59 protein-coding genes (2 of these 59 running past the window's edge) are annotated in these 54,414 nt (G+C 65.4%); 22 read left to right on the forward strand and 37 right to left on the reverse strand.

Annotation, left to right across the window (positions count from 1 at the left end):
- The 4 genes from sufB to ACIPPQ_RS04075 all read right to left on the reverse strand — a co-directional run.
- Positions 1–539 carry the 5' portion of a Fe-S cluster assembly protein SufB gene (gene sufB, locus ACIPPQ_RS04060; RefSeq protein WP_446542911.1) on the reverse strand. Its footprint begins 949 nt before the window's first position, so the window shows 539 of its 1,488 coding nt (coding positions 1–539); the start codon lies at positions 537–539; its stop codon lies beyond the left edge, outside the window.
- A complete protein-coding gene (locus ACIPPQ_RS04065) occupies positions 536–991 on the reverse strand; it encodes an SUF system Fe-S cluster assembly regulator (RefSeq protein ID WP_446542912.1) in 456 nt (151 codons plus the stop codon). The genes sufB and ACIPPQ_RS04065 overlap by 4 nt, the downstream gene beginning before the upstream one ends.
- 296 nt (positions 992–1,287) lie before the next feature.
- A complete protein-coding gene (locus ACIPPQ_RS04070) occupies positions 1,288–2,175 on the reverse strand; it encodes a helix-turn-helix domain-containing protein (protein ID WP_446542913.1) in 888 nt (295 codons plus the stop codon).
- 101 nt (positions 2,176–2,276) lie between these two features.
- On the reverse strand, positions 2,277–4,097 hold the full coding sequence (locus ACIPPQ_RS04075) for a DUF885 domain-containing protein (protein WP_446542914.1): 1,821 nt from the start codon (positions 4,095–4,097) through the stop codon (positions 2,277–2,279).
- Positions 4,098–4,168: 71 nt separating this feature from the next.
- Here ACIPPQ_RS04075 and ACIPPQ_RS04080 point away from each other — a divergent pair, with 71 nt between their 5' ends.
- The 3 genes from ACIPPQ_RS04080 to ACIPPQ_RS04090 all read left to right on the forward strand — a co-directional run bounded on the left by ACIPPQ_RS04080 (position 4,169) and on the right by ACIPPQ_RS04090 (position 8,858).
- A complete protein-coding gene (locus ACIPPQ_RS04080; protein WP_446542915.1) occupies positions 4,169–5,236 on the forward strand; it encodes a quinone-dependent dihydroorotate dehydrogenase in 1,068 nt (355 codons plus the stop codon).
- Between the two features lie 75 nt (positions 5,237–5,311).
- Positions 5,312–7,003, forward strand: coding sequence for a gamma-glutamyltransferase (ggt, locus tag ACIPPQ_RS04085; protein WP_446542916.1), 1,692 nt, complete (start codon positions 5,312–5,314; stop codon positions 7,001–7,003).
- 49 nt (positions 7,004–7,052) lie between these two features.
- On the forward strand, positions 7,053–8,858 hold the full coding sequence (locus ACIPPQ_RS04090) for an AMP-dependent synthetase/ligase (protein WP_446542917.1): 1,806 nt from the start codon (positions 7,053–7,055) through the stop codon (positions 8,856–8,858).
- Positions 8,859–8,932: 74 nt separating this feature from the next.
- Here the strand turns inward: ACIPPQ_RS04090 and ACIPPQ_RS04095 are convergent, their stop codons facing one another.
- From ACIPPQ_RS04095 to ACIPPQ_RS04145, 11 genes are all read right to left on the reverse strand, one after another.
- A complete protein-coding gene (locus ACIPPQ_RS04095; RefSeq protein WP_327455247.1) occupies positions 8,933–9,379 on the reverse strand; it encodes a hypothetical protein in 447 nt (148 codons plus the stop codon).
- A 61-nt stretch (positions 9,380–9,440) separates the two neighbouring features.
- Complete coding sequence (gloB, locus tag ACIPPQ_RS04100) at positions 9,441–10,169, reverse strand: hydroxyacylglutathione hydrolase (protein WP_446542918.1); 729 nt, start codon at positions 10,167–10,169, stop codon at positions 9,441–9,443.
- 68 nt (positions 10,170–10,237) lie between these two features.
- Positions 10,238–10,645 (reverse strand): VOC family protein, encoded by a 408-nt coding sequence (locus ACIPPQ_RS04105; RefSeq protein ID WP_446542919.1) that lies wholly within the window; start codon positions 10,643–10,645, stop codon positions 10,238–10,240.
- 10 nt (positions 10,646–10,655) lie between these two features.
- Complete coding sequence (locus ACIPPQ_RS04110) at positions 10,656–11,093, reverse strand: VOC family protein (protein WP_446542920.1); 438 nt, start codon at positions 11,091–11,093, stop codon at positions 10,656–10,658.
- A gap of 9 nt (positions 11,094–11,102) precedes the next feature.
- Complete coding sequence (locus tag ACIPPQ_RS04115) at positions 11,103–11,540, reverse strand: acyl-CoA thioesterase (protein ID WP_446542921.1); 438 nt, start codon at positions 11,538–11,540, stop codon at positions 11,103–11,105.
- 9 nt (positions 11,541–11,549) lie between these two features.
- Complete coding sequence (locus ACIPPQ_RS04120) at positions 11,550–12,314, reverse strand: alpha/beta fold hydrolase (RefSeq protein ID WP_446543109.1); 765 nt, start codon at positions 12,312–12,314, stop codon at positions 11,550–11,552.
- Entirely contained in the window at positions 12,311–12,565 is a 255-nt protein-coding gene (locus ACIPPQ_RS04125) for a DUF6356 family protein (protein ID WP_037511175.1), read from the reverse strand. The genes ACIPPQ_RS04120 and ACIPPQ_RS04125 overlap by 4 nt, the downstream gene beginning before the upstream one ends.
- Positions 12,566–12,645: 80 nt before the next feature.
- Positions 12,646–12,840, reverse strand: a complete 195-nt coding sequence (locus tag ACIPPQ_RS04130; protein ID WP_446542922.1) for a helix-turn-helix transcriptional regulator — start codon at positions 12,838–12,840, stop codon at positions 12,646–12,648.
- Positions 12,837–13,457 carry a hypothetical protein gene (locus tag ACIPPQ_RS04135; protein WP_446542923.1) on the reverse strand — a complete coding sequence of 207 codons (621 nt, stop codon included), beginning with the start codon at positions 13,455–13,457 and terminating at the stop codon, positions 12,837–12,839. Before ACIPPQ_RS04135 ends, ACIPPQ_RS04130 begins: the two co-directional genes overlap by 4 nt.
- A gap of 95 nt (positions 13,458–13,552) precedes the next feature.
- Positions 13,553–13,924 (reverse strand): VOC family protein, encoded by a 372-nt coding sequence (locus ACIPPQ_RS04140; protein WP_446542924.1) that lies wholly within the window; start codon positions 13,922–13,924, stop codon positions 13,553–13,555.
- Positions 13,921–14,343, reverse strand: a complete 423-nt coding sequence (locus tag ACIPPQ_RS04145) for a MerC family mercury resistance protein (protein ID WP_446542925.1) — start codon at positions 14,341–14,343, stop codon at positions 13,921–13,923. The genes ACIPPQ_RS04140 and ACIPPQ_RS04145 overlap by 4 nt, the downstream gene beginning before the upstream one ends.
- 146 nt (positions 14,344–14,489) lie before the next feature.
- Between ACIPPQ_RS04145 and thrS the strand changes: the two genes are divergently transcribed.
- Positions 14,490–16,496, forward strand: a complete 2,007-nt coding sequence (gene thrS / locus ACIPPQ_RS04150; protein WP_446542926.1) for a threonine--tRNA ligase — start codon at positions 14,490–14,492, stop codon at positions 16,494–16,496.
- Entirely contained in the window at positions 16,493–17,254 is a 762-nt protein-coding gene (locus ACIPPQ_RS04155) for a sulfite exporter TauE/SafE family protein (protein ID WP_446542927.1), read from the forward strand. The genes thrS and ACIPPQ_RS04155 overlap by 4 nt, the downstream gene beginning before the upstream one ends.
- Here ACIPPQ_RS04155 and ACIPPQ_RS04160 read toward each other — a convergent pair.
- Both ACIPPQ_RS04160 and ACIPPQ_RS04165 read right to left on the reverse strand, forming a co-directional pair.
- On the reverse strand, positions 17,251–19,752 hold the full coding sequence (locus ACIPPQ_RS04160) for an ABC transporter permease (protein ID WP_446542928.1): 2,502 nt from the start codon (positions 19,750–19,752) through the stop codon (positions 17,251–17,253). The genes ACIPPQ_RS04155 and ACIPPQ_RS04160 overlap by 4 nt on opposite strands.
- Positions 19,753–20,424, reverse strand: coding sequence for an ABC transporter ATP-binding protein (locus ACIPPQ_RS04165; RefSeq protein ID WP_446542929.1), 672 nt, complete (start codon positions 20,422–20,424; stop codon positions 19,753–19,755).
- Between the two features lie 47 nt (positions 20,425–20,471).
- On the opposite strand from ACIPPQ_RS04165, the gene ACIPPQ_RS04170 reads away from it, so the two are divergent.
- Entirely contained in the window at positions 20,472–21,185 is a 714-nt protein-coding gene (locus tag ACIPPQ_RS04170) for an arylesterase (protein WP_446542930.1), read from the forward strand.
- Here the strand turns inward: ACIPPQ_RS04170 and ACIPPQ_RS04175 are convergent.
- From ACIPPQ_RS04175 to ACIPPQ_RS04190, 4 genes are all read right to left on the reverse strand, one after another.
- Positions 21,182–21,505, reverse strand: a complete 324-nt coding sequence (locus ACIPPQ_RS04175) for a YnfA family protein (protein ID WP_446542931.1) — start codon at positions 21,503–21,505, stop codon at positions 21,182–21,184. The genes ACIPPQ_RS04170 and ACIPPQ_RS04175 overlap by 4 nt on opposite strands.
- Before the next feature lie 83 nt (positions 21,506–21,588).
- Positions 21,589–22,041, reverse strand: a complete 453-nt coding sequence (locus ACIPPQ_RS04180; protein ID WP_446542932.1) for an outer membrane protein — start codon at positions 22,039–22,041, stop codon at positions 21,589–21,591.
- A 228-nt stretch (positions 22,042–22,269) separates the two neighbouring features.
- A complete protein-coding gene (gene rlmN, locus ACIPPQ_RS04185; protein ID WP_446542933.1) occupies positions 22,270–23,517 on the reverse strand; it encodes a 23S rRNA (adenine(2503)-C(2))-methyltransferase RlmN in 1,248 nt (415 codons plus the stop codon).
- 70 nt (positions 23,518–23,587) lie between these two features.
- Entirely contained in the window at positions 23,588–24,331 is a 744-nt protein-coding gene (locus tag ACIPPQ_RS04190; protein WP_446542934.1) for an SDR family oxidoreductase, read from the reverse strand.
- Between the two features lie 113 nt (positions 24,332–24,444).
- On the opposite strand from ACIPPQ_RS04190, the gene ACIPPQ_RS04195 reads away from it, so the two are divergent.
- On the forward strand, positions 24,445–24,837 hold the full coding sequence (locus ACIPPQ_RS04195) for a winged helix-turn-helix transcriptional regulator (protein ID WP_446542935.1): 393 nt from the start codon (positions 24,445–24,447) through the stop codon (positions 24,835–24,837).
- 635 nt (positions 24,838–25,472) lie between these two features.
- On the opposite strand, the gene ACIPPQ_RS04200 is transcribed toward ACIPPQ_RS04195, so the two are convergent.
- Positions 25,473–25,802, reverse strand: a complete 330-nt coding sequence (locus ACIPPQ_RS04200; protein ID WP_446542936.1) for a UrcA family protein — start codon at positions 25,800–25,802, stop codon at positions 25,473–25,475.
- A gap of 151 nt (positions 25,803–25,953) precedes the next feature.
- Here ACIPPQ_RS04200 and ACIPPQ_RS04205 point away from each other — a divergent pair, with 151 nt between their 5' ends.
- Positions 25,954–26,835: a LysR family transcriptional regulator gene (locus ACIPPQ_RS04205; RefSeq protein ID WP_446542937.1), complete on the forward strand. Its 882-nt coding sequence runs from the start codon at positions 25,954–25,956 to the stop codon at positions 26,833–26,835.
- Here ACIPPQ_RS04205 and ACIPPQ_RS04210 read toward each other — a convergent pair.
- Both ACIPPQ_RS04210 and ACIPPQ_RS04215 read right to left on the reverse strand, forming a co-directional pair.
- Complete coding sequence (locus ACIPPQ_RS04210; protein ID WP_446542938.1) at positions 26,832–27,521, reverse strand: aspartate/glutamate racemase family protein; 690 nt, start codon at positions 27,519–27,521, stop codon at positions 26,832–26,834. The two genes, ACIPPQ_RS04205 and ACIPPQ_RS04210, sit on opposite strands and share 4 nt — an antisense overlap.
- A gap of 184 nt (positions 27,522–27,705) precedes the next feature.
- Positions 27,706–28,203, reverse strand: a complete 498-nt coding sequence (locus tag ACIPPQ_RS04215) for a hypothetical protein (protein ID WP_446542939.1) — start codon at positions 28,201–28,203, stop codon at positions 27,706–27,708.
- Between the two features lie 170 nt (positions 28,204–28,373).
- On the opposite strand from ACIPPQ_RS04215, the gene dnaN reads away from it, so the two are divergent.
- Positions 28,374–29,489: a DNA polymerase III subunit beta gene (dnaN, locus tag ACIPPQ_RS04220; RefSeq protein WP_446542940.1), complete on the forward strand. Its 1,116-nt coding sequence runs from the start codon at positions 28,374–28,376 to the stop codon at positions 29,487–29,489.
- 55 nt (positions 29,490–29,544) lie between these two features.
- Here the strand turns inward: dnaN and ACIPPQ_RS04225 are convergent, their stop codons facing one another.
- Positions 29,545–30,888 (reverse strand): PQQ-dependent sugar dehydrogenase, encoded by a 1,344-nt coding sequence (locus ACIPPQ_RS04225; protein ID WP_446542941.1) that lies wholly within the window; start codon positions 30,886–30,888, stop codon positions 29,545–29,547.
- Between the two features lie 172 nt (positions 30,889–31,060).
- On the opposite strand from ACIPPQ_RS04225, the gene ACIPPQ_RS04230 reads away from it, so the two are divergent.
- Positions 31,061–31,276: a hypothetical protein gene (locus tag ACIPPQ_RS04230; protein ID WP_446542942.1), complete on the forward strand. Its 216-nt coding sequence runs from the start codon at positions 31,061–31,063 to the stop codon at positions 31,274–31,276.
- A gap of 3 nt (positions 31,277–31,279) precedes the next feature.
- On the opposite strand, the gene argC is transcribed toward ACIPPQ_RS04230, so the two are convergent.
- The 3 genes from argC to ACIPPQ_RS04245 all read right to left on the reverse strand — a co-directional run bounded on the left by argC (position 31,280) and on the right by ACIPPQ_RS04245 (position 34,643).
- Positions 31,280–32,206 carry an N-acetyl-gamma-glutamyl-phosphate reductase gene (argC, locus tag ACIPPQ_RS04235; protein WP_446542943.1) on the reverse strand — a complete coding sequence of 309 codons (927 nt, stop codon included), beginning with the start codon at positions 32,204–32,206 and terminating at the stop codon, positions 31,280–31,282.
- A gap of 3 nt (positions 32,207–32,209) precedes the next feature.
- Positions 32,210–33,154 (reverse strand): C40 family peptidase, encoded by a 945-nt coding sequence (locus tag ACIPPQ_RS04240; RefSeq protein ID WP_446542944.1) that lies wholly within the window; start codon positions 33,152–33,154, stop codon positions 32,210–32,212.
- Between the two features lie 85 nt (positions 33,155–33,239).
- A complete protein-coding gene (locus ACIPPQ_RS04245) occupies positions 33,240–34,643 on the reverse strand; it encodes a leucyl aminopeptidase family protein (RefSeq protein WP_446542945.1) in 1,404 nt (467 codons plus the stop codon).
- 57 nt (positions 34,644–34,700) lie between these two features.
- Here ACIPPQ_RS04245 and ACIPPQ_RS04250 point away from each other — a divergent pair, with 57 nt between their 5' ends.
- The 3 genes from ACIPPQ_RS04250 to ACIPPQ_RS04260 are packed head-to-tail and all read left to right on the forward strand — an operon-like array spanning position 34,701 to position 36,689.
- A complete protein-coding gene (locus tag ACIPPQ_RS04250) occupies positions 34,701–35,531 on the forward strand; it encodes a DUF4163 domain-containing protein (RefSeq protein WP_446542946.1) in 831 nt (276 codons plus the stop codon).
- A 16-nt stretch (positions 35,532–35,547) separates the two neighbouring features.
- On the forward strand, positions 35,548–36,483 hold the full coding sequence (locus ACIPPQ_RS04255; protein ID WP_446542947.1) for an SDR family oxidoreductase: 936 nt from the start codon (positions 35,548–35,550) through the stop codon (positions 36,481–36,483).
- Between the two features lie 23 nt (positions 36,484–36,506).
- The gene (locus ACIPPQ_RS04260; protein ID WP_037511241.1) at positions 36,507–36,689 is read left to right on the forward strand and encodes a DUF3008 family protein; all 183 of its coding nucleotides are present in this window, start codon (positions 36,507–36,509) and stop codon (positions 36,687–36,689) included.
- 2 nt (positions 36,690–36,691) lie between these two features.
- On the opposite strand, the gene ACIPPQ_RS04265 is transcribed toward ACIPPQ_RS04260, so the two are convergent.
- Complete coding sequence (locus tag ACIPPQ_RS04265) at positions 36,692–38,230, reverse strand: flavin-containing monooxygenase (RefSeq protein ID WP_446543110.1); 1,539 nt, start codon at positions 38,228–38,230, stop codon at positions 36,692–36,694.
- 193 nt (positions 38,231–38,423) lie between these two features.
- Here ACIPPQ_RS04265 and ACIPPQ_RS04270 point away from each other — a divergent pair, with 193 nt between their 5' ends.
- Both ACIPPQ_RS04270 and ACIPPQ_RS04275 read left to right on the forward strand, forming a co-directional pair.
- A complete protein-coding gene (locus tag ACIPPQ_RS04270; protein WP_327455309.1) occupies positions 38,424–39,548 on the forward strand; it encodes a DUF47 family protein in 1,125 nt (374 codons plus the stop codon).
- A 15-nt stretch (positions 39,549–39,563) separates the two neighbouring features.
- Positions 39,564–40,577, forward strand: a complete 1,014-nt coding sequence (locus ACIPPQ_RS04275) for an inorganic phosphate transporter (RefSeq protein ID WP_327455312.1) — start codon at positions 39,564–39,566, stop codon at positions 40,575–40,577.
- Here the strand turns inward: ACIPPQ_RS04275 and ACIPPQ_RS04280 are convergent, their stop codons facing one another.
- On the reverse strand, positions 40,578–42,056 hold the full coding sequence (locus ACIPPQ_RS04280; RefSeq protein ID WP_446542948.1) for a DUF4403 family protein: 1,479 nt from the start codon (positions 42,054–42,056) through the stop codon (positions 40,578–40,580).
- 183 nt (positions 42,057–42,239) lie between these two features.
- Between ACIPPQ_RS04280 and ACIPPQ_RS04285 the strand changes: the two genes are divergently transcribed.
- Positions 42,240–44,228 (forward strand): TonB-dependent receptor plug domain-containing protein, encoded by a 1,989-nt coding sequence (locus tag ACIPPQ_RS04285; protein ID WP_446542949.1) that lies wholly within the window; start codon positions 42,240–42,242, stop codon positions 44,226–44,228.
- Positions 44,229–44,233: 5 nt separating this feature from the next.
- Here the strand turns inward: ACIPPQ_RS04285 and rimO are convergent, their stop codons facing one another.
- Positions 44,234–45,604, reverse strand: coding sequence for a 30S ribosomal protein S12 methylthiotransferase RimO (gene rimO / locus ACIPPQ_RS04290; RefSeq protein ID WP_446542950.1), 1,371 nt, complete (start codon positions 45,602–45,604; stop codon positions 44,234–44,236).
- Between the two features lie 92 nt (positions 45,605–45,696).
- Here rimO and ACIPPQ_RS04295 point away from each other — a divergent pair, with 92 nt between their 5' ends.
- Positions 45,697–46,026 carry a DUF423 domain-containing protein gene (locus tag ACIPPQ_RS04295; RefSeq protein WP_446542951.1) on the forward strand — a complete coding sequence of 110 codons (330 nt, stop codon included), beginning with the start codon at positions 45,697–45,699 and terminating at the stop codon, positions 46,024–46,026.
- Here the strand turns inward: ACIPPQ_RS04295 and ACIPPQ_RS04300 are convergent.
- The 3 genes from ACIPPQ_RS04300 to serS form a co-directional block, all read right to left on the reverse strand.
- Positions 46,023–47,078: a potassium channel family protein gene (locus tag ACIPPQ_RS04300; protein ID WP_446542952.1), complete on the reverse strand. Its 1,056-nt coding sequence runs from the start codon at positions 47,076–47,078 to the stop codon at positions 46,023–46,025. The two genes, ACIPPQ_RS04295 and ACIPPQ_RS04300, sit on opposite strands and share 4 nt — an antisense overlap.
- Before the next feature lie 33 nt (positions 47,079–47,111).
- Positions 47,112–47,876 carry a 5'/3'-nucleotidase SurE gene (surE, locus tag ACIPPQ_RS04305; protein WP_446542953.1) on the reverse strand — a complete coding sequence of 255 codons (765 nt, stop codon included), beginning with the start codon at positions 47,874–47,876 and terminating at the stop codon, positions 47,112–47,114.
- Between the two features lie 97 nt (positions 47,877–47,973).
- A complete protein-coding gene (gene serS, locus ACIPPQ_RS04310) occupies positions 47,974–49,254 on the reverse strand; it encodes a serine--tRNA ligase (protein ID WP_446542954.1) in 1,281 nt (426 codons plus the stop codon).
- A gap of 167 nt (positions 49,255–49,421) precedes the next feature.
- Here serS and ACIPPQ_RS04315 point away from each other — a divergent pair, with 167 nt between their 5' ends.
- The 3 genes from ACIPPQ_RS04315 to ACIPPQ_RS04325 all read left to right on the forward strand — a co-directional run bounded on the left by ACIPPQ_RS04315 (position 49,422) and on the right by ACIPPQ_RS04325 (position 51,934).
- On the forward strand, positions 49,422–50,282 hold the full coding sequence (locus ACIPPQ_RS04315; RefSeq protein ID WP_446542955.1) for a hypothetical protein: 861 nt from the start codon (positions 49,422–49,424) through the stop codon (positions 50,280–50,282).
- A 715-nt stretch (positions 50,283–50,997) separates the two neighbouring features.
- Positions 50,998–51,459: an RNA polymerase-binding protein DksA gene (gene dksA / locus ACIPPQ_RS04320; RefSeq protein WP_039572520.1), complete on the forward strand. Its 462-nt coding sequence runs from the start codon at positions 50,998–51,000 to the stop codon at positions 51,457–51,459.
- An 88-nt stretch (positions 51,460–51,547) separates the two neighbouring features.
- The gene (locus ACIPPQ_RS04325; RefSeq protein WP_446542956.1) at positions 51,548–51,934 is read left to right on the forward strand and encodes a PilZ domain-containing protein; all 387 of its coding nucleotides are present in this window, start codon (positions 51,548–51,550) and stop codon (positions 51,932–51,934) included.
- 46 nt (positions 51,935–51,980) lie between these two features.
- On the opposite strand, the gene ACIPPQ_RS04330 is transcribed toward ACIPPQ_RS04325, so the two are convergent.
- Positions 51,981–52,139, reverse strand: coding sequence for a DUF465 domain-containing protein (locus ACIPPQ_RS04330; protein ID WP_083435846.1), 159 nt, complete (start codon positions 52,137–52,139; stop codon positions 51,981–51,983).
- A gap of 123 nt (positions 52,140–52,262) precedes the next feature.
- Here ACIPPQ_RS04330 and ACIPPQ_RS04335 point away from each other — a divergent pair, with 123 nt between their 5' ends.
- Entirely contained in the window at positions 52,263–52,460 is a 198-nt protein-coding gene (locus ACIPPQ_RS04335; protein ID WP_327455334.1) for a YdcH family protein, read from the forward strand.
- Positions 52,461–52,500: 40 nt separating this feature from the next.
- Entirely contained in the window at positions 52,501–53,031 is a 531-nt protein-coding gene (locus tag ACIPPQ_RS04340; protein WP_446542957.1) for a DUF1465 family protein, read from the forward strand.
- 25 nt (positions 53,032–53,056) lie between these two features.
- Here ACIPPQ_RS04340 and ACIPPQ_RS04345 read toward each other — a convergent pair whose 3' ends face one another.
- Positions 53,057–54,127 (reverse strand): alpha/beta hydrolase family protein, encoded by a 1,071-nt coding sequence (locus ACIPPQ_RS04345; protein ID WP_446542958.1) that lies wholly within the window; start codon positions 54,125–54,127, stop codon positions 53,057–53,059.
- Between the two features lie 29 nt (positions 54,128–54,156).
- On the reverse strand, positions 54,157–54,414 hold the final stretch of the coding sequence (locus ACIPPQ_RS04350) for a DUF2332 domain-containing protein (RefSeq protein WP_446542959.1). Its footprint extends 831 nt past the window's final position; the window shows 258 of its 1,089 coding nt (coding positions 832–1,089); its start codon lies off the right edge, out of view — the gene reads right to left on this strand; it ends in the stop codon at positions 54,157–54,159.

Here is a 54,414-nt window from a genome sequence, read left to right on the forward strand (position 1 = left end):
TTCACCAGCTCGGGATATTCGCGGATCGCTTCGGAGATCGAGAGGAAGATCACGCCCGCGCGCTTCAGTTCCTCGCGGAAGGTCGTCGCGACGCTGACGCTGTCGAACACCGCGTCGACCGCGACCTTGCGTGCGCCCTCGACGCCCGCGAGCACCTTCTGCTCCTCGATCGGGATGCCGAGCTTCTTGTAGACTTCGAGGATTTCGGGATCGACCTCGTCGAGGCTCGAAAGCTTCGGCTTCGCCTTGGGCGCCGCATAATAATAGGCGTCCTGATAATCGATCGGCGGGACGTTGAGCTTCGCCCAGTCGGGCGTCTCCATCGTCTGCCAGTGGCGAAACGCCTTCAGCCGCCAGTCGAGCATCCATTCGGGCTCGTTCTTCTTGGCGCTGATGAAGCGGACCGTATCCTCGGTCAGCCCCTTGGGCGCGAAGTCGGTCTCGATGGCCGAGGACCAGCCATGCTCATAATCGGCGACCTTCGCTGCGGCGTCATGCGCGGCCTGATCCTTGACGGGGAGTTCGGTGTTATCGGTCATAATCTGATCTCGTCGCCGGCCATCGCCGGAATCGGAAAGGGAGTTTTCGGTGCAACGGACAGGCTCGCGAGGCTGATTTCCGCCAGCGCGCCACGTACCGCGCCGTTCACGACGCCCCAATGCGGCTGCACCTTGCAACTGCCCTCGAGCGAGCAATCGTGGCGCCCTTCGGCGACGCAGGCAGTCAGCGCGATCGGTCCTTCGACCGCTTCGATGATCTCGGCGACGTTGATCGCCGCCGCGGGCCGCGCGAGCCTTACCCCGCCGCCGCTGCCGCGCGAGGCGACGAGCAGGCCCGCGCGCGCGAGCTGGCTCACCAGCTTCTGCGCGGTCGGTCCCGGGATGCCCGTCTGCTCGGCGAGCATGCCGGCGTGAATCGGCACCGACCCGCACTGGCGGGCGGCGGCGCTCATCAGCACCACGGCATAGTCGGCAAGATTGGACAGGCGCATGCTCTTTTCCGTCGCAGTTGCGAACGATTCTTAACTGGAGTAAATTACTCCACTTACATAGGCGCGCGGTCCCGCGAGCGCAAGCAATCGCGGATGTGCGCGATGATAGAAAAGTTGCGCCAAAAAAAAGGCACCCATCCGGCCGAAGCCAAATGAGTGCCAAGATGAAGGTCTCAAGTCCTCGTCAGAGGATGAGCTCTTCTGGGTCGCAACGGGGGATTATGCCCGCGCGATGATTCGTGATTGGATGAAAACGCCAAATCGACGCGGCCTGCGCTTTTGATGGTTAACCCGCGTCAGGTCTCGGACACGAGCGGGCTGACCTTGCCCGCGAGTTGCTTGCGGCCCCTCGTCGTCGCTTCGGTATAGCTGGTGGGCTTGCCGAGCTGGCCGGGGGTCGCGCCGGCGAAGCGCTTGATCTCGCGGATCAGGTGCGACTGGTCGTAAAAAGCATCGCCGAGCTGCGCGGAGTCGAGCCCCTCGCCGCGTGCGAGCGCCGATGCGGCGCGCACCGCGCGATATTTGCGCGCGAGCATTCGCGGCGACAGGCCATAATAATGCTTCGTCATCCGTTCGACCGAGCGGATCGACATGCCCGTTGCCTCGACGAGTTCGGTAACTTGCGGCGAGGGCGATTCGGTAAGCCATCCGTCGACGGTGCGGATGAACCACATCGGTGCGGTCTCGCCCCGCGTCAGCACCTCGCGTGCGAAATTGTTGCCGATGACCAGCTTGTCCTCGATGCTCGTCGCCGTTTCCAGCGCGGCGGCGACCTCATCGATCCAGGGGCCGAACAGGTCGGCGGCGTTCATCGCGCGGTCGGTCAGCTTGTCGGCATCGTCGCCTATCAGCGCCGCCCAGCCCGCGGGCAACATGCCGAATCCGAACATCTGGGTCGGGCAATGGCTGATCGCGCGGACGCGCCCGCTCGTCGGTCCGACGATGTTCGCCTTGCAGACCGGCGCGCGGTGATCGTCAGCGAAGACATATTCGCCGTCGGCGGCGGTCACAAAGCGGAACTGCGGGCGGTCGGCGCGTTCATATTCGTCGAAACGCGGCATGTTGATGCGCGCGAAATAAAAGCTCGACACCATCTCCGCCAGATCGGGATCGGGCGGGAAATAGTGCAGCTCGAACGGCGCGGTGCCGTCCACGCCCCCAGGCGAGGAAGAAATATCCGACATGAAGACCCAGACCTTTGGCAACCGTGATCCGGCCGCCTTATTTTCTGGGTCAAATCATTTGCGTTTCGGGCTCGCGCGTCAAGCGGCAATCGTCAATTTGCTTAACCTTTCTGGGCCGCGATCCAGCCGTCGATACGCCGTTCGAGGACGTCGAGCGGCACCGGCCCCGATTCGAGCACGACGTCGTGGAAGGTGCGGAAATCGAACTTGTCGCCCAGCGCCGCCTGCGCCCGGCCGCGCAACTCCATGATCTTGAGCTTGCCGATGAGGTAAGCGGTCGCCTGTCCCGGATAGACGATATAGCGCTCGATCGCCTTTTCGATGTCGCCATCGGGGTTGGGGGTGTTGTCCTTGAGGTACTGGATGGCCTGTTCGCGGGTCCAGCGTTTGTCGTGGATGCCGGTGTCGACGACGAGGCGGCACGCACGCCACAACTCCATGCCGAGCCGTCCGAAATCGCTGTAGGGATCGGTGTAGAAGCCCATGTCCTTGCCGAGTTCCTCGGTATAGAGGCCCCAGCCTTCGGTATAGGCGGTGAAGCCGCCGAAGCGGCGGAAGGGTGGCAGGCCGGTGAGCTCGGTCTGCACCGCGCGCTGGAGGTGATGCCCCGGAACGCCCTCGTGATAGGCGAGCGCCTCAAGTTCGGTCTTCGACATGTCGCGCAGGTCATAGAGGTTCACATAATAGGTGCCCGGCCGCGATCCGTCGGGCGAGGGCGACTGGTAAAAGGCCTTGCCCGCCGATTTCTCGCGGAACGCCTCGACCGCCTTCACCTGCAGATGCGCTTTCGGCAGCGTGTTGAAGAAAGCGGGCAGGCGCGCCTCCATCGCCTTCACCTTCGCGTCGACCTCGGCCAGATAGGCCTCGCGGGTCGTGTAATAATATTGCGGGCTGGTGCGCAGGTGCACGAAGAATTGCTGGAGCGTGCCCTTGAAGCCGACCTTCGCCATGATCTTCTTCATCTCGCCATGGATGCGCGCGACTTCGGCGAGGCCGAGGTCATGGATTTCGGCCGCGGTCATGTCGGTCGTCGTGTAATTGGCGAGCAGCGCCTCATAATAGGCCTTGCCGTCGGGCAGGCGCCACACGCCGTCCTGCGTCGGCGCGATCGCCTGCTGGCGCTTCATTTCGGTCAGCAGGCGGCCATAGGCGGGGCCGGCGCTTTCGTTCCACGCCGCCCTCGCGGCCGCGATCAGCCGCGCCTTTTCGGCGGCGTCGATGGCAAGCTTGCCGACCTTCGCCGTGATATCCTCGACCACCGCATTGTCGGGCTTCTGCAGGTTGCCGATGTCGGAAATCAGATAGGCATAGACCCACTTCGGCGGCTGGACACCTTTCGTTGCGCGTTCGGCCGACTGCGCCGACAGCGCGTCGAGCACGGGGCCGAGGCCTCGGATGCGCGACACATAGGCTTCGGCCTCGGCGACGTTTGCGACGCGGTGGATGTTAATGAGGAAGGCAGGAAGCTGGCTCTGCGCGCCGTTCATCTGGTCGAAGACATAGCCATGGCTGCGATAGGGGAACAGGCGGTCGGCGCGCGCGGCCTGCGCATTGAACAGTTCGAACGACAGCGCATCGTCGGCAGACATCGTCTTCGGATCGAAGCTGCCGCGCATCGCCTCGGCCGTCGCCTGTTGCAGCTTGTGCGACGCGACTGCAGCCTCGTCGCTGACGTCGTTCCACTTGCCATAATCGGCATCGCGAATGCCGCGATAGGCCTTGCCTTGCGGGGTGAGCGAAAGCTGCGCCGCGTCATAATTGTCGAAGAATTGCGCGAGGTTCGCGCCCGCGGGCGCGGCATCGGAAACGGGTGCCGGTGCGGCGACGGCGGGTGCTTCCTGCACTGCGGACGGCGCACAGCCCGCCACGGCGAACAGCGCGAGGCCGGTGGACAGGCGAGCGATAATCTTGAGGTGCGACACGAATTTCTCCCGGTTTTTCCGATGTGCTGGGGACTTGCCATAGCGTCACCGTGCGCGCAATGGCGGGGGCCATGTCGCTCTTCGCCTCGCTCACCGATAGCGCCTATGCGCTCGTCCGCCCGATCGTCCACGCCACCGATGGCGAGGCGGCGCACAATCTGACGCTCAGCGCGCTCCAGCCGCTCCCGCGTGCGCGGCATGCGCTGACCAGCCCCGCGCTCGCGACCGAACTCGCGGGATTGAAATTCCCGAACCCCGTCGGCCTCGCGCCAGGCTTCGACAAGGATGCGCGCGTCGCGCACGTCATGCCGCATTTCGGTTTCGGTTTTGTCGAGGTCGGCACGCTTACCCCACTGCCGCAGGACGGCAATCCGCGGCCGCGCCTGTTCCGGCTCGTCGAGGATCGAGCGGTGATCAACCGCATGGGCTTCAACAACGGCGGGCAGGAAAAGGCGGCCGAACGAATCCGGTGCCTCCGCCGCTATGGCCTGCCCGTGCCGCTCGGGATCAACATCGGCGCGAATAAGGACAGCGCCGACCGCATCGCCGATTATGCGAAGGGGACTGCGGCGATGGCGCCGCTTGCCGACTATCTGACGGTCAATATCAGCTCGCCCAACACGCCGGGGCTGCGTGCCTTGCAGGACAAGGGTTCGCTCGAGGCTTTGCTCGACGGCGTTGCCGCGGCGCAGCCCGCGGGCGCGGCGAAGCCGGTGTTCCTCAAAGTCGCACCCGATCTCGAACCCGCCGATATCGACGACATCGTCGCCGTCGCGTTCGATAAGGGGCTCGCCGCGGTGATCGTGTCGAATACGACGATCGTGCGCCCCGCGCTCGCCTCACGCCATGCGGAGGAGGCGGGCGGCCTGTCGGGGGCGCCGCTCGCCGGACTGGCACTGCAGCGGGTCAGGGACTTTCACAGCGCGAGCGGGGGCAAGCTGCCCATCGTCGCGGCGGGGGGCATTGCCTCGCCCGAACAGGCGTGGGAACGCATCCGTGCGGGCGCCAGTCTCGTCCAGATCTATTCGGCGATGGTCTATGAAGGCCCCGGCCTCGCTGCCCGGATCGCGCATGGCCTCGAAAAGCTGGCGGCTCGCGACGGTTTCGCGCGTGTGTCGGACGCGGTGGGGACGGAATAAGCGGTTCTCCCCCTCCCGCACGCGGGAGGGGAACAAGGGTTGCCTTGACCCGAGGTGCACGCCAATGTCGCGCGCATGTTGAAAAGATTCCTCCCGCTCGCCGTCCTCCTTTCCGTCACCGTCAGCGCGCCCGTGCTCGCACAAGGCGTCACCTCGTCCGCCGATCCGCGCGCGACCGAGGCGGGGCGCGAGATTCTGCATCAGGGTGGCACCGCCGCCGACGCCGCGATCGCGATGGTTGCGGTGCTGACGCTCGTCGAACCGCAGTCGAGCGGTATCGGCGGCGGCGGCTTCATGATCCATCACAATGCCAAGGATGGCAGCATCTCGACGATCGACGGACGCGAAATGGCGCCCGCGGCGGCGAAGCCCGATCGCTTCCTCGGCCCCGACGGCAAGGCGCGCGGCTATATGGACGTCATTCCGGGCGGGCTGTCGGTTGGCGTTCCCGGCAATGTGCGGCTGATGGAAATGGCGCACAAGAAATGGGGCAAGCTCGAATGGAAGGCGCTGTTCCAGCCCGCGATCAGGCTTGCCGAAGAAGGCTTCATCGTCACCCCCGCGCTCAACACCTGGCTCGTCCAGTTCGAACCGATGTGGAAAGAGTTTCCCGCGCCGCAGGCGATCTATTATGTCGACGGCAAGCCCGCGCCGGTGGGCACGCGGATCAAGAACCCCGCTTATGCCAAGCTGCTCCGCGAGATTGCGGCGCGCGGGCCTGACGCCTTCTACACCGGCGCCAATGCCAAGGCGATCAGCGATGCGGTCGCCAAGGCGCCGCGCCATCCGAGCCAGCTGACCGTCAAGGATATCGCTGCCTACAAGGCGAAGGAACGCCCCGCGGTCTGCACCACCTATCGCATCTACAAGGTGTGCGGCATGGGCCCGCCCTCGTCGGGCGCGACCACTGTCTTCGGCATCCTCGGCATGATCGAGGGCTGGGACATGAAGACGATGGGCAAGGACAATCCGATGAGCTGGCATTTGCTCGCGGAAGCGATGCAGCTCTCCTACGCCGACCGTGCGGCCTATCTCGGCGACGGCGATTTCGTCGACGTGCCGGTGAAGGGCCTGCTCGACAAGAGCTATCTCGCCGAGCGCCGCCAGCTCATCTCGCCCTATGGCGCCGCCGGAAAATATGAACCCGGCACCCCGCCGGGCGCGAAGCCGCGCGCGGCCGCGCCGCCGGTCGCGGAGCAGGGAACGACGCATTTCGTGACCGTCGACAAGGGCGGCAATCTCGTGTCGATGACCTCGACGATCGAGAGCATCTTCGGCAGCCAGCTGATGGCGAACGGCTATTTCCTCAACAACGAACTCACCGATTTCGATCTCGCACCGACCGAGGGCGGCGTGCCGACGGCGAACCGGGTCGAAGCGGGCAAGCGTCCGCTCTCGTCGATGTCGCCGACGGTCGTCTACGGCCCCGACGGCAAGGTCGTGCTCGCGGTCGGCTCGGCGGGTGGCAAGCGCATCATCATGCATGTGACCAAGGTGCTCGTCGGCGTGCTCGACTGGGGGCTCGATGCGAAACAGGCGATGGAGCTGCCGAACCTCTTCTTCGGGAAGGACGGCGTGCTGATCGAGAATAATGACGCGGGCAAGGCGATTGCCGCAAAGATGAAACCGTTCGGTTACAGCTTCACCGCAACCAGCCTCGGCTCGAAGCTCAACGCGATCGAGCACACGACGGCTGGCTGGCGCGGCGCTGCCGATCCGCGCGGCCCCGGCAGCTCCTCGATCGACGGCGCACCGGCGCAGAATTGATCAACGATAACAAAACAGAAGCAATGAAATCTCCCTGGAGAGAGGCAGAATGAAGCTTGCAAATCCCCATCTCGACCATTTTTCGAGCTTGGTCGCGATGTTCTTCGACCGTGCGGGGCGCGGCGGCGAAGATCCCTTCCTGTGGCGCAAGGCCGATCGCGCCTGGCACCCGCTCAGCTGGCGGCAGGTCGCCAACCAGGTGGCGGCGCTCGCGCACAATTTGCGCGAACTCGGGCTCAAGGACGGCGACCGGGTGGTGCTCGTCAGCGAGAACCGTCCCGAATGGTGCATCGCCGACCTCGGCATCATGGCCGCGGGCTGCATCACCGTCCCGACTTATACGACCAACACCGAGCGCGACCATCAGCACATCCTCGACAACAGCGGCGCCAAGGCGGTGATCGTTTCGACTGCGAAGCTTGCGCGCACGCTGATGCCCGCGGTGATGCGCTCCGAGGCGCATATCGTGATCAGCATGGAAAGCCTGCGCGTCGGCCAGCAGGGCGAGGTCGCGGTCCACGATTGGGATCCGCTCGTGCAGGGCGGCGAGGCGTGGCTTGAGGAAACGAAAGCACGCGGCGCCGCAATGAAGCGCGAAGATACCGCGTGCCTCATCTACACCAGCGGCACCGGCGGCGCACCGCGCGGCGTGATGCAGCATCATGGCGCGATCCTGCACAATGCCGCGGGCGCGGCGGAAGTGCTCGTCAACGATTTCGGCATCGGCGACGAAGAGGTGTTCCTCTCCTTCCTGCCATTGAGCCACGCCTATGAACATTCGGGCGGCCAGTTTTTGCCGATCATGGTGGGCGCGCAAATCTATTACAGCGAAGGCCTCGAAAAGCTCGTCTCGAACATCGAGGAAACCCGCCCGACGATCATGGTCGTCGTGCCGCGCCTGTTCGAGGTGATCCGGGCGCGGATGATCAAGTCGGTCGAGAAGCAGGGCAAGCTCGCCAACTGGATGCTGAACCAGGCGCTGCGCGTCGGCGAAAAGGATTATGAGCGGCGGATGGGCATCCTCGACCGCCCCGTCGACCTGATTCTCGACAAATTGTTCCGGCCCAAGATCGGCAAGCGCTTCGGCGGGCGGATGAAGGCGCTGGTGTCGGGCGGCGCGCCGCTCAACCCCGAAATCGGCGTCTTTTTCCACTCGATCGGGCTGACCCTGCTGCAAGGCTATGGCCAGACCGAGGCCGGACCGGTGATCAGCTGCAATCGCCCCAGCGCCGGGATCAAAATGGACACCGTCGGCCCGCCGCTGATGAACACAGAGGTCAAGATCGCCGACGACGGCGAAATCCTCGTGCGCGGCGAACTGGTGATGAAGGGCTATTGGCGCAACAAGGCCGAGACCGAGCGCGTGCTCGTCGATGGGTGGCTGCACACGGGCGATATCGGGCATATCGACGACAAGGGCCGCATCGTCATCACCGACCGCAAGAAGGACCTGATCGTCAACGACAAGGGCGACAATGTCTCGCCGCAGCGCGTCGAGGGCATGCTGACGCTCCAGCCCGAGATTTTGCAGGCGATGGTCTATGGCGACAAGCGCCCGCATCTCGTCGGCATCCTCGTCCCCGATCCCGAATGGATGGCTGAATGGGCCGAGGCCGAAGGCTTGCCCAAGGATCTCGAGCGCCTCCGCGAGCATGAAAAATTCCGCGCCGCGCTGCGCGCTGCGGTCGACCGCGTCAACGGCCAGCTTTCGGTGATCGAAAAGGTCCGCAAGTTCGACTTCGCCGACGAGCCCTTCACGATCGAGAATGAACAGATGACGCCGTCGATGAAGATTCGCCGCCATATCCTGCGGCAGGTCTACGCAGACAAGATCGCCGCGCTTTACAGGGCGTGATCATCAGAGCAGGCGGGGGTGCGACCCGAAGAGCTCGGCGCAAACCGGACCCCGCCTGCGACTGAACCAATGGCTCAGCCTTTGTCCCCCGCCGGTTTGCGATAGGGGACGAATTCACCGAAAACGCATGTCGGTCCGCGAATGCCGCTCGACCGGTCGACGAGATGGAAGAAATCGCCGGCGCAGGTCGACGACCCGAACTGGCGCACGACCATGATGTCGCTGTCGCGCGCAAGGCCCGGGCAGCTGCTCCGGAGGTCGTTGCGGTAAACGAGGTTGCCGCCCGACCGGTACAGCAGGATATTGTCCGACACGCGGATCGTGTCGCTGCTGCGATAATTGGGCAGGCATTTGACCGGCTCGCCGGGGACCTTGCCCGCGAGCTGCTTGTCGAGCTGTTCAGCCTGTTTCGGGGTCAGCGCCGCCGCGCCGGGCTCACCCGATCCGGCGGGCGCGCAGCCGGCGACCAGCGGCACGGCCGCGGTCAACAGCGCGGCGGCCATCAGGTTCAGCTTCGCCATGAAAATGCTCCTTGTGATCGGCCAATATGGCCGGGACAGATGAATGGGCGCTGAAGCGGCATTATGCCGCATCCTTGAGCGCGCGGATACGGCCGAGTTCGGCCGCGTTAGGCGCGCGGAGAAAGGGGTTCGTCGCGCGTTCTTCGCCGATGCTCGTCGGCACCGTCGCCTCGCCCGCGGCGCGCGCCGCCTCGACCGCCGCCAGCCGCGCCGCGAGCGCGTCGTTCTGCGGGTCGACCGTCACCGCGAAGCGCGCGTTCGACAGCGTATATTCGTGCGCACAGTAGACGCGCGTCGCATCGTTGAGCGTGCCGAGCTTCTGCATGTTCGCGAACATCTGTTCGGCAGTGCCTTCGAACAGGCGGCCGCAGCCCATCGCGAACATCGTGTCGCCGACGAAGATCGCGGCATCGGCCGCAAAATGATAGGCGATATGCCCCGCGGTATGTGCGGGCATGTCCCAGACATCCGCGACATGCGCGCCGAGCCGGACCGTATCGCCGCCCTTCACCTGCACATCGAGCGTCGGGATGCGTGCGAACTCGGCGGCGGGGCCGGTGATCGTGCAGCCGGTCGCTTCCTTGATCGCCGCATTGCCCCCGGTGTGGTCGGGGTGCCAGTGGGTGTTCCAGATATCGGTGATCGTCCAGCCGCGCGCCGTAGCGGCTTCGAGCACGGGCTCGGCGACTGCCGGATCGACGACCATCGTCGCCTTGCTTTCGGGGTCATGGACCAGCCAGACATAATTGTCGCTGAGAACGGGAATACGGATGATGTCCAGCGCAGCCATGATATCTCCTTTCCAGCGTCTCGCCCTTTCAAGACGGAGCGGAGGCGCCGGGGCCTTGATCCGCCTGCTCAGCTCAGAAGGGCGTCATAACCCTGTGCGTTGAACTCGATCAGGCAGAATCCATTGCCGAACGGGTCGGCGAACATCGCCTGTCTGCCATAGGCGAGGTCCAATGTCTCGCCCTCCTGCACCGCGCCCGCGGCGACGGCTCTCGCGATCGCGGTATCGAGGCCGGTGACCGAAAAGTCGGGATGCACCGGCGTCCAGTGGCGGTTATACCGGCGAAAATCGTCGCCCCCGGGGCCGATCGCCGACCCCGCGGGCTTGCGGATCAGATAGATGGGAACGTCGCTGCCGAGCAGTTCGACGATGTCGTCGTCGAAACGGCGCCCGACGGTCAGGTCCAGCGCCGCGGTGTAAAAATGCTCGGCCTTGGCAAGGTCGGGCACGTCGATGTTGATCAACAGGCCCGGCATCGTGCGGCTCCTACCAGGCGCCCGTGTTGGGCATTGATGCCCAGGGTTCCTGTGGCGGCAGATTGCCTTCCTGCAACAGTTCGACCGAAATGCCGTCGGGCGAGCGTACGAACGCCATATGGCCGTCGCGCGGCGGGCGGTTGATCGTCACCCCGGCGTCCATCAGCCGCTGGCACGTCGCATAGATGTCGTCGACGCGGTACGCGAGATGTCCGAAATTGCGCCCGCCCGCATATTCCTCGGGCGCGCTGCCGTCGGCGGGCGGCCAGTTATAGGTCAGCTCGACCTCGGCCACGTCACCCTGTCCGGGGGCGGCGAGGAAGATGAGGGTGAAGCGTCCCTGCTCGCTGTCGAAACGGCGCGTTTCTTCGAGCCCGATCAGCTTGAAGAAGGCGACGGTGGCTTCGGGATCCGACACGCGGATCATCGTGTGAAGATATTTGATCATCCGCCTATATTAGGCGCGAAGGGCGCGTCCTTCAAACGCTTCGAACAGGAATAGGAATTCGTCCGGCACCGGCGCCGGTGCGCCCTGCGCCTCGGCGACATGGACGTTGATGAGCTGCCCGCTGGCGCGCAGGTCGTCTTTCCCCGCGCCGTGCAGTTCGAACAGGAACGTCATCGAGCTTTTGCCGACGCGCGCGGCGCGCACGCAAATGTCGATCTCTTCGTCGAGCAGGATCGGGACCTTGTAATCGACTTCGGCGCGCGCGACGTGAAACTCGGGGCTGCTATTGGCCTGCCACCGTTCGTAAACGCCCGCGGCGCGCCAATATTCGGTGATCCCGATGTCGAAATATTCAAGATAACGGCTGTTGAACACAACGGCCTGCGCATCGATCTCGGCATAACGGACGCGCTTCTTGACGCTGAATTTGAAATCGCTGCGAGCCATGGTGTTCCCCTAGTTCGTCGCGAGCCGCGCGACGGTATCGATCAGCAGCGCGATATCGGTGTCGCGCGACAGGCGGTGGTCGCCGCCTTTGACGAGCGTGACCTGTACATCCGCGCTCGCCAGCGCGGCAGAAAGCCGGAGGCTGATGGCGGGCGGCACGTCGCCATCCTCGTCGCCGTGGAGCAGGCGGACGGGGCAGGCGAGGGGGATTTCGCTTGTCAGCAGGCGGTTCGCTTCGCCCGACTGGAAGAAACCGCGCGTCGTCATATAGGGCTGGTCGCTGTACGGCGTTTCCTCGACCAGCGCGCCCTCGGCAAGGATGATCGCCTTCTCGGCTTCGCTGAAGCCCCAGTCGGTGAAATCGGGCGCTGCCGCGATCCCGACGAGTCCCGCGACGCGGCCCGGCCCGTCGCGCTGTACAAGCGCCAGCGCGGTGAGCAGCATCAGCCACCCGCCCATTGACGATCCGACGATCAGGGCCGGCCCTTCGACCTTCGCATCGATCAGGTCGAGCACGTCGCCGCGCCAGTCGAGCAAGGTCTGTTCGGCGAAGAGTCCATCCGACAGCCCGCATCCTGCGTAGTCGAGGAGCAGGCAGGCGTGGCCTTCCGCGGCTGCCCAATCGAACAGCGCGGTCGCCTTGCCGCCTGCCATGTCGGACATGTAACCGGGCAGGAAGACGATCGTCGGCCCTGCGCCCGGCGTATGACGATGGGCGAGCCGCGGACGGCCCGAACGGTCGAGGTAATCGGGGACGGTCTCCACCGGGATCAGATGACCCAGTCGATCGTGCTCATCTGCATCACGGCCTGCCCCTTGGCGCGCCGCTTTTCGACCATGATGTGGTTGAGTCGCTGGATCGTGTCACTGCCCGTCGTGATGCACCAGCCGGGGACGACCGCGTGGACGAGCGCGCAAAGGCCGCCATAGATCATCGTGACGCCGAATTTCGACGCGACGCCGAAATGCTCGATGTAATTTTCATCGACGCTCTTCGGGTGGTCGACAAACAGGCGCTTGAACATGGGGACGGCTCCTTTCCGGCTGGCCGTCGCCCTAGCGGGCGAGGTCCGTTGCCGCAAGACCGGCGCGCCGATCCGTCCGATTATTGCTCTCGCAGGAAGATGTCCTCGATCGGCAGGCCAAAGACATCCGCGATACGGAAGGCGAGCGGCAGCGACGGGTCGTATTTGCCCGTCTCGATCGCATTGACCGACTGGCGCGACACCTGCAGCCGCTCGGCAAGATCGCCCTGGCTCCAGTCGCGTTCGGCGCGCAGGACTTTCAGGCGGTTCTTCATGTCCGGTCGGCGCGCCGTTCGGCCGACGCCATGATCATCTGGCCCAGCCCCAGGCCGATCGCCCAGACCGGCACGACCCACCATGCGGGCACATGCGGGGCGACGCCGAACGTTTCCAGAAAGCCCCACAGCGTTCCGGCCAGAAGGACGAGTGCGAGTCCGATCAGGGCGGCGCTCGTCTGGCGATAGCGCAGATATTCATCCTCTTCCTCGACGACATAACGCGCCAGCACCCACACGAAGAAGAGCATCGGTGCCGATGGCAGCACGGCGATCCCCCATAGCAGCGCGCCTTGCGGGTGGAGGTAGTTGCGAACGGTCATAGCTATGCCCAGGCACAGGACATAGCTGAGGGACCAGATCAGCATGCGCCGATTATATCGCCGCGTCGCCGGCGATAGCGCGCCTGCAGCGGCCTGCCGATTGTTCGCCGCCTTCGTGAGGGGAAAGAGAAGCAGCGTCGCCGCTGCGACAAAGGGTAGCGAACTCCAGCCGCCCAGAAAGCCGCGATGTTCGAAATAGGCGATCGCGCACAACGCCAGCGCGAAGGCGCCCGCCCACAACCCCGGCTGGCGACCCGCGAAGCCGGTTTCAACTTTTGCAGCCTTTTCGGGCATGTCAAACTTCCTCATCTAAAAGACAAGGGAGCTTTACATTGCTTCCGGCGGTAGAGTCAAGTTTCATTTACATAATGACAAGGGTGCTGTTTTGGCTATCGGCGGCTCGGCCATCCGATGCGGACGAGCGTTTCGTCGGGATCGGAGAGCGCGAACTCGTACATGCCCCATGGCTTGTGCGTCGGTGCCTTCACCGGGCCGAGGATCGCGTCGCGCACGCGCTCGGCCAGTTCGTCGACCTGTTCGCTGTAAAGATAGAGGCCGAAGGGATTCTGATCGCGTTCGGGCCAGGTCGGGCCCAATTCATTGGTCAGGTGAAGCTGCCATCCCTTACCGTCTTCGAGCAGGCGGTACGTACCATAGTCGCTGACGACCGACAGGCCGAGCCGTTCATAAAAGGCGGTACTGGCTTCGAGGTCGCTGCACGGCAGGATCGCGGCGATGTGGTGGGGCGGGGCGTCGGTCATGCCGGCAGCTTATGCCCGCCGCTCCGGTGACGCCAGCGCCAGTTGACGAGATGCGCGGCGGCGAGCGTCAGCGCGCCGACCGAGGTCAGCAGGCGGTCGGCGGCCTCGGGATCGGCGGCGGCGATCCACCCCTCGTGCGCGGACAGGCCCAGTGCGAGGAGGCCCAGCCCGATGGTCGCGAGCGCTGCGGGCGCGATCCGCCGATGCTGTCTCCACCCATCGCGCATCGCGATCGCGGCTGCGGGCAAGGCCAGCAGCAATATCGCCGCATGAACCCCCTCGGGCAGCGCGATCCATCGGCTCAGCGCGGGCGCGAGCAGGAGGACGAGCGGCAGCGCGAGGCAGTGGAGCAGGCAGGTAAAGGACAGGGCAAGCCCCGTCAGGTCGGCAAGGCGCGGGCGCGCGGCGGGGAGGCACATAGGGTTTCTTTCGCGGGAGGGGCTCGCATGCCAGATAATGATACATTATATCATTGCAAGTCCTGTTGTGAATCCGCCCCTTGCCGCCCATATCGCATGCTGGCAAAGGGGCGCTGTTTTACCCCGCCAGAAAGGCCAGTTTTTCGATGTCCCAGATGATCCGCGTCACCCTTCCCGATGGCTCTGCCCGTGAAGTCGTGCGCGGCACTACCGCGGCGCAGATCGCGGCCGACATCGGACCCGGCCTTGCGAAGGCCGCGCTTGCCGCAAAGATCGACGGCGAGCTGCGCGATATCATGCGCCCGCTCGAGGAAGACACGAACCTCGCGCTGGTGACGAGCCGCGACGAGGCCGACGCGCTCGAACTCTTTCGCCACGACTATGCCCACGTCCTCGCCGAGGCGGTGCAGAACCTCTTCCCGGGCACGCAGATCACCTTCGGTCCGTCGACGAACGACGGCTTCTATTACGACTTCGCGCCGACCGCCGAGCATGGTCCGTTCCGCGACGACGAACTGCCGCTGATCGAGGAGGAGATGCGCAAGATCATCGCCGCCGACCTGCCGCTGACGCGCGAGGTCTGGGAGCGCGACAAGCTGATCGCCAAATGGGCTGCCGAGGGCGAGAGCTTCAAGGCCGAGTGGGCCGCCGAACTGCCGCAGGGCGAGGAACTCACCGTCTATCGCAGCGGCGAAGGGTGGATGGACATGTGCCGCGGCCCGCACCTCGCCTCGACGGGCAAGCTCGACCCCGCGGCGTTCAAGCTGACGCGCGTGTCGGGCGCCTATTGGCGCGGCGACCAGAAAAATGCGCAGCTCAGCCGCATCTACGGCACCGGCTGGCTCAACAAGAAGCAGCTCGCCGAACATCTCGTCCGGCTGGAGGAAGCCGCGAAGCGCGACCACCGCAAGATCGGGCGCGAGATGGACCTGTTCCACCTGCAGGAAGAGGCGCATGGCAGCGTCTTCTGGCATCCCAAGGGCTATCGCATCTATCGCGAGCTCGAAGCCTATATGCGCCGCGCGATCGACGGTTCGGGCTATCAGGAGGTCAAGACCCCGCAGGTGATGGACGCGCGCCAGTGGGAGCAGTCGGGTCACTGGGGCAAATATCGTGAGAATATGTTCGTCATCCCAGACGAGGTGCCGAATATCGAGGACGAAGGCCCGATCGTTTCCGACGACGCCGAGTGGATGGCGCTGAAGCCGATGAACTGCCCCGCACACGTCCTGATCTTCCGTCAGGGCATGAAGTCGTACCGCGACCTGCCGCTGCGCATGGCCGAAATGGGCTGCTGTCACCGCAACGAGCCGCACGGCGCGCTGCACGGCATCATGCGCGTGCGCCAGTTCACACAGGACGACGGCCATATCTTCTGCCGCGAGGACCAGATCGTCGAGGAGGTACGCGATTTCTGCGCGCTGCTCGACCGCGTCTACAAGCAGCTCGGCTTCGAAAAATATGCGGTGAAGCTCGCGCTGCGCCCCGACATGCGCTTCGGCACCGACGAGATGTGGGACAAGGCCGAGGCCGAGCTCCGCGAAGCCGTCGAACGCGCGGGCATGGCGAACGACGATTATGGCTGGGAAGAACTGCCGGGCGAGGGCGCCTTCTATGCGCCCAAGCTCGAATTCCACCTGACCGATGCGATCGGCCGGACGTGGCAATGCGGGACGATCCAGTCCGACCGCGTGATGCCCGAACGCCTCGATGCGAGCTATATCGGCGAGGACGGCGAGCGCCACCGTCCGGTGATGCTCCACCGCGCGATCCTCGGTACCTACGAGCGCTTCATCGGCATTTTGATCGAGCATTTCGCGGGCCGCTTCCCGACGTGGCTGGCGCCGGTGCAGGCGGTTGTCGCGACGATCGTCAGCGACGCCGACGATTATGCGAAGGACGCAGTGGCGCAGCTTGTCGCGGCGGGCATCCGCGCCGAAAGCGACGTTCGCAACGAAAAGATCAACTACAAGGTGCGCGAACACAGCCTCGCCAAGGTCCCCTACCTGCTTGTCGTCGGCAATCGCGAGGCCGAGGAAGGCACCGTCGCGATCCGCACGCTCGGGCAGGACGGCCAGCGCATCATGCCGCTCGCCGAAGCGATCGCGATGCTGAAGGGTGAGGCGACCCCGCCCGATTTGCGCGCCGGGTGAACGGGCTGCAACAGCTGGTCGGCCTCGCGCCGCTCACCATTGCGGGCGCGGCGGCGATGACCTTTGGCGCTGCCTATGTGCGCGGGCTCACCGGCTTCGGCATGGCGATCATTCTTGTGCCCCTGCTCGGGCTGATCATTGCACCCGGCGAGGCGGTGGTGCTCGGCATCCTGCTGCAGTTGCTCATCGGGCCGGTCGGCATTCGCATCATCATGGCCGACGCCGACCGCGCGACCGCGGTGCCGATCGCGCTGCTTGCGATGGTGACGACGCCGCTCGGCATGGTCGCACTCGACGCGACGACGCCCGATGTCGCGCGGTTGCTGATCACGCTCGTCGCGGTCGGGGCGTTCGTTGCAGTGCTGCTGCCCAAGCAGCCCGAGGGGCATCGCCCCGGGCGCGCCGCAGTGGCGGTCACGGGCATTTCGTCCGGCATCCTTACCGGCTTCGCCGCGATGCCGGGCCCGCCGGTCGTGCCCTTTTACCTGCGCCGCCACCTCGAACCGAAAGTCGCGCGGGCGTCGATGCTGCTCATTTTCTTCGGCACCGCGATTGCAGGCACGCTCGCCGCGCTCTGGGTCGGGATCGCGACCTGGCGGCTCTTCCTGCTCGCGGCCCTGCTCTTCCTGCCGATGTGGTTCGGCAATTATTTCGGCGCGCGCGCCTTCGGCCGCGTGCCGCCGCATATCTGGCAGGCGATGGTCGCGGTCGTGCTCGGCGTCGCCGCGGTGTCGGCGGTCGTCCGTCTCCTGAACTAGAGGCTGCGGAGCGCTTGCGCGGGCTTCGCCGACAGCAACGGCCAACTTCCCGCGATCCCGATCAGGAAGGCGAGCCCCGCGCCGCCGACCAACGTCGCGCCGACGATGAACGGATCGGGCGCGAAGGTGAAGTCGAACAGGCTGACGACGACATAGCGCGCCGCAATCAGCCCGAGCCCGAGCGCGAGTATGGCGAGGATCGCCGCGAGCACGGCATATTCCATCGCCTGTGCGCCCAGTATCTGCCCGCGCGTCGCGCCGAGCAGCTTCAGGATAACGCTGTCGTAGACGCGCCGCTCACGGCTTGCGGCGATCGCGCCGATCAGCACCGCGATGCCGGCGAGGATCGCGATGCTCGCCGCCGCGGCGATCGCCTGGCTCATCTGGGTGAGCAGGGTCGTCACCTGGCTCACGACATCGCGCACCGCGATCAGCGACGCCGACGGTAAGGCGCGCGGGATGCTGCGCGCGAGTTCGACCTCGGCCTCGGGCCCGACCGCAACCGTCGCGACCATATTGTGCGGCGCGGCGTCGAAGGTGCCGGGCGAGAAGACGAGCACATAGTTGAGCCCGAAATTGTCCCAGCTCACGGTACGCGTGGATGCGACCTTCGCCTGCACCTCGACCCCCAGCACGTTGACCGACAGGGTATCGCCGATCTTCAGCCCCAGCGACGCTGCGACTTCCTCTTCGACGCTGACCAGCGGCGGGCCCTTGTAATCGGCCGCCCACCATTTCCCGCTGACTAGTTCGCTGCCGTTGGGCAGGACGGGGCTATAGGTCAGCCCGCGGTCGCCGCGCAGCACCCACGCGCCCTCGGGCAGTTCGGCAAGTTCGTCGACGCGTTGCCCGCGAAATTCGGTGACGCTGCCGCGCAGCGCGGGGATCATGTTGATCTGCGCGTCGGGCGCGGCCTTGGTCACCAGCGAACGGAACCCGGCCGCATCATCGCGCGGCACGTCGAGCACGAAAAAGCTCGGCGCGCGTTGCGGCACGGTGCGCGCAATCTCGGCGGTGATGCTCGTCTGGATCGCGGCAAGCGTGACGAACAGCGTCAGGCCGAGCCCCAGCGCCACGACCAGCGCCCCGGTTGCTGCGCCCGGCCGGTGCAGGTTTGCGAGGGCAAGGCGGAACAAGGGACGTTTCGGCCGCGGCAGGCGGCTCGCGGTGCGGCGCACCAGCCAGCCGAGCCCGACGAGGATCAGCAACAGGCCGACCGCCGCGCCGATGAAGCCCAAAGCGAACAAGGGTTCGCGCGCGGTGCCGACCGCGAGCGCAACGATCGCGAGGAAAGCAGCGGCGACGGCGGCCAACGCCGGCCGGTCGATCCGTGCTGCGCGGTCGACGGTCGCGCGGTAGAGCCCCGCAGCGGGCACATGTTTCGTCGCCGCGAGCGGCGGGAGCGCAAAGGCGATGGCGATGAGCAGGCCATAGGCTGCACTGACGGCGAGCGGCAGCGGATAGAGCGCGAAGCCCGGCCGCACCGGCAGCACGTCGCCCGCGATCGCGCCGATCGCTACGGGCGCAATCGCGCCGACGATCAGCCCGGCGAGGATCGATACCGCGGCGACCGCCAGTATCTGCAAGCCATAGATGCGCAGCACCGCGGCGCTGTCGGCGCCAAGCACCTTCAGCGTCGCGAGGCCGGGGCGCTTGCCCGCGAGATAGCTCGCGACGCCGTTGCCGACGCCGATGCCCGCGATCACCAGCGCGGCAAGGCCGACGAGCGACAGGAATTGCCCCATGCGTTCGATGAAACGTCGCGTTCCGGGGGCTCCGTTGCTGCTGTCGGTGATGTCCCAGCCGGCGTCGGGGAATTCGGCGGTCAGCGCCTTGCCGACCGCTTCGGGGTTCGCGCTGTCCGGCAGGCGGACGCGATATTTGCTTTCGTACAGGCTGCCCGGCTGGACGAGCTGCGTCGCGGGCAGGTCGGCGAGGCCGATGATCGCGACGGGGCCAAGGGTGAATCCTTCGCCGAGCCGGTCGGGTTCCTCGGCGATAATCCCGTCGATGCGGAAAATCTTGTCGCCGAACTTCACGCCGCCACCGACCTTGAGGTCGAGCCGCGACGCGAGATCCTTCCCGATCCAGATTCCGCCCGGCGGCGGCGGGCCTTTGCGCGCGCCGCTCTCCAGCCGCATCGTGCCATAGAGCGGATAGGCGGCGTCGACCGCCTTCAATTCGGACAGTAGCGCATCGCCGCCCGGCGCATTCGCCATCGCGCGCATCCGGATCGTCGCCGACGGCGTGCCTACGCGGCGGAAGCCCGCCATTTCGTCGGCGGTCGCTTCACGCTGCGGCAGGCTGAATTCGACGTCTCCGCCGAGGATCGTCTGCCCGCGCACTTCGAGTTCGGAGGTGATGCCGCTCGTCAGGCTGCCGATCGCGGCGAGCGTCGCCACGCCGAGGAACAGACAGACGGCGAGGAGGCGCAGGCCCCGGATGCGCGTCGCGAGGTCGCGGCGCGCGATCCGCCAGAGCGCGGCGAGCGGGAGCACCTAGGCGGCCCGCTCTTCGATCTTGCCGTCGTGCATCACGACGACGCGGTCGCAATGTTCGGCGAGTTCGGGATCGTGGGTGATGATCAGCAAGGTCGCACCGAGTGCGGCGCTGCGCGCGAAGATCAGGTCGATGATCGCGTGGCCGGTCGCGGTGTCGAGATTGCCCGTCGGCTCGTCGGCAAAGATGATCGCGGGCGAACTCGCCATCGCGCGCGCGATGGCGACGCGCTGTTGCTCGCCGCCCGACAGCTGCGCGGGATAATGGGTGAGGCGATGACCGAGGCCGACGGCTTCGAGTTCGGCGGCGGCGCGTCCGAACGGGTCGGCTATTCCTGCGAGTTCGAGCGGCACGGCGACATTTTCGAGCGCGGTCATCGTCGGGAGCAGGTGGAACGCCTGCAACACGATGCCGATCCGGCCGCGGCGTGCGCGGGCGAGGTCGTCCTCGTCCATCGTCGCAAAGTCGAGTCCGGCAACGTTGATGCTGCCGCCGTTCGCGCGTTCGAGCCCGGCGAGAACCGCCATCAGCGAGCTTTTGCCCGACCCCGACGGGCCGAGCAGCGCGACCGAGGTTCCGGCTTCGACCTCGAGGTCGACGCCGCGTAAAATTTCAACCGGGGCCTTGTCGCTTCCGAGCGTGAGCGTCACATTGTGGGCGGCGATCGCCACGCTTGGCGATTGTCGTTGGGCGTCGGGCAAGGAAAGGACCCTTTGAAATGAGAACGGCCGGATGGCGCTCTTTCCTGATATATGGTTGCGCAATCGCGCTTTGCCAACCGCTCGCCGGGTGCGGATCGGCGGAAAACCCGCCGGCTTCGACCAACGACAAGGTCGCGGCGAAGGCGGCGCCCGCGATCCCCGCCGATGCGCCGCTCGTGATCGCATTCGGCGACAGCCTCTACGCGGGCTACCAGCTCGGCCCAAAGGAAGGGCTTGCACCACAATTGCAGGCCGCGCTCGCCGACGATGGCGTCGTCGCGCGCGTCCAGAATGCGGGCGTTTCGGGCGATACCACCGCCGCGGGGCGCCAGCGGCTGACCTATGTGCTCGACAATGCGAAGGCGAAGCCCGCGCTCGTCATCCTCGGGCTCGGCGGCAACGACATGTTGCGTGGCATCGGGCCCGACCAGACGCGCGCCAATCTCGACGCGATGCTCGCCGAACTCAAAAAGCGCGCAATCTCGGTGCTGCTTACCGGCATGATGGCCGCGCCCAATCTCGGCAGCGACTATGCGAAGAAGTTCAACCCCATCTATCCCGAGCTCGCGGCGAAATACGGCGTGAGCTTCTATCCCTTCATCCTCGACAATGTCGTCACCGACAAGGCGCTGATGCTCGGCGACAACATGCATCCCAATGCCAAGGGGGTGAAGATCGTTGCAGAGGGACTGGCGCCGCTGGTCGAACAGGCGCTGCCGAATACGGGCTAGCTCGCGCGCGGTCCGAACAGGATGATCGCCGCGCCGCCGAGGCACACGGCGACGCCGATCAGGTCCCAGCGGTCGGGTTTCGCACCCTCGACTGCCCACAGCCATGCCAGCGCCGCCACGATATAAACGCCGCCATAGGCCGCGTAAGTGCGCCCGGCATGTTCGGCGTCGACGAGCGTGAGCAGATAAGCGAACAGCGCCAGCGATGCCATTCCGGGGGCGAGCCACCACACCGGCTTGTCCATCCGCAGCCACGCCCAGAAAGCGAAGCAGCCTGCGATTTCAGCGAGCGCCGCGCCGATATATGCCCATGCCGTCATCGGTTCACCGTGGCGGGATCGCACACAAAAGAAAAGGGGCGACCGCGAGGCCGCCCCTTCCTGTTTCATCGCTGTCCGAAAAATCAGAAAGCGAAGCCGACGCCGACCGCGAAGGTGTCGAAGTCGCTGAAGTTCTCGATGAACTGGTGGCGATATTCGGCCTTGGCGTACAGGTTCTGGCCCAGCTTGTGCTGGTAGCCGGCACCGACATAGGGATCGTCGATCTGGCCGAAGGTGTAGCCGCCGTTGACATAGGCCTGGCCGTTGGCGCCGACCTTGGCACCGAGGCGGGCACCCGACGAGAACTGGACCTTGGCGCCGTCGATCAGCACCTTGTCGCCTGCGATTTCGGCGCCAGCGAATGCCGTCGAGCCCAGGTCGAAATCATAGCCGGCCGCGGCGCCAAGCGTGGCGTCGTCGAGGCCGCTGCCCGTGACATAGCCGCCGCGAACTTCGACGCGGCCTTCGCCCTGTGCCATGGCGGGGGTTGCAACGATGGCCGTCAGGAGAGCGGCTGCAACTGCGAATTTCTTCATTTTGTTATTCCTTCTTTCAAGTTCGGACACGCCCTTTGGGTCGCGACCTGTCCTCAAATTGGGGTTCGCTGCTGTCGCTGCAATGAATGGATCGTTCAGAATATGACAATTTTCTTACCTGTGTTGTTTTTGCAACACGGCATAGGTATGCGCCGGCGCCTCGAAACGCATTGCGGACGGAAATTTCGTGATGGCTAAGGGGGCGAATCGCCGCCGCGCGCGCAATTATCAGCCGAGCGCGGCCTGCTTTTCCTCGGCGATGCGGTCGAGCTCGGCGCGCGTCGGCTTGGTCGCCGCGCTCTTCAATTGCCCGCACGCGGCCATGATGTCGCGCCCGCGCGGGGTGCGCACCGGCGCCGAGATGCCGGCCTTGAAGATCAGGTTGCTGAACGCACGCACGCGCTCGGGCGTCGAGCATTCATAGGGCGCGCCCGGCCAGGGGTTGAAGGGGATCAGATTGACCTTCGCGGGCAGCTTGTATTGCTTGATCAGCCGGACGAGCTCGCGCGCGTCCTCGTCACTGTCATTCTTGTCCTTGAGCATCACATATTCAAAGGTGATGCGCCGCGCATTGTTCGCGCCGGGATAATCGGCGCACGCCTGCAGCAGCTCCTCGATGCCATATTTGCGGTTGAGCGGCACGATCTCGTCGCGGATTTCCTTCGACACCGCGTGCAGCGACACGGCAAGGTTGACGCCGATCTCTTCGCCCGCGCGCGCCATCATCGGGACGACGCCGCTCGTCGACAGGGTGATGCGGCGCTTCGACAGCGCCAGCCCGTCGCCGTCCATCACGATCTTGAGGGCGCCCTTGACCTCGTCGAAATTATACAGCGGTTCGCCCATGCCCATCATCACGATGTTGGTGAGCATCCGGCCGTCGGCGGTATAATGCCCGGCCTCGTCGTCATAGTCCTCGTCCTCGGGATCGGCGCCGAAGCCCGCCATCGTTCCCTTCGGCCATTCGCCGAGCGCATCGCGCGCGAGCAGCACCTGCCCGACGATCTCGCCTGCGCCGAGGTTGCGGACGAGGCGCATCGTGCCGGTGTGGCAGAAACGGCAGTTCAATGTGCAGCCGACCTGGCTCGACACGCACAAGGTTCCCCGGTCGGCGTCGGGAATGAAGACCATTTCATATTCCTGGCCGTCGGCGGCGGCGAGCAGCCACTTGCGCGTGCCGTCGTTCGACACCTGCGCTTCGCGTACCGTCGGGCGGCCGATGATGAAGCGGTCGGTCAGCCAGGGGCGCATCGTCTTGGCGATGTCGGTCATTGCCTCGAAATCGGTGACGCCGCGGTGATAGATCCAGTGCCAGATCTGCTTGGCGCGCAGCTTCGCACCCTTGGCGTCGAGCCCGGCTTCGACCAGCACCCCACCGATCGCGTCGCGCGTCAGCCCGACGAGGTCGATGCGGTTGCCGCCGCGCAAGGGAACGGTGCCCGTCGTGACGGGGTCGATATGGCCGGGAATCTGCATGATGCGCGGCCATATAGTGGCAAAGCGCCGTTTGCGCCAGCCCCGGCTGCAAACGGCCCTTTCCTTACCGTTACAGCGACTTCAGCATGGCCAGCACCTGCGGCACCGTCCCGCTCGCCTCGGCATTGCGCAGCGGGAGGACATTCTGCACCAGGATCTCTGCGGGCGTCGGCTCGGCCGCAAACAGCGCCATCACCTCGTCGGCGAAGTCGTCGAGCGGCATATAGCCCTCGCGCGTCGACTGGCCGGGGGTGAGGTCGGTACGCACTGCGGGCGGGGCGAGCTCGATCACCTCGACCTTGCCTTCGAGCTGGATGCGCAGCGCGACCGTATAGCTGTGCATCGCCGCCTTCGTCGCCGAATAGGTCGGCGCCTTGGGGAAGGGGACAAAGGCGAGGCCCGACGTCACATTGACGATCGCGCTGTCCGCCTGCGCCGCCAGATGGTCGACTAGCGCGTCGGTCAGCCGGATCGGCCCGAGGATGTTGGTGACGACGGTCGCTTCGGCCTGCGCGAGGTCGCGCTTCGCGCTTACGTCCTCGGCGTTCATGATACCGGCATTGTTGACCAGCACGTTGAGCGAGGGGAAGCGCGCCACCACCGCAACGGCAAAGGCCGCGATGGCATCCGGGTCGGTGACGTCGAGCGATACCGCGTGCATGTTCGGACGGCCGATGGTCGCTGCCGCCAGCTTGTCGGCGTTGCGCCCGGTTATGATCACCGTGTTGCCGGCGTCGTGCCAGCGCTGCGCGAGCGCCAGCCCGATGCCCGAACCTCCGCCGGTGACGAGGATGGTGTTGCCTGTGGTTTTCATGAGGGTCTCCTTCGGGGGTGGTGAGGAGATTTAGATATCCCTATACTCTCTAAAAGAAAGTAGGCACCCAAAAGTGCGATAGTTACCGAAAAGAGAGATTTGGATTTTCTGCCATGCCTGCCCCTCAGAAAAATGCCTATGATCCGGATGCGCCGGTCGATCCGCGCGTCGAAACGCTCGTCAACGAACTGATCGGCCGAGTCGCCGACAAATGGACGCTGCTCGTTCTCGAAGAGCTGGAGGATCATGGCACCTGCCGGTTCACCGAATTGGGGCGGCGCGTTCCCGGCATCAGCCAGAAGATGCTGACGCAGACGCTGCGCCAGATGGAGCGTGACGGGCTGCTCGTGCGGACAGTGCATCCGGTCGTCCCGCCCAAGGTCGAATATTGCCTGACAGAGCTCGGCCACAGTCTGGGTGAGGCCTTCTGCGGCGTCTGGGTCTGGGCGGAGGCCAATCTGGAAAAGGTGGCAAGGGCGCGGATGGCGTTCGACGCGCGGGATTGAGGCCGGTAAATTTGCGTTTTCCGCTAATGATTGCGGATATGCTCTCCGCGAGCCTCCGGCCGGTGAGCCAACATCAATTTTGGGGAGGCCTGGCGCCTCGCATCCAGTCGGGCGCGCTAGGCGGAGGAACGAAAACGCTACAGCTGCCGCGTTCGTCGATTATGGTCTTTTCGTTGTAAGTGACCAACCGTCGATAGGTTAGCGACCGGCGATTTATGACATAGCCCCCCTTGAACGTGTCCGGCCAATTGTCGGGGAACGCTACATTGTCCCCAATGAAATTGGCGCCGACCTCCCTCGTTCCTGTCGGAACGGGGTATCTCACCTTTCCCTCGCTTTCGACGAGAGTGAATGGTCCTGTAGCAAATGAGGCAGCCGGATCCGCCTGCTCCGACCGACAGTGCAGAACCATCTCGTTCGAGGCTGCGGCCAAGAGTAAGCCGAATATTATCATGGCTCCAAATAGCAAGCGGCCGGGATACGTCAAACGACGCGGTTCATCGCACGACGGCCGTTCGTCACGAACGGACCTTCCAACCTCCGGACGGTGCGAAACCCATAAGGAAAGCCGGGACCATGATCGTGCCCGAATCATGGCCCCGGCTTTGACGGGCCCTGCAACTTGGGTCCGCCGGTCAGTTGCGGATTGAACTGACCCGGATCGGCTCGTCGCGCGAAGCATTGGCGACCACGACATCGGCGTGCGCCGAGGCGACGCGCTTTGTGTCGCGGCGGCATTGCCGCACGTCATTCTTGCCCGCGATGTCGAAATCGGGCGCGGTGCCGCACACGGTGACGACGGCGCGCCAGATGCGGCGGTCCAGCGCCTTCGCGCCGTCCGCAGTCCGAAGGTCGAGGTCTTTGTGTGCGACCGCGACGCTCGGGTTCGCGGGTTCGGTTTGTGCCGATACGGGCTGGCCGATCGATACGGCAGCGAGGGCGGCGAGGATCAGAAGCTTTTGCATCTTGAGTCTCCATCGGCCGGCTAGGGAGGAGGGGAGGAAGCCGGTAAGACAGAAATAATCGATCGCCCGGAGCGACGGGAGCAACGATGTTGCGCGGCCATTCTGCAAAATTGCAGAATGAGGGCGGGGCCATTATGTCGCACAAGGCGTCATGTATGATTGGAACGACCTGAAGGCCTTTCTGGCCGTTGCCGAGACCGGCAGCACCCTGTCGGCGGCGCAGGCGATGCGCGTCAGCCAGACGACCGTCGCGCGGCGCATCGCCGCGCTCGAGGAAGCGACCGGCCTCAACCTGTTCGAGCGGCGGCAGGCGGGTTATGCGCTGACCCCGGTGGGCGAAGCGATGGTGGCGAGCGCGGTTGCGGTGCGCGATGCCGCCGACCGCTTCGGCGACGCGGCGGGTGCACGCTCGCGCGATGCGGGCGGCACGGTCAGCCTGACGACGATGGAAATCTTCGCGGTCACCGTCCTGCCGCCGATCCTGCGCGATCTTCGCGCCGCGCATCCCGGCATCCACATCCATCTCGACACCTCGGACGAACCGCGCGACCTCGGAGCGGGCGCCGCGGACATTGCGATCCGCAGCAGCAAGCAACCTGCGGGCGCGGGGCTCGTCGGGCGGCGCATCGCCGACAATCCCTGGACCGTCTATTGCAGCCGCGCCTATGCCGATCTGCACGGCATCCCGCACGGCCGCGCCGAGCTTGCCACCCACCCCTTCATCGGCGGCGGCGGCGGGGTCTGGGAACCCTATCAGGCGTGGCTGCGCCAGCATGGACTCGAGGAATCGGTGGTGATGCAATATGACACGGGGTCGGGGCTGCTCGCGGGCGTGCGCTCGGGTATGGGCCTCACCATCCTGCCCGCCTTCATCGCCGATCGCGAACCCGACCTGATCCGCTGCATTCCGCCGAAGACCGAAGACACCACGGGGCTGTGGCTGCTGACCCACGAACGGCTGCGCCACGTCCCGCGCGTGCGCCTCGTCCTCGATTTTCTCGCGGCAGAACTGACGAAGCTCGCGCGCGGCTAGGCGAGCGCCGCCTCCACCGCCGCATCGACGTGCAGCGCCAGCGTGTCGAACAGCGGCACCGCGCTATCGGCTTCGCCGACGAGCAGCATGATTTCGGTGCACCCAAGGACGATCGCCTCGGCGCCGTCGGCGATCAGCGCGGCGATGATCCGCCGATATTCGGCGCGCGATGCGTTGCGGATCACCCCCTGCACCAGCTCGTCGTAAATGATGCCGTGGACGACCCTGCGGTCGGCATCGCCGGGGATCATCGCCTCGATTCCCGCTGCCGCCATGCGCGCGGTGTAGAAGGGCTTTTCCATCGTGAAGGCGGTGCCGAGCAGCCCGACGCGCGAAAAGCCCGCGGCCTTGACCGCGGCGATGGCGGGGTCGGCGATGTGAAGCAGCGGCGCCGGCGTTGCCGCCTCGACCGCCTCGGCGCACAGATGCATCGTGTTCGCGCAGATCAGGAGCAGTTCGGCTCCGCCCGCCGTCAGGGACCGGGCGGCGTCGGCCATCTGGCGATCGAGCACGTCCCAGTCGCCGCTCGCCTGCAATTCGGCGATGGGCGCGAAATCGAGCGACAACAACAGGATGCGTGCCGAATGCAGCCCGCCCAGCCGCGCCCGCACGCCTTCGTTGAGCAGCCGGTAATATTGCGCCGAGCTTTCCCAGCTCAGGCCGCCGATCAGGCCGATTGTCTTCATCGCGTCCGTCCGTTCCGAAATGACTGTCCTACAATATGGTGCAGATCTAGCCTGACCGACAATGACGTGCGACGCAGCTTTCCTCCTAACCGCTACAGACGCCCTTCAGCGCCCCTCGACATGCGCGACGAAATGCCATTTGCGCGTGAAGTTACGCAGAAATATGCCGTTCCGCAGAAGCGCCTCAGCGAAGCTTCGCGCATCCCAGCGCCGCCGCGTCGATCGCGGTCGCGGCGCCGCGCAGCCGGTAAGTGTCGGCGATCGCACCGCCGGTGGCGGTGCCGCTCTCGACGCTCATGCTCGGCGCCGATCGCATCGCGGCGACGATGGCGGCGTCCATCCGCGGATCGCTCGCCCAGCCGTGCGCGCCATTGCCGGTCAGGATGAAGCGGCGGCTGCCGATCGTCAGGCGCAGCTCGCGATCCGGCGCGCGCGCTTTCGATAGGCGGACATAGAATTGCCCGCGAATGCGCGATTTCGGCCAATATCCGATGCTGGCATAGGCCTTGACCTGCGGTGTGCCGATCGTTGCCGACGGCGCGGCGAGAGCGTAGCAGCGCGGGGCCGCGGGATCGCGGAACGCACCCCAGCCATCGAAAATGCCGAGCGCCGTCGGGCCAGCGGCCAGCGCGGTGACGGGCATCGCCGCCGCTATCATGAAAAGGGAGGCCCAGCGCCGCATCGCGCCTCGTTCGCGCGATTGGGGATGCTTTGCAAGCATGGCTTGCACGCATCGTCCCGTGCGTTAAGGAAGGTGAACATTTTCAGGGGCCAGAATCGGGGTACGAATCGCCTCCGATGGTCTGTCCCTCAGGGACTTTTCCCGAGAAGCACGCAGGATGGCGGATTAGAATGAAAGCGACGATCGAACGCGCAGTGTTGTTGAAGAGCCTCGGCCACGTCCAGTCGGTGGTCGAACGGCGCAATACCATCCCGATCCTCTCGAACGTGCTGATCGAAGCCGATGCGTCGGGCCAGCTCAAATTGATGGCGACCGACCTCGACCTGCAGGTCGTCGAAACGATCGCGGCAAAGGTCGAGACGCCGGGTACGACGACCGTGTCGGCGCACACGCTTTTCGAGATCGCACGCAAGCTTCCCGAGGGTTCGGAAGTCAGCCTTGCCGCGGCTGAGGGCAAGATGCAGGTCAAGGCCGGCCGCTCGAACTTCAACCTGCCGACGCTGCCGCGCGACGATTTCCCGGTGATCGCCGAGGGTGACCTGCCGACCAATTTCGAGCTGCCCGTCGCCGAGCTGATCCAGATCATCGACAAGACGCGCTTCGCGATCTCGACCGAGGAAACGCGCTATTACCTCAACGGCATCTTCCTGCATGTCGCCGAGGATGCGTCGGGTCCGGTGCTCAAGGCCGCGGCGACCGACGGTCACCGCCTCGCGCGCTACACCGTGACGCGCCCCGACGGCGCGTCGTCGATGCCCGACGTCATCGTGCCGCGCAAATGCGTCACCGAAATCCGCAAGCTGCTCGACGAGGCCGAAGGCAATGTCGAAATCAGCCTGTCGGCGTCGAAGGTCCGCTTCCAGCTCGGCAACGCGATCCTGACCTCGAAGCTGATCGACGGCACCTTCCCCGACTATAGCCGCGTCATCCCGACCGCGAACGACAAGCTGCTCAAGGTCGATCCGAAGAGCCTCTATCAGGGCGTCGACCGCGTCTCGACGATCGCCAGCGAAAAGACCCGTGCGGTCAAGGTCGGGCTCGACAAGGACCGCATCACGCTGTCGGTCACCAGCCCCGAAAACGGCACCGCCGCCGAAGAGGTCGCGGCCGCCTATGACAGCGACGCGATGGAGATCGGCTTCAACGCCCGCTACCTCAGCGACATCCTCGGCCAGGTCGACGGCGACAGCGTCGAACTGCACCTCGCCGACGCGAATGCGCCGACGCTGATCCGCGAAAGCGAAAAGAGCCCGGCGCTCTATGTGCTGATGCCGATGCGGGTCTGACGACCCGCTAAAGCCCAAAACAAAAAAAAAGGCCCCGCACTTGCGGGGCCTTTTCTTATCCGGCCTTCGCGACCCGCCAGATCACCCCGCCGGTGTCGTCGGCGATCAGCGCGCTGCCATCCTTTGCGACCTTCACATCGGCCGGGCGGCCGCGGGTGGTCTTGCCGTCCTTGCCGAGGAACTGGTCGAGCAGGGTGACGGGCAATGCGTCGGCGGGCTTGCCGTTCGCGCCGAACTTGACGAACACAACGTCATATCCCGTGACGGGTTCGCGGTTCCACGACCCGTGGCGCGCGACGAGCACGCCGTTCGCCCAGCGCTCGCCGAGGTCGAGACCCTGCGTGAAGGTCATGCCGAGCGGCGCGGTGTGGGCGCCGAGGCCATATTCGGGGCGCTTCACATATTGCCGACGATCCTCGGCTTCGGGCTCGACGCGCGGATCGATGTAGCCGCCCCAATAATACCAGGGCCAGCCATAGAAATCGCCTTCGGTGATGTCGGTCAGATAATCGGGGACAAGGTCGCTGCCGAGCATGTCGCGTTCATTCACCACGGTCCACAGCCGGTCGGTGCCGGGGTAGAAGCCGAGCCCGACGGGATTGCGGATCCCCGCGGCAAAGGTGCGCATATATTTATTCTCGGGCCGCACCTCGAGCACGCTGGCGCGGCGGAATTCGCGGTTCATCCCGGCTTCGCCGATATTGGAGTCGGCGCCGACGCCGATATAGAGCCAGCCATTGGGTGCGGCGACGAGGCTCTTGGTCCAGTGGCGATTGGTGCCCTTCGCGGGCAGGTCGACGATTTTCGCGCCCTTGCCGCTCATCTTCGTCTCGCCCGCCACATAGGGGAAGGCGAGCAGCGCGTCGGTGTTGGCGACATAGAGCGTCGTGCCGACCAGCGCCATGCCATAGGGCGAATTGAGCCCCGTGATATAGGCGGTCTTCATCTCGGCCTTGCCGTCGCCATCGGCGTCGCGGAGCAGGGTGATGCGGTTTGCCGACGGCTTGCGGCCTGCTCCGCCCTTGCCCATCAGATTCTTCATCACCGCGCCCTGCACGCCGCCGTCCTTGCGCGGCGGACTTTGCGATTCCGCGACGAGCACGTCGCCGTTCGGAAGGACGAGGATCGTGCGCGGGTGATCGAGCCCTTCGGCAAAGCGCGCGACGGCGAGGCCTTGCGCGGCGCGCGGTGACTGTCCTGCGGGCCAGTTCGTCGCTTCGGGCACGTTGACCGTCGGGAAGCTCTCGGTGCGCTGCGATGCCATGACGGGCACCCGGCCGCTGAGTTCGGCGGTCGAGAAGCGCGCCACGTCGGGGCGCGACATGACGTAGAAGGTGATGCCGCCGGCGATCAGCAGTAGGAGCAGGGCGAGCAGGGCATATTTCAGGATCTTGCGCATGGCGCCCTGTCTACACGGGCGACGCGCGGCGTCAAAGGGGGTTGCGCGCGCGCGACAAGGTTAACCGCGGAGGCGCTTCGATTAACCTTACCCGGTTGTTCATTACGGTTGGGAACGGCACGGTGAGGGGCGAGGCGTAAGACGACCGTCCACGTAACGGACTAGGAATTCGATGCACCTCCCAGCCCCTTTTATGACCGATCGCACCGCGGTCGAAGATGCCCATGCGCTCATCAACATGCATGGCGAGGAAGCGGGTTTCGCCGCCGCAGCGCGCGCCGAGCAATATCGCGTGCTCGGCAATCATGTCCATTTCGCGCGCTGGCGCCAGATCGAACGGCTGATCACCTATCTCTCGGTCGAGGACGTCCTCGACACCGTGCACTAGGCGTTACAGGCGCAGGCCAGCCGTTTCGGGCAATCCCGCCATGATGTTGAGGTTCTGGACGCAGGCGCCGCTGGCACCCTTGCCCAGATTGTCGAGCCGCGCGACGAGGCGCGCCTGGCTGGCATCACCATTGGCAAAGACGAACAGTTCGATCCGGTCGTCGCCCGCATCCGACGCGCGAAGCAGCATTTCGCCGTCCGCCGGCGCCTCGCCCATGACGACGACGGGGCTCGCGCCATAGAAATCGGCGAGCGCGGCGCGCAGCGCGTCGGGCGATGCGGCACCGGGCATGGCATTCAGCGGCAGCGGAACCTCGACCACCATCCCCCGGTGCGCGGCGATCACCGCGGGCGAAAACAGCGGGCCGATCGACAGGCCGCACCGCGCCTGCATTTCGGGCACATGCTTGTGGCCGAGGGCGAGCGCATAGCCGCGCCATGCGATGTCGGTATCCGCTTCGAAACGTTCGATCAGCGCCTTGCCGCCGCCCGAATAGCCACTGACCGCGTGGCAGATATAGGGCCAGTCGGCAGGAAGCAGGCCCGCCTGCACGAGCGGCGCGACCAGCGCGATAAAGCCGGTCGAATAGCAGCCGGGGTTCGACACGCGCGGGGCGGCGCCAACGGCATCGTGCCCGCTGACTTCGGGAAAGCCATAGATCCAGCCCGGCGCGACGCGATGCGCGGTCGATGCGTCGATGACGCGCGTGCGGTCATTGCCGATCATCGCGACCGCTTCGCGCGCCGCATCGTCGGGAAGGCAGAGGATCACAAAATCGGCGTCGTTCAGCGCCTCGCGCCGCGCCGCAGCATCCTTGCGGCGCGCGTCGTCGAGCGTGATCAGCGCGAATTCGTTCCGCCCCGCAAGGCGCTCGGCGATTTCGAGGCCCGTCGTACCCGCCGCGCCGTCGATGAAAACCGTCTTTGTCATATCTTATCGCAGTCTTTTATATCCGCTCACCGGCGGATCATGATCCTTTGCAGCCGAACGCGCGATGACGTCGGCCAGCGGCTCGGCCTTCACCGCCATCCATCGTCGGCTGGCATGGATGATGTTGCGGTCGTCGGCCATGATGCCGACATGGCCGGGGAAGAAGACGAGGTCCCCGCGCGCGAGCGCCGCGGGGTCGACATCCTTGTCGGCGCCGAGCGCGGCCAGTTGCAGGTCGCTGTCGCGCGGCAACTGGATGCCGGCCCCGGCCCACGCAAGCTGGACGAGGCCCGAACAATCGATGCCCTTGGCGGTGCGGCCGCCCCACGCATAGGGCGTTCCGATCATCTCTTCCGCGAGCCCCGCGGGATCGTTACCCTCCGTCCCGACTTCGGCAAGCGCGGCGAGCGGCAGATAGCCGTGCGACGTCGCGAGCCATTCACCCTCGGGCTCGCCCATCACCAGCGCGCCGCGCGGCAGGACGGCAGGGCCGCCGCTCGCGGCGTCGGGGGCGCTGTGGAGCATCGCCTCGATCATTGCGACGCGATGGGTCGGTGCGATCGGCGCGGCGAGCGCCTCGGCGGCGAGATAGCCGACATAATGGTCCGCAAGGCAATAACCCCACGCCCAGCCGCCGGTGAGGTCGAGCAGCGCAAAGCCTTCGCCGAACAGCAATTCGCTCGTCTGGTCGGCGTCGACCGACGGCGATGCGCGCAGCGATGCGGCGGGGAGCACGCCGCTGCGCATCATCGGCGCGGCATAATGCGGCGCGAAATGCGTTCCGGCGACGGCGATATCGGCAAGGTCGGGGCGGATCGCGACGACGCGTGGGTCGAACGCCTGCGACGTACCCGTCAGGCCAAAGCGATCACGGCCCGCGCCGACGACGCCGGGACGCCCCATGCGCACGCGATTGGCCCCTGAATTTTCACCGCTTTTTGCTGTCACTTGCCGTCCTGTGTAAACCCGACATCCGCGCGCCGCGGACAATCGCGCGCCATTAGACCAGCAGGCCCCGCTTTATCAAGAATGTTCAGTTTTTCCCGCGCCGGTCGTAGCGCGACTGGAGCATCGCCCATGCCGCGCGCAGCCCCAGCGCGGCGCCGCCTTTCGGGCGCCCGTGCTTGGCCGCAGGGCGCCAGGCGAAGGTGTCGACATGCGCCCACAGCGCGCCCTCGGGCACGAAGCGCTTCAGGAACAGTGCCGCCGTAATCGTCCCGGCGAAGGGCGAACTGCCCGCATTGCCAAGGTCGGCGATGTCGGTTTCGAGCAGGTCGGCATAGCCATCCCACAAGGGCATCCGCCACAGCGGGTCGTCACGCTCGATCCCGCCCGTCAGCATCGCGTCGGCGAGCGCATCGTCGTTTGCGAAAAGCGGCGGCAGGTCGGGGCCGAGCGCCACGCGTGCGGCGCCCGTCAGCGTCGCGAAATCGACGATCAGTTCGGGCTTGTCCTCGCCGGCCCTCGCCAGCGCATCGCCGAGCACCAGACGGCCTTCGGCGTCGGTGTTGCCGATCTCGACCGTCAGGCCGAGGCGGCTCTTGAGCACGTCGCCAGGACGAAAGGCGTCGGCCGAGATGGCGTTTTCGGCGGCGGCGACAAGACAGTGCAATCGCACGGGCAGCCCGCTCGCCATCACCAGCTCGGCGAGCGCGAGGACATGTGCGGCGCCGCCCATATCTTTCTTCATCAGCCGCATTCCCGCCGCGGGCTTGATGTCGAGCCCGCCGCTGTCGAAGCTGATCCCTTTGCCGACCAGCGCGACGCGGGGATGGTCGTCCTTGCCCCACTCGATCTCGATCAGGCGCGGCGCGTGATGCTTCGCGGCCGCGCGGCCGACCGCGTGGATCATCGGATAGCCCTGTTCGAGCGCCTCGCCCTTGGTGACGCTGAGCCTGCCGCCATGCGCCTTCGCGATGCGTTCGGCGGCTTTCTCGATCGCCGCGGGTCCCATGTCGGCTGCCGGCGTGTTGACGAGGTCGCGGACGAGCGCGACCGCGCGCATTTCGGCGACCAGCGGCGCGATGGCGCCGACGTCGCTGGTCAACAGGACGCGCGGGCCCTTGGTCGGCGGGTTCGATTTATAGGTGTCGAAGCGATACTGCGCGCTCATCCAGCCGAACAGCGCCTTGCCCGGCTGCTGGCCTTCGAGGCGGTAGCGGCCCTCGGGCAGGATCTGCCCCAGCTTGGCGAGACACCATGCCGACAGGCTGTCGACCCTGGCGACCGTCGTGACGACGGCCCATTTTTCGGGGTCGTCGCCGGGCAGGATCGCGTGGACGAAGGCGTCGGGTTTGAAGCCGACCGCGGCGAGATGCGCGCGCTCGCGCGCGTTTCGACCCTTGAGCCATTCGTCATAGCCTTGCTTGTCGACGAGATGGATCGTGCGGGCATCCTGTCCCTTGTCGGGCTGGATCAGGTCGGAATAGTCGGTCATGCGGCCGTGCTAGGCCGCTTGGGATATTTTGTCGATTCCCGGCGTTATGCCTGAATGATGACTGCAAATTCCCGGCGTGAAGCCATCCCGATCCTTGCCGCAGCCTTGCTGCTTGCAGGGTGTTCCGAGGACAAGCCGACACCGGCGGAGAAGGCGGCGGCGGCGGCCGTTCCCGGCGCCCCGCCCGGCGGCGCGGCCGATGTCGCCGCGAAAAATGCGCCCGCATCGAACGTCAAGGAAAGCAACGACCTGATCGAGTTTGCCTACTCCTATCCGCGCGATGCGGCGGCGATCCCCGAATTGGCCGCGTGGCTCGACGGCGATCGCGCGACGAAACGCGACGCGCTGATCGCCGCGGCGCAGCGTGACCAGGCGGCGGCCGAGAAGGGCGGATTTCCCTATCGTGCGCATAGCCATCTGCAGGCGTGGCAGCGGGTCACGAGCACACCGCGCTTCCTCAGCCTGTCGGCGGAGATCGGAACTTATACGGGCGGCGCGCACGGCATGACGAATTTCGACACTTTGCTGTGGGACCGCAACCGGCGCAAGCAGCTCAAGCCGCTCGATTTGTTCACGAGCGGGGAAGCGTTCGACGCGGCGATAAGGGATAGCTTCTGCGACGGCATCAAGCGCGCAAAGGCGGCAAAAGGCATCGTCGCCGACGAGGCGCCCGACAGTGTCTTTGCCAAATGCCCGCCCGCTTCGGCGCAGACGGTGTGGCTCGGCTCCACCGACGGGCGCTATCTCGACCGGATGACGATTGCGATCGCGCCTTATGAAGTCGGCGCCTTTGCCGAGGGCAGCTACAAGATCAACGTGCCCGTGACCGGCGCGCTCGTCCGCGCATTGAAGGACGAATATGCGCGCGATTTTCTCCCCATCAACTAAGCCGAAGGACAAGGTCATGGCGAAGCAGCCCAAAGCTGGCAAGGTTGGCGAAAGCGCGAAAGAGAAGAAGGGCAAGCGGAGCGCCGCGGCGAAGCTGCGCCGCGCCGTGGGGTCGGGCAAGACGATTGCGAAACCGCCATCCGACCGCGAAGCCGACCTCGACCGCGCGCCCAGATGGCAGCCGCGCTATCCGGGATCGGGGCGCCTTGACGGCAAGGTTGCGATCGTCACCGGCGGCGACAGCGGGATCGGCCGCGCGGTGTGTGCGCTCTTCGCGCGCGAAGGCGCCGATATCGCGATCGTCCATCTCGAGAACCGCGCCGACGCCGCCGAAACCGCCGCGATCGTCGAAGCCGAGGGGCGCCGCGCGATCGCGTTCAAGGCCGACGTCGGCAAGGCGAAGGCGGGCGAAAAGATCGTCGCGCAAACTGTCGACAAGCTTGGCCGTCTCGACATCCTCGTCAACAATGCCGGCGAACAACATCCGGCGGAGGATATTCGCGATATCAGCCCCGAGCAGCTTCAGCAGACTTTCGCGACCAACATCTTCGGCATGTTCTACCTCGTTCAGGCGGCGTTGCCGCACCTGAAAAAGGGTGCGGCCATCGTAAATTGCACCAGCGTCACCATGTATCAGGGGTCAAAGGCACTGCTCGATTACAGCGCCACCAAAGGGGCGATCACCGCATTCACCCGCTCGCTCAGCGAAAATCTGGTAGGCAAGGGCATCCGCGTGAACGCGGTCGCGCCGGGGCCGATCTGGACCCCGCTCAACCCGCGCGGCGGCGCGCCGGCGAATAAGGTCGCGACCTTTGGTGAGGGCACGCCGATGAAGCGCCCGGGCGAACCCAATGAAGTCGCGCCCGCCTTCCTCTTCCTCGCGTGCGACGACAGCAGCTATATGTCGGGCCAGGTGTTGCATCCCAATGGCGGCACGATCGTTAATGGCTAGCGGGGCGGGCAAGGAGAATATCCATGCCAGCCAAATCGAAAGCCCAGCAGAAAGCCGCCGGCGCCGCGCTCAGCGCCAAGCGCGGCGACACGCCCAAGTCGAAACTCAAAGGCGCATCGAAAGAGATGGCCGAGAGCATGACCGAAAAACAGCTCGAAGACTTCGCGAAGGGCTCGACCAAGGGCAAGCCCGAACACGTCGACTAGGTTTACTCCGCGGCTTCGAGCTCCGCCGGAGCCGCCGCCGCTTTCGCCTGCGCGTTGGTGAAGGTCAGCACCCCGTCGGCGATCGCGCCGGTGCGCATGTCGACCCGGTCCTGCACATAATTCTGGCTGAGCCGCCAGGGCAGCGCGACCGTGCTCTTCGGCATGATATGCAGTGAACGCTGGATATAGCCCGACGAGAAGTCGAAGACATTTTCCTCTTCGAGGCTCGACGGGTCGGCGAGCGCGGGGGTCGCGACGGTCGTCCCGGTATCGCGCATATGGTTGAGCACGCGGCATACATATTCGGACACGATGTCGGCGCGCAGCGTCCAGCTCGCGTTGAGATAACCGAACACCGCCGAGAAGTTCGGCACGTTCGAGAACATGCACGCCTTGTAATAGAAATGATCGTGCCAATCGACGGGCGCGCCGTCGACGCGCACCGGGATCTTGCCGGCGACCGCGAGCTTGAGGCCCGTCGCCGTGACGATGATATCGGCGTCGAGATGCTTGCCCGATTTGAGCTGTATGCCCGTCGCGTCGAATTTCTCGATATGATCGGTCACCACCGACGCCTTGTCGGCCTTCATCGCCTCGAAGAAATCGGCGTCGGGGACGAGGCACAGCCGCTGGTCCCACGGATTATAGGGCGGGGTGAAGGCTTCGGCGTCGTAACGGTCGCCCAGGCTCTCCTGCAGCTTCTTGGTCAGGAACTCCTTGACCTTCTCGGGCTTCTCGCGCGCACGGCGGAAGGCGAGGTCCTGCAGCCGGACATTCTTGAAGCGGGTGATCTTGTATGCGAGCTCTTCGGGCAGGAATTTGCGCAGGAAGTTCGCGAAGCCATCCTTCGCCGGACGGATGAAATACCAGGTCGGCGTGCGTTGCAGCATCGTGACGTGCGCGGCTTCCTTCATCGACGGGACGATGGTGACCGCGGTCGCGCCCGATCCGATCACGACGACCTTCTTGTCCTTGTAGTCGAGATCTTTAGGCCAGAATTGCGGATGGATGATCTGGCCCTGGAAATCCTCGCGGCCTGCAAACTGGGCGTCGAAAGGTTCGTCGTAATCATAATAGCCAGAGCCGAGATAGAGCCAGCGCGCGGTCGTGGTCGAGGTCGCGCCCTTGCTGTCCTCCATCGTCACCGTCCAGCGTGCGGCGGCGCTGTCCCAATCGGCGCCGACGACCTTGCTGTCGAGGCGGATGCGCTCGCGAATATGGCGTTCGTCGACGATGCGGTTGAGATATTCGAGGATCGACGGGCCGTCGGCGATCGACTTCTCATGCTTCCACGGCTCGAACACAAAGCCGAGCGTGTGCATGTCGCTGTCCGAACGAATGCCGGGGTAGCGGAACAGATCCCAGGTGCCGCCTAGCTGTTCGCGGCGCTCGACAAGCGCGAAGCTGCGGTCGGGGCAATTCATCTGGAGATGCACCGCCATGCCGATTCCGGAAATGCCCGCGCCGACGATCAGCACATCCTGATCGACCGGTGCAGCTTTCGCATCCGCGGGGCGTTCCATCGTCGCCGTGCCTGCCATCATCCTGTCTCCCGACTATGTTTGATGGGTAGATTACGCACCGCGTTTCATTTTGCAATCGAATTGACGTTTACGGAAAGTGCGGCGGCGATGAAGCGTCCTTGTCGCTGTCACATTATTGTCATAGGGGCGTAGCCACTTTGTCAGCCATGGGCTCGCGCGCCCGAAATTCAGCGGAAAGGATGAAAGCCTCATGCGTCAGATCGCCGTCCTTCCCTATCGATTCGGCGGCCCCGCACAGGACGGGCCGACCGAAATCCTGCTGATCACGTCGCGCGAGACGAAGCGCTGGGTGGTGCCGAAGGGCAATCCGTTGACCGGCATGACGCGCCACGCCGCGGCGGCGGTCGAAGCCGAGGAAGAGGCGGGCGTGATCGGTGCGGTCTGTCCGACCCCGATCGGCAGCTATGAATATCGGAAGCGCCGCGCTAACGGCGCGTCGATCATGTATAATGTCGAAGTCTTCCCGCTCGCGGTGACGAACGAGCTCGAAGACTGGAAAGAAATGGACGAACGCGACCGCAAATGGTTCTCGTTCCGCGACGCTGCGTCGGCGGTCGAGGAGCCCGATTTGCAGGCGCTGATCCGCTCGTTCGGCGATGGCGGTTTCCGCGCCGTCGCCCAGCCGCGCGGGGTCGTCGAAAATGTAGCAGACAAGACAGGGGTTAGCTGGATGTTCGCATGGTTTCAGCGTTTGCTGCCGCGACAGGGAAATTTCTTTGAATTGTTCGAAAGCCACGCCGCGACGCTCGTCGCGGGGGCGAACGCCTTGTCCCGCATGCTGCAGGGCGGCGAGGGCATGGCCGACCATGTCCAGGAAATCATCGAACGCGAACATGACGCCGACGCGATCACCCGCGAAGTCCTCCAGACGGTCCGCCGCACCTTCCTGACCCCGTTCGACCGCAGCGCGATCACCGACCTGATCGCCTCGATGGACGATGCGATCGACGAGATGCAGAAGACCGCGGGCGCGGTCGACCTGTACGATGTTACCGAATTCGAGCCCGAGATGCGCGATATCGCGGGGATCATCGTCGATGCCGCGCGGCTGACAGCCGAAGCGTTGCCGCTGCTCCGCAACATCGGCGCCAACGGCCCGCGGCTCCACGAGCTCACCGAGCGGCTGGTGCGGATGGAAGGTCATGCCGACGAGATCCATGCCGCCGGGCTCAAGCGCCTGTTCCGCGAGCATGGCGAATCGAATCCGACCCGTTTCCTGATCACGCGCGAACTCTTCCGCCATCTCGAGCGCGTCACCGACAGCTTCGAGGATGTCGCGAACGAAATCGACGGTCTGGTCATCGACCACGCATAAGCGGGGGCGCCCACCATGCACGAACTCGCTTTCCCGCTCCTCGTCGGCCTCGTCCTCCTCGCGCTGGCGTTCGACTTCCTCAATGGCCTGCACGACGCCGCGAACAGCATCGCGACCGTCGTCGCGACGCGGCTGCTGCGGCCGGTGCAGGCGGTGCTGTTCGCCGCCTTCTTCAATTTCGCTGCCTATTTCCTGTCGATCATCTTCCCCGAACTGCACAAGGTTGCGGAGACGATCGGCAAAGGGATTATCGATAAGGATCTCGTAACCCCGGCGGTCGTGTTCGGCGCGCTCGTTGGCGCGATGTTCTGGAATGTCGTGACCTGGCTCAAGGGCATTCCGTCGTCGTCGAGCCACGCGCTCGTCGGCGGGATCGTCGGCGCGGGCGTCGCGCATGCCGGGTTTGAGGGGATCGAGTGGACGGGCCTCAACAAGACCGTCATCGCGATCTTCCTGTCGCCTCTGCTCGGCATGATGCTCGCGATGCTCGTGATGCTGCTCAGCAGTTGGGCGCTGCGCCGCGCGACCGCGAAATTTGCCGAAACCACCTTCCGTCGCCTCCACCTCCTGTCGTCGGCCGCCTATTCGATCAGTCACGGGCTGAACGATGCGCAAAAGACGATGGGTATCATCACCGTCCTCCTCTATTCGACAGGCTATCTCGGCGGCGAATTCCATATCCCGCACTGGGTCGCGTTCAGCTGCTATGTCGCCATCGCGCTCGGCACGCTGTCGGGCGGGTGGAAGATCATCGAAACGATGGGCGGCCGCATCACCAAGCTGTCGCATCATCAGGGCTTTGCGGCCTCGACCGGCGGCTCGATCATGGTCTTCACGGCGAGCCTGCTCGGCATCCCGGTGTCGACGACGCATACGATCACGGGCAGCATCATCGGCGCGGGCGTCGCGCGCCGTGCCAGTGCCGTGCGCTGGGGCGTCGCGGGCAATGTCGTCGCCGCATGGTTCATCACCATCCCGGCGAGCGCGGTCGTCGCGGCGGCCTTTTACGGGATTACGCGCCTGTTCTGATCATTTCGCCGGGCGATAATCGACGCTCGCTCCGCCGACCAATCGCACGGGGAGATAGAAGCCGTTGCCATAGGCCTTGATCTCGCCCGTTTCGAAGCGGTCGACGTGGGTGCGGATAACAAAGGCGCCTTCGCGCCGCTGGTCGACCGCGCGGCGTATTTTGCCTTGCAGTTCGTCCAGATCCTTCGTGAAATTCTGCGTCAGCGCATCGGCGATCAACGGTGCAAAACCTTCGCTGCGGCCGAGCAGGATGAGCAGGTCGCCGCCGACGCCGTCGGTGTCGCCGTTGATGACGAGGTCGGTAAAATGGACCTCGGCCGAACCCGGCTTGTTGGCCGGGACCGCGGTCATCCAGATGCGGCCGTGCGTGGGTTCGCCCGACCGCATTTCCAGTTTCGCATCGACGTCTACCCCGACTGCGATCCGGCCGCCCTCGGCGCCATAGATGGTCGATTTTCCGAAGATTACCATCATCGGACCGAGTTTCGGCAGCACGAAGGGCCGCTTCGACCGTCTGGCGAGGGCGCGGTCGACGACGGGCTGGAGCTGCGCATAGTCGGCGATCACCGGCACGCGGACGTCGAGATGCGGTTTGGGGATTTCGCGGACGAGGCGCGGCAACGGGGTCGGCGCAGGATCGGCGGGGCGCCCCGAAACGAAGGTTTCGGTGATCGCTTCCATCCCGAGATTGAGGTTCAGCCGGTGTCCCTCGATCCGGTAGCCGCCGTAAAGGATGCGCTGCGGAGTGACGCGCATCCAGACCGGCGGGTTTTCGCGGTTGAGTTCGAGCGATGTGAAGCTTTGTCGCCACACGTCGGCCGCCTGTTTGCGGATATCGAGCTTCGCGATCTCGCGGGTCACCTCGCGCTCGACGCCCGCTATCACGGGTTTCAGCTTGGCATCGGCCTCGTCGGTGAAGGTGATGCGTTTGCCGAGAAAGTCGATTCCCGGCGCCTTGGTCCAGCCATAGGTGATGCGCGCCTTGCCCTGGGTGCGCCAGTCGGGCGTGAGTTCGACGCGGATGCGCGCGTGCGCCATCGCGGCGCCGGTTGCGGTCTCACCTTTCAATAGCCCGCCGACGTCGCGCGCGGCGATCCGGGCGTTCAGCGGGACATCGACCACGATCTCTGCCCCTTCACCGCGCAGCCGCAGCGGCCCGCGCGTGACCTGCCCGACGATCGTGCAGGCGATCGGCGGGGTGACCTTGACCTTCTTGCCGAAGACCTTGACCTGCTGCGGCTTCACGCACGCGCGCTCGTGGCGGTTGATCGTCCACAGCGTCTTCGGCACCGCGCGTTCGAGCGCCTGCTTGAGCGAGGCGGTATTGGCGTTGATCGGAACCGCGATCAGCGATTTCTGTGTCGGGGAGGGTGCCTTGTCGGTCGCGCGGGGCGGCGCTTCGACGTCGGTCCGGCGGTCGCAGGCGGCGAGCGTCGTGACGGTCAGCAACGCAGCGATCGGCAGTTGGATAAAGCGCATGGCGTGCCTCTGATGCAATCCGTCGGGTTTATAACATCGGCGGAAGGAAGCCGTTCCTGACGGAAAAGGCCAGCGCTCTTTTTCGCTTGACCCTGCAGTTGCTACAGGCCGTATGGGCCATCCGGGGTAGCCGGCTCTCGACGAGGACGGGCCGCCAGTCATTCGAATCCCGGAGCTGTTTTCATGTCGTTATTCCCGTTCCTTCGTTCATCGCTGCTCGCGGCGGGCCTCACTGCGCTTGCGCCCTTTGCTGCGGCGGAGGCTCGGGCGCAGGATGTGGCCAATCCCGAAGTCACGGGAGAGGAAGCCGAGGAAGAAGAGGAAGAGATTCTGGTCCAGGCGACGCGGTCGGGGCGCCGCGTTGAGGACGAGGCGATCCGCGTCGACGTGATCGGGCGGGAGGAAATCGAAGAGAAAATGCTGATGACACCGGGCAATGTCTCGATGCTGGTGGCCGAGACGCCGGGGGTGCGGGTGCAGGTCACCTCGCCGGGGCTTGGCGCGTCGAATGTGCGAATGCAGGGCATGTCGGGTCGCTATACACAGCTCCTCAGCGATGGCCTTCCGATCTATGGCGGCAATTCGTCGATCGGCCTCTTGCAGATTCCTCCGACCGACCTCGGGCAGGTCGAGGTGATCAAGGGGGCGGCGTCGGCGCTGTACGGCCCGTCGGCGCTCGCAGGCGTCATCAACCTCGTGTCGCGCCGCCCTCGGGCCGATCCCGAGGCCGAGATGATGCTTAACGCGACGACGCGGGGCGGGCAGGACGCGACCGCCTATGCTGCGACGCCGCTCGGCGACGACTGGAGCGCGTCGGTGACCGGCGGTTTCCATCGCCAGTCGCGCAAGGACCTCGACGGCGATGGCTGGACCGACATGGCGCGTTATGAGCGCTGGACGGTGCGCCCGCGGCTGTTCTGGGACCGCGGCGACGGCGCGAACGCGCTTGTCACGCTGGGCGTGATGGACGAGCGGCGTCGCGGCGGCACGATGCCGGACGCGACGGTGCCCGATGGCACGGCTTTCCCGCTCGACCAGAACAGCCGGCGGGTCGACGGTGGCATCGTTGCCGAACTGCCGGTCGAAGGCGTCGGCAAGCTGCAATTCCGCGCCTCGGGCACATCGCAGAAACACGACCATCTATACGGGGCAAGCCGCGAGGACAACCGGCACGACACCTTGTTCGCCGAGCTGTCGCTGGGCGGCCGGGCTGGCGATACGAGCTGGCTTGCGGGGGCGGCGGTGCAACGGGATCGCTACCGCAACGCGGCGTTCGAGGTCTTCGACTATCGTTACACGGTGCCCGCGCTATTCGTGCAGGCCGAGCAGGAATTCGGCGATCTGTTCGTGCTCGCGGGCAGCGCGCGGCTCGACGATCACAGCGATTTCGGTACGCGGTTGAGCCCGCGGCTGTCCTTGCTGGTCCGTCCCGATCGCTGGACGGTGCGGGCATCGGTTGGACGCGGCTTCTATGCACCGACGCCCTTTGTCGATGCGATCGACGAGGCTGGCCTGTCGCGGCTCGATCCGCCGGGCGCGCTGAAGGCAGAGGTTGCCGACACCGCTTCGCTCGACATCGGCTATTCAAACGGTCCGTTCGAGGCCAATCTGACGCTGTTCGGCTCGAACGTCGATCATGGACTGCAACTGCGCGAGGTCGCGGCCGACCGCGTGCGGATCGTCAACGCCGACGGCACGACGCGGGCGCGCGGTGCCGAACTGACAGCGCGCTATCGCTGGAATGATTTCGTCGTGCGCGGCAGCTATGTCTATGTCGACGCGAGTGAGCCCGACCCGTCGGGTTCGGGACGTCGCGCTACGCCGCGTACGCCGAAACATACCGGCGGGCTCGTCGCGATGTGGGAAAAGCATGGGCGCGGGCGTATCGGGATCGAGGCTTATTGCACGGGGCGGCAGAGCCTCGACGGCAATCCGTACCGCACCGAAAGCCGCCGTTATGTCGAGCTCGGCGCACTTGGCGAGATGACTTTCGGCAAGGTCAGCCTGTTCGTCAATCTGGAGAATATCCTCGACGTCCGCCAGACGCGGCACGACCCGATCGTGCTGCCCGCGCGTGCGCCCGACGGGCGCTGGACGGTCGATGCGTGGGGGCCGACCGACGGCTTTGTCGCGAACGCGGGGTTCAGGCTCCGCTTCGGCGGGGGCCACTGAGGCCGCTAGCCCGTGACCACCCCGAACAGATCATGCTCGTCGGCGTCCTCGATCTCGACATCGACGATATCGCCGGCCTTCAGGCTTGCCGCGACGTCGCGGAGGTAGACATGACCGTCGATCTCGGGCGCGTCGGCCTGTGAGCGGCCGGTCGCGCCGATGCTGCCGTCCTCGTCCGCCTCGCCGACCTCGTCGATGATCACCGGTAACGTGCGGCCGATCTTGGCTTCGAGCTTCGCGGCACTGATCGCGGCGGTTTTGTCCATAATCCGCTGGTAGCGCTCTTCCTTGACCTCTTCGGGCACCTGATCGTCGAGCGCGTTGGCTCGCGCGCCGGCGACCGGTTCGAAGCGGAAAGCGCCGACACGGTCCAGCTGCGCTTCGTCGAGCCAGTCGAGGAGATATTGGAAATCCTCTTCGGTCTCGCCGGGGAAGCCGACGACGAAGCTAGAGCGAATCGAAATGTCGGGGGCGACCTGGCGCCAGCTCTTCAGCCGTTCGAGCACCTTCGCCTCGTTCGCGGGGCGCTTCATGCGCTTGAGAACGCTCGGGCTCGCGTGCTGGAAGGGGATGTCGAGATAGGGCGTCAGCAGCCCCTCGGCCATCAGCGGGATGACCGCATCGACGTGCGGATAGGGGTAGACGTAATGGAGGCGCACCCACGGGGCGCGGCCTTCGCTCGTCTTCAATTGCCCGAGTTCGCGCGCGAGGTCGGTCATATGCGCGCGCACCTCGCGGCCGTGCCACTGACGCGGGTCGTGGCGGATGTCGACGCCATAGGCCGAGGTGTCCTGACTGATCACCAGCAGTTCCTTGGTGCCCGCGGCGACGAGCTTTTCGGCCTCGCGCAACACCGCGTCGATGCGGCGGCTGACGAGTTTGCCGCGCAGGTCGGGGATGATGCAGAAGGAGCAGCTGTGATTGCAGCCTTCCGAAATCTTGAGATAGCTGTAGTGGCGCGGGGTCAGCTTCAGCCCGCCCTCGGGGACGAGATCGATGAAGGGGCCCTGCGTCGGCGGCGCGGCGTCGTGGACGGCATCGACGACCTGCTCATACTGATGCGCGCCGGTGACCGCGAGCACGTTGGGAAAGCGCGCGCGGATGACCTCTGCCTCATTGCCCATGCAGCCGGTGACGATGACGCGGCCGTTCTCGGCCATCGCTTCGCCGATCGCCTCGAGGCTTTCTTCCTTCGCCGAGTCGAGGAAACCGCAGGTGTTGACGAGCACGACGTCGGCGCCCGCATAGTCGGGCGACAGGCCGTAACCGTCGGCGCGGAGCTTGGTCAGAATCCGTTCGCTGTCGACGAGCGCCTTGGGGCAGCCGAGCGAAACCATGCCGACCTTCGGCTGGGTGGGGAGCGTTTTGACTGTCATGATTGGCGGCGCCTTTAGTCGATTTTGCGGCCCTTGTCACGCGCAGTGCGTCGGGGCATGGGGCGTGCGGTTTTGACGAAAGGACAAAGGCGATGGCGATCGGCGCGTTTGCAGCGGTTTCGGCGGCGATGGCCGTGGTGGCGGGGGCGTTCGGGGCACATGGTGCGTCGGGGCCGCAAGAAGCCGAATGGTTGCGCACCGGCGGGCTGTACCAGCTTGTTCATGCGGTCGCGGCGCTCGCGATTATGGGCTTCGCGCGCGGGCCGGCGATCATGCTGCTGGCCGGGGGCGCGCTGTTCGCGATCACCCTCTATGCGATGGCGCTCGGCGGGCCGCGCTGGCTGGGTGCGGTCACGCCGATTGGCGGCATGCTGCTGATTATCGGCTGGCTGTGGGCCGGCGGGCTCTACTGGCGCGGCTAGTCGGCTTCGCACGCCTCGCACTGGATAACCTCGACGATCATGTCGCCGGGTTCGAGCTTGTTGGTCTCGGCTTCCCAAAAGCCATAGGGCTTGCCGCCACGATAGATACGCAGGCCGCGCCCGCCGCTCGCCAGCCGATCGAGGCTGCTGCCGATTTCCTCGCCGCTGACCGGGCGTTCGCGCAGCTGTACCTTGCCGCCCACCGCGGCGAGATCGGCCATATAGTCGGCAACATGCGCCCCCTGCGCCGATCCGGCGAGCAGCAGGCCGGTGAAGCTGACCGGGTTGATGACATTGCTGGCGCCCGCCTGCCGCGCGAGCAGTTCATTGTCCTGTGTGCGGATGACGACGCTGATCGGCACATGCGGCGCAAGGTGGCGCACCGTCAGCACGATCAGGATCGACGTGTCGTCGCGCCCCGCCGACACGAGCACCGACTGCGCTTCGGCAATCCGGACGTCGAGCAAGGTCTCATCGCTCGACGCGTCACCTTCGAGCACGTTGCAGCCCGCGTTTTCCGCGGCGTTGACGCGCCCCCGGTTGCTGTCGATCACGACGATGCACGCGGGGTCGGTGCCGCGCGCGATCAGTTCGCGCACCGCCTCGGCGCCGCTGACGCCATAACCCAATACGACGATATGGTTGGTGAGCTTTGCCTGGATGCGGGCCATACGCCATTTTTCCCATGTGCGCTTGAGGACGAAATTATAGGCGGTGCCGACGAAGATAAAGAGCACCATGATGCGGATCGGGGTGACGATCACCGCCTCGATCAATCGCGAGCGGTCGGATACCGGTGCGATGTCGCCGAACCCGGTCGTGGTGACCGAGATCATCGTGAAATAGACCACGTCGAGGAAGCTGATGTGGCCGTCGTGGCTGTCCTTCAGCCCGGCGCGGTCGATCCAGTGAACGAGCACGACGATCGCGATCAGGAAGAAGGCGACGCTGAGGCGCGTGATCACGTCGGCCCAGATTGGCCATTTGCTCGCGCGCTTCAGCAGGTGGAAGCCGCTCTGGATATGGAGCTTGGGGTTCGGCCGCTTGCTCATCGCGGCCCTTGTGCCAAAGCCGCGCGCGGAACGCTAGCCGCCATAAGCGCCGCGCAGCGCGGCGAGCGAGGCGTCGTGGGTCAGGTCGAGCTGGAGCGGGGTGACCGAGATATAATTGTCGTCGATCGCCTCAAGGTCGCTGTCGTGACCAAGGCTGTGTTCGATGCCGTGGAGGCCGAACCAGTAATAGCGATAGCCGCGCGGGTCGGTGCCTTCGACGATCGAGCCGCGGCCATAATCGTGGAAGCCCTGGCGGGTAACGCGAATGCCGCGGACTTCGGCGGCGGGGATCGCGGGGAAGTTGATGTTGATCAGCGTGCGCGGCGCCATCTCCATGTCGAGCAGCGGGCACAGCACCTTTGCGCCCCAGATTTCGGCGGCCTCGAACGGCACGCTGTCGCCCATGCCTTCCTTGGCATAAACTTGGCTCAGCGCGATCGCGGGGATGCCGGCCAGCGCGCCCTCGATCGCCGCCGAGACGGTGCCCGAATAGGTGATGTCGTCGCCGAGGTTGGCGCCGCGGTTGACGCCGGAGAGGATCAGGTCGGGCTTTTCGGGCATCAGCTTGCCGATCGCCATCATCACCGAATCGGTCGGGGTGCCGCTGCACGACCAGCGCCGTTCGTCGTGTTGGCGGATACGCACCGGACGCGACAGGGTGAGCGAGTGGCCCGCACCCGACTGTTCCTCGGCGGGCGCACAGACCCAGATATCGTCCGAAAGCTGGCGCGCGATCGCTTCGAGCACCGCCATGCCGGGGGCGTGATAGCCGTCGTCGTTGGTGAGGAGGATGCGCACTGTTTTGATCTTTCTCTCTTCGTCATGCCGGACTTGATCCGGCATCCATTCGGCGGCTGCTTTATGGACCCCGGATCAAGTCCGGGGTGACGACGGTTTAGGTGGCCGGGGTGAGTTTGGTAATCCCGCCCATATAGGGCAACAGCGCCGCCGGGATATCGACGCTGCCGTCGGCCTGCTGATAATTTTCGAGGATCGCAACGAGCGTGCGGCCGACCGCAAGGCCCGATCCGTTGAGCGTATGGACGAACTCGTTGCCCTTCACGTCTTCACGGCGAAAGCGGGTGTTCATGCGCCGCGCCTGGAAGTCGCCGCAGTTCGAGCAGCTCGAAATCTCGCGATAGGCGTTCTGACCCGGCAACCAGACTTCGAGGTCATAGGTCTTGCGCGCGGCAAAGCCCATGTCGCCGCTGCACAACAGCATCTTGCGGTACGGAAGTTCGAGCGCTTCGAGGATCGCCTCGGCGGCGCGCGTCTTGCGTTCGAGTTCGGCGTCGCTGTCCTCGGGGCGGACGATCGAGACGAGCTCGACCTTCCAGAACTGGTGCTGGCGGATATAGCCGCGCGTGTCGCGCCCCGCCGACCCGGCTTCGGAGCGGAAGCAGGGAGTGAGCGCGGTCATGCGGATCGGCAGTTCGGCTTCGGGCAGGATTTCCTCGCGCACGGCGTTGGTCAGGCTCATCTCGGAGGTCGAGATCAGCCAGCGCCCGTCGGTGGTCTGGAACAAATCCTCGCGGAATTTCGGGAGCTGCGTCGTCCCGTAAGCCGCCTCGTCGCGGACCATCAACGGGGTCGCGCATTCGGTATAGCCCGCGTCGATCGTCTGCCTGTCGATCATATACTGGCCGAGCGCACGTTCGAGCCGCGCCATCTGGCCCTTCAGGAAGGCGAAGCGCGCGCCCGACATCTTGGCCGCGGTCTCGAAATCGAGGCCGAGCGCGGGTGCGAAGTCGGCATGTTCCTGCGGCGCGAAGTCGAAGCTGCGCGGCGTGCCCCAACGTGCAATCTCGACATTGCTTTCTTCATCCTCGCCATCCGGAACGTCCGCAGCGGGGATATTCGGCAGCGCGGAAAGCAGGTCCTGCAGCGCGGCAAGCTGTTCGCGCTCGGCGTCTTCCTTGGCGGGAAGCGCGGTCTTGAGGTCGGCGACCTCGGCTTTCAGCGCTTCGGCCTTGTCCTTGTCGCCCTGCGCCATCGCCTGGCCGATCAGCTTCGACGCCTCGTTGCGGCGCGCGAGCGACCCCTGGATCTCGGTCTGCAGCGCGCGCAGCGACGCATCGGCCGCCACGATGCGGGCGGACAGGGGTTCGAGGCCGCGGCGCGCGAGGCCGGCGTCGAACGCTTCGGGATTGTCCCGGATCAGGCGGATATCGTGCATGGCGGCGCTATGGCGTTGCCGCCCGCCCCGCGCAAGTCCGTCGTGCCACTTCGGCTGTTGTGACGCAGTCCAGCTGATGCGTCCGGCGTGTCCTTCCCGCATAAAAAAGGGCTACCCCGAAGGGCAGCCCTTAGTTCGGTGGTCCGGGTTAGCCCCCCAAACCGCCAGTGGATCTCTTTCAAGCCGCGTCGGCATCGTCGTCGTTGCGGTTCGCCGCGCGGCGGCGCGCGACGAGCGCGGCTGCTGCTGCGCCGAACAATAGCATCATCGGCGGTGCAGGAACAGGGGTCGGGTCGCCCGAGGAACTGCTGGTGCTGCCGCCCGAGCTCGACGACGAGGACGAACTCGACGACGAGCTGCTCGACGAGGACGAGGAACTGGTGCTGCCGGTCGACCCGAAGCTGCTGCTGCCGCCCGTAGCGCCGCTCGATGTGCTGCTGCTCGACGACGAAGACGACGAGCTCGAGGACGAGCTGCTGCTCGACCCGCCCGAACTGCCGTGCGACGAGCTGCCGTGCGAGGAGCTGCCCCAACCCGAGCTGCCCTTCGACGAACTGCCGCCCGACGACGAGGAACTCGACGACGACGAAGATGAAGAGGACGAAGAACTCGAGGACGAACTGCTGCTCGACGATGAGGTGCTGACACTGCCGGTCGAGGTCGAGACGCCGCCGGTCGAGGTCGTTGTCGAGACGCTGCCCGTCGAAGTCGAAACGCCGCCGGTGGAAGTGGAGACGCTTCCGGTCGAGGTCGAGACGCCGCCGGTGGAGGTCGAAACGCCGCCCGTTGATGTCGAAACGCTACCGGTCGAAGTCGAAACGCCCGATGAGGTGCTGCTCGACGTGCTCACGCCGCCGGTGGTCGTCGAGGTGACGACGATGCTCCCGCTGCTGCCGCCGCCCGAGCTGCCGCCAAAGAAGCCGCCGAAGAAGCCGCCGCCGAAGCCACCACCAAAACCGCCCCCGATCACGGTGACGCCGCCGCCACCGCCGCCGCCTTCGAACCCCGTCTGCGGGAAAGGCGCATAGGGGATCGGGGGCAGGGGGATCGTCTGCGTGACAACCTGGGTCTGCGGCGTCGCGGTGCGAATGACGCGCTTCGTCGTGACGACGCGGCGCACGCGCTTGACCGGCTTGCGCGCGGCATGGCGCTTGCGCACAACCTTCTTGCCGACGCAGGGCGTGCACGATTGGACCGTCTGGGCGCGCGCCTTCGGAACATCCGCAATCTGCATCGCGCCGCTACCGATGATTGCGCCGCCGCAGGTGCAGGCGCAAAGCTTGGCAAGGGCCATTCGGACAGACATAGGTTTCTCTTTCTTTCCCGTTGCAGGTGCAAAGCGCCACCGACCGACACCCAATTCACCTTCGCTATAACCGAAAAGGCCAAAGCTTTGTGAACGCGGCAATTGCGTTAACCGCGTTTGCCTGTCCGAGAGCGGGAAACGCGACGCGGAATCAACAAAAATCACTGTATCTGTCCCAAAACAGAACGGATTCTGCAACAATTCTATGCGATTGGTTAACCTTCGGACCTAAATTGCCGCCGCACGGAGGGCATCGCCCGATCGCGGTCGGGTCGCAGAATCGCGCTTGCAGCCCTGCTGGTTCATCCCTGCTTCACGGGTCGTCGCTATCCGCTGCTTCGGCGCTTGTATCGTCGCCAGCGGCTGGTTATAGGCGCGCCACTCCCCGCACCGCTCGGCGGCCCGCGGGGTGACAGGAAAGGACGCGAGAGCCCCTCATGCCGACCAAGATTGCCGACGTTGGCGCTGACGCGCTTCGCGAAGCCAAATCCAATCTCGATTCGGATTATGTCCCCAGCGACGACGAAGAGTTCATGAACGAGCGGCAGCAGGATTATTTCCGCGGCCTGCTCCTCGCCTGGAAAAAGTCGATCCTCTCCGAATCCGAATCGACGCTGGCGCACCTTCAGGACGGACCGCTGCGCGAACCCGACCTCGCCGACCGCGCATCGAGCGAAACCGACTGGGCCATCGAACTGCGCACCCGCGACCGCCAGCGCAAGCTGATCGCCAAGATCGATTCGGCGATCCGCCGCATCGACGAAGGCGAATATGGCTATTGCGCGGTGACCGGCGAGCCGATTTCGCTCGCGCGCCTGCAGGCGCGCCCGATCGCGACGATGACGCTGGAGGCGCAAGAGCGCCACGAGCGCAACGAACGGATTTCGCGCGAAGATTGATCGTGTGGCGTCGCGGCGCCCCATTTACGATTCCGCAACGACCGGGTCCTAGATTCGCCGCCTCGATAAGTTGAGGAATGGGGCGCAAATGGATTCGCAACGACCGGCATCGGTGGACGAGGAAGTCGCGGCACTGTCACGCGGTGCCGATCGCGACAGCCTGTTCCTGCAGGCCAGCCTGATCCTGCCCGGGGCCAATCCGGTCACCGTGCGCGTGCGCAACCTGTCGCCCGGCGGGATGCTTGCCGAAGCGAGCGTGAATGTTGCGCAGGGCGAAGCGGTTCAGGTCGACCTTCGCAATGTAGGCCCGGTTGCGGGCCGTGTTATCTGGGCGGGTGAGGGCAAGTTCGGGATCGCGTTCGACCGGCCGGTCGATCCGCAGGCCGTTCGCCGTCAGGTGGTTTCGCCTTCCGATTTGCCGCCGCATCTGCGGCGTACGGGCCTCGAAAAAGGCCCCTTCTATCGCCGGCGCTGATGCGTCCTTTCACAGGGTAGCATCAGCGGGGCGATAGCGCTGGCGATCAGGCGATCGCGAGCATCTCTTCCTTGAGTTTCAGTTTCTGCTTTTTGAGCTGGGCAAGCACACCGGTATCGGGGGCGGGGCGACGCTCTTCATTCGCAATTTTCACATCGAGGTCCGCGTGGCGGGACTTCAGGGTGGAAAGGTGCGACGTGCTCATTGGCATTCTCCTTTTCGACTCGATGGGCAGGGCGAAGTAAAACATGAAACGGCCGCAATGTCGTGGCGATTCGGCCAAGCGGTCCCCGTTGCGGACCAGTGGTGAACGTGGCAGGGAGGCCGTGTGAACCCGGAGGAAATTACCCAGCGCCTGGAACTGCTTCGCGTCGAGCATCGCGATCTCGACGCGGCGATCATCGCGCTCGGCACCGCGGCGGTTCCCGACCAGTTGCAGCTCGCACGGCTCAAGAAACGCAAGTTGCGCCTGCGCGACGAGATCGCCTGGTGCGAGGACCAGCTACTCCCCGACATCATCGCGTAGGGATCGGTTCCGGTCGCCTGAATCAAAACGGGACGGCCGGATGACCAGATTTCATGGTTACCGCCATTGCCGAGCTGGCCGGGGGCATGGCATCCCCGCCGTCATGGTCGGCGGGCGAACGAATATGGCGGCAATCGACATCCCCGTGCAGCGGGCACAGGTCGAAAATCTTTATGTCGAAGCGATGCTGCTCGCCGACGAGGCGCACGCCGCCTTTGCCGCGCAGCGCGATCTGGGTACGCTCGGCGGCGACGCGCTGTCGCAGATCGGCCTCGCGTGCGAATCGCTGAAGACCACGACGCGGCTGATGCACATCATCGCGTGGTTGCTTCACCGCCGGGCGATGTTCGCGGGCGATCCCGGCGCGGGACCGAACGACAGCGCGGCGCGCATCGGTGGGCCGGTCGCGGCCGACTGGGATGTGTGCGCCGGTTTCGAAGATCCTGTCCGTCGCATGGTCGCCGCCAGCGAACGGCTGTTCGAACGCATCGCGACGATCGAGGCGGGGTGGGAAGCGCCGCCCGTCACCCCCGTGCAGCAGCTGCTCGCGCGGCTGGAGGCGCGGCTGTAACCCGTCGCCCCGCCTGCGGGATCGGTCAGTTCGTCACCAGGCCCCGGGCGGCAAGCCAGCTTGCCATGACGGCCAGATATTCGGGTGAGTCGGCCTGCTCGGTCCCGTCATATTTCGGGTCGAGCGCAATCTTTTCGTCGACCGACACCTGCATCGCGTGATCGGCGCCCGCAACGACATGGACTTTCAACTGGGGCATACGCGTGGCCACGGCCTTCAGTCGCTCGACCGATCTGGTGACCGGCACGACCGCGTCGTTGGTGCCGTACAGGACGAGCATCGGTATGGTGACGGCGGTCAGATTGGTCAGCGGATCATTCTCGATCTCCTTGCGCCATCCCGAAACCTCGCGGTCGCGCACCGTCTCGCCCATATAGAGATATTTGAACCAGGGCCTGGTCTTGGCGCCGTCGATCATGCGCTGGGCGGCGTCCTTGCTCGCGGTGCCGCGCATGTAATCGTCGACCGCTTTCCGGGTTGCGACCATCTGGTCGATATCGGCCTGGGAATAGCCATTGGCCCGCAGATGATTGGTCGACGAGAAGATCATCTGGACGTCGGCGGTGACGACGGGCGCGGATACCGAAATCACGAACGCGATGTCGGGGCTGCGCGACGCGGCGAGCGGCGAAATCCATCCGCCCTGGCTCAATCCCCATGTGCCGATGCGCCTGGGATCGATGCGGGGATCCGCTTTCAGGCTTTTGACTGCGGCGATCGCGTCGTCGGCGAGGGTCGTGAAATTTCCTCCTGCGTCTTTCGTCCCCGACCGTCCCGACCCGCGCCGGTCATAGGTGAAGACGGCAATCCCGAGCGCGGGCAACGCCGTTTTCAGATGATCGTAGAGCGACGCATTGCCGAGCGGCGAGGATGCGCTGTGCGTGACCACGATCGCAGCGACCGGCTTGCTGCTGCGCGGCAGGTAAAGCGTTCCCGAAAGCTCGGCGTCACCGCTGGTGAACCGGTGGTCCTCGGTCGCAACGACGGTCGTTGCCGGAGCGCTCCACGGCACCTCGGACGCGGTCGGCGCCGCCGAAGCCCGCTGGGGTGAACAGAGCAGCGCGGTGAGTGCGTACAGGGCGATGGCGGGGCGCATCGATCGATCTCCGGGGCGGGGAAAAGACGTCATTGTCGGGAACCCAGCCATTCGACCCACGCGCCATGGGCGTGGGAGCGGCCAAGCATCCGCGGCGCGCCGCCGTCCGGCCAGTATCGCACGACCAGTTCGTGATGATGCACCGTGCGATTGGCTTCGAGCGCGATCCATGCCAGCGGCCGCCCGGCGGTCGCGCGTGCGCCCGCGGCTTCGATCGCTGCGGTGACGCGGGCCTGCTGGTCGGCGGGAACATATTGCCAGACGATCGAATGCATCAGCACGCGCGT

It is taken from the genome of Sphingopyxis sp. LARHCG72 (genome assembly GCF_052871675.1).

What these genes read in the sequence shown, in the direction of transcription:
- ACIPPQ_RS04065 (WP_446542912.1), bottom strand. Translation starts at nt 991, where the DNA reads ATGCGCCTGTCCAATCTTGCCGACTATGCCGTGGTGCTGATGAGCGCC.
- ACIPPQ_RS04070 (WP_446542913.1), bottom strand. Translation starts at nt 2,175, where the DNA reads ATGTCGGATATTTCTTCCTCGCCTGGGGGCGTGGACGGCACCGCGCCG.
- ACIPPQ_RS04080 (WP_446542915.1), top strand. Translation starts at nt 4,169, where the DNA reads ATGTCGCTCTTCGCCTCGCTCACCGATAGCGCCTATGCGCTCGTCCGC.
- ggt (WP_446542916.1), top strand. Translation starts at nt 5,312, where the DNA reads ATGTTGAAAAGATTCCTCCCGCTCGCCGTCCTCCTTTCCGTCACCGTC.
- ACIPPQ_RS04090 (WP_446542917.1), top strand. Translation starts at nt 7,053, where the DNA reads ATGAAGCTTGCAAATCCCCATCTCGACCATTTTTCGAGCTTGGTCGCG.
- ACIPPQ_RS04095 (WP_327455247.1), bottom strand. Translation starts at nt 9,379, where the DNA reads ATGGCGAAGCTGAACCTGATGGCCGCCGCGCTGTTGACCGCGGCCGTG.
- gloB (WP_446542918.1), bottom strand. Translation starts at nt 10,169, where the DNA reads ATGGCTGCGCTGGACATCATCCGTATTCCCGTTCTCAGCGACAATTAT.
- ACIPPQ_RS04105 (WP_446542919.1), bottom strand. Translation starts at nt 10,645, where the DNA reads ATGCCGGGCCTGTTGATCAACATCGACGTGCCCGACCTTGCCAAGGCC.
- ACIPPQ_RS04110 (WP_446542920.1), bottom strand. Translation starts at nt 11,093, where the DNA reads ATGATCAAATATCTTCACACGATGATCCGCGTGTCGGATCCCGAAGCC.
- ACIPPQ_RS04115 (WP_446542921.1), bottom strand. Translation starts at nt 11,540, where the DNA reads ATGGCTCGCAGCGATTTCAAATTCAGCGTCAAGAAGCGCGTCCGTTAT.
- ACIPPQ_RS04125 (WP_037511175.1), bottom strand. Translation starts at nt 12,565, where the DNA reads ATGTTCAAGCGCCTGTTTGTCGACCACCCGAAGAGCGTCGATGAAAAT.
- ACIPPQ_RS04130 (WP_446542922.1), bottom strand. Translation starts at nt 12,840, where the DNA reads ATGAAGAACCGCCTGAAAGTCCTGCGCGCCGAACGCGACTGGAGCCAG.
- ACIPPQ_RS04135 (WP_446542923.1), bottom strand. Translation starts at nt 13,457, where the DNA reads ATGCCCGAAAAGGCTGCAAAAGTTGAAACCGGCTTCGCGGGTCGCCAG.
- ACIPPQ_RS04140 (WP_446542924.1), bottom strand. Translation starts at nt 13,924, where the DNA reads ATGACCGACGCCCCGCCCCACCACATCGCCGCGATCCTGCCGTGCAGC.
- ACIPPQ_RS04145 (WP_446542925.1), bottom strand. Translation starts at nt 14,343, where the DNA reads ATGTGCCTCCCCGCCGCGCGCCCGCGCCTTGCCGACCTGACGGGGCTT.
- thrS (WP_446542926.1), top strand. Translation starts at nt 14,490, where the DNA reads ATGTCCCAGATGATCCGCGTCACCCTTCCCGATGGCTCTGCCCGTGAA.
- ACIPPQ_RS04170 (WP_446542930.1), top strand. Translation starts at nt 20,472, where the DNA reads ATGAGAACGGCCGGATGGCGCTCTTTCCTGATATATGGTTGCGCAATC.
- ACIPPQ_RS04175 (WP_446542931.1), bottom strand. Translation starts at nt 21,505, where the DNA reads ATGACGGCATGGGCATATATCGGCGCGGCGCTCGCTGAAATCGCAGGC.
- ACIPPQ_RS04180 (WP_446542932.1), bottom strand. Translation starts at nt 22,041, where the DNA reads ATGAAGAAATTCGCAGTTGCAGCCGCTCTCCTGACGGCCATCGTTGCA.
- rlmN (WP_446542933.1), bottom strand. Translation starts at nt 23,517, where the DNA reads ATGCAGATTCCCGGCCATATCGACCCCGTCACGACGGGCACCGTTCCC.
- ACIPPQ_RS04190 (WP_446542934.1), bottom strand. Translation starts at nt 24,331, where the DNA reads ATGAAAACCACAGGCAACACCATCCTCGTCACCGGCGGAGGTTCGGGC.
- ACIPPQ_RS04195 (WP_446542935.1), top strand. Translation starts at nt 24,445, where the DNA reads ATGCCTGCCCCTCAGAAAAATGCCTATGATCCGGATGCGCCGGTCGAT.
- ACIPPQ_RS04200 (WP_446542936.1), bottom strand. Translation starts at nt 25,802, where the DNA reads ATGCAAAAGCTTCTGATCCTCGCCGCCCTCGCTGCCGTATCGATCGGC.
- ACIPPQ_RS04205 (WP_446542937.1), top strand. Translation starts at nt 25,954, where the DNA reads ATGTATGATTGGAACGACCTGAAGGCCTTTCTGGCCGTTGCCGAGACC.
- ACIPPQ_RS04210 (WP_446542938.1), bottom strand. Translation starts at nt 27,521, where the DNA reads ATGAAGACAATCGGCCTGATCGGCGGCCTGAGCTGGGAAAGCTCGGCG.
- ACIPPQ_RS04215 (WP_446542939.1), bottom strand. Translation starts at nt 28,203, where the DNA reads ATGCGGCGCTGGGCCTCCCTTTTCATGATAGCGGCGGCGATGCCCGTC.
- dnaN (WP_446542940.1), top strand. Translation starts at nt 28,374, where the DNA reads ATGAAAGCGACGATCGAACGCGCAGTGTTGTTGAAGAGCCTCGGCCAC.
- ACIPPQ_RS04225 (WP_446542941.1), bottom strand. Translation starts at nt 30,888, where the DNA reads ATGCGCAAGATCCTGAAATATGCCCTGCTCGCCCTGCTCCTACTGCTG.
- ACIPPQ_RS04230 (WP_446542942.1), top strand. Translation starts at nt 31,061, where the DNA reads ATGCACCTCCCAGCCCCTTTTATGACCGATCGCACCGCGGTCGAAGAT.
- argC (WP_446542943.1), bottom strand. Translation starts at nt 32,206, where the DNA reads ATGACAAAGACGGTTTTCATCGACGGCGCGGCGGGTACGACGGGCCTC.
- ACIPPQ_RS04245 (WP_446542945.1), bottom strand. Translation starts at nt 34,643, where the DNA reads ATGACCGACTATTCCGACCTGATCCAGCCCGACAAGGGACAGGATGCC.
- ACIPPQ_RS04250 (WP_446542946.1), top strand. Translation starts at nt 34,701, where the DNA reads ATGACTGCAAATTCCCGGCGTGAAGCCATCCCGATCCTTGCCGCAGCC.
- ACIPPQ_RS04255 (WP_446542947.1), top strand. Translation starts at nt 35,548, where the DNA reads ATGGCGAAGCAGCCCAAAGCTGGCAAGGTTGGCGAAAGCGCGAAAGAG.
- ACIPPQ_RS04260 (WP_037511241.1), top strand. Translation starts at nt 36,507, where the DNA reads ATGCCAGCCAAATCGAAAGCCCAGCAGAAAGCCGCCGGCGCCGCGCTC.
- ACIPPQ_RS04265 (WP_446543110.1), bottom strand. Translation starts at nt 38,230, where the DNA reads ATGGCAGGCACGGCGACGATGGAACGCCCCGCGGATGCGAAAGCTGCA.
- ACIPPQ_RS04270 (WP_327455309.1), top strand. Translation starts at nt 38,424, where the DNA reads ATGCGTCAGATCGCCGTCCTTCCCTATCGATTCGGCGGCCCCGCACAG.
- ACIPPQ_RS04275 (WP_327455312.1), top strand. Translation starts at nt 39,564, where the DNA reads ATGCACGAACTCGCTTTCCCGCTCCTCGTCGGCCTCGTCCTCCTCGCG.
- ACIPPQ_RS04280 (WP_446542948.1), bottom strand. Translation starts at nt 42,056, where the DNA reads ATGCGCTTTATCCAACTGCCGATCGCTGCGTTGCTGACCGTCACGACG.
- ACIPPQ_RS04285 (WP_446542949.1), top strand. Translation starts at nt 42,240, where the DNA reads ATGTCGTTATTCCCGTTCCTTCGTTCATCGCTGCTCGCGGCGGGCCTC.
- rimO (WP_446542950.1), bottom strand. Translation starts at nt 45,604, where the DNA reads ATGACAGTCAAAACGCTCCCCACCCAGCCGAAGGTCGGCATGGTTTCG.
- ACIPPQ_RS04295 (WP_446542951.1), top strand. Translation starts at nt 45,697, where the DNA reads ATGGCGATCGGCGCGTTTGCAGCGGTTTCGGCGGCGATGGCCGTGGTG.
- ACIPPQ_RS04300 (WP_446542952.1), bottom strand. Translation starts at nt 47,078, where the DNA reads ATGAGCAAGCGGCCGAACCCCAAGCTCCATATCCAGAGCGGCTTCCAC.
- serS (WP_446542954.1), bottom strand. Translation starts at nt 49,254, where the DNA reads ATGCACGATATCCGCCTGATCCGGGACAATCCCGAAGCGTTCGACGCC.
- dksA (WP_039572520.1), top strand. Translation starts at nt 50,998, where the DNA reads ATGCCGACCAAGATTGCCGACGTTGGCGCTGACGCGCTTCGCGAAGCC.
- ACIPPQ_RS04325 (WP_446542956.1), top strand. Translation starts at nt 51,548, where the DNA reads ATGGATTCGCAACGACCGGCATCGGTGGACGAGGAAGTCGCGGCACTG.
- ACIPPQ_RS04330 (WP_083435846.1), bottom strand. Translation starts at nt 52,139, where the DNA reads ATGAGCACGTCGCACCTTTCCACCCTGAAGTCCCGCCACGCGGACCTC.
- ACIPPQ_RS04340 (WP_446542957.1), top strand. Translation starts at nt 52,501, where the DNA reads ATGACCAGATTTCATGGTTACCGCCATTGCCGAGCTGGCCGGGGGCAT.
- ACIPPQ_RS04345 (WP_446542958.1), bottom strand. Translation starts at nt 54,127, where the DNA reads ATGCGCCCCGCCATCGCCCTGTACGCACTCACCGCGCTGCTCTGTTCA.